Annotated in this window: 52 protein-coding genes and 1 pseudogene (1 of these 53 running past the window's edge); 25 read left to right on the top strand and 28 right to left on the bottom strand. The window is 67.2% G+C overall.

The window, feature by feature from the left end:
- Window positions 1-3536 carry the 3' portion of a DNA-directed RNA polymerase subunit beta' gene (locus ACIA5H_RS34565; protein ID WP_379253972.1) on the top strand. The gene continues 418 nt to the left of window position 1, outside the view, so only the last 3536 of its 3954 coding nucleotides appear in the window; the start codon falls outside the window, past its left edge; the stop codon is at window positions 3534-3536.
- A 78-nt stretch (window positions 3537-3614) separates the two neighbouring features.
- Window positions 3615-4139 carry a PaaI family thioesterase gene (locus ACIA5H_RS34560; protein ID WP_397080158.1) on the top strand — a complete coding sequence of 175 codons (525 nt, stop codon included), beginning with the start codon at window positions 3615-3617 and terminating at the stop codon, window positions 4137-4139.
- Window positions 4140-4380: 241 nt separating this feature from the next.
- On the opposite strand, the gene ACIA5H_RS34555 is transcribed toward ACIA5H_RS34560, so the two are convergent.
- Window positions 4381-5391, bottom strand: a complete 1011-nt coding sequence (locus ACIA5H_RS34555; protein ID WP_397080156.1) for an aldo/keto reductase — start codon at window positions 5389-5391, stop codon at window positions 4381-4383.
- Window positions 5392-5491: 100 nt separating this feature from the next.
- On the opposite strand from ACIA5H_RS34555, the gene ACIA5H_RS34550 reads away from it, so the two are divergent.
- Window positions 5492-6346, top strand: a complete 855-nt coding sequence (locus tag ACIA5H_RS34550) for a helix-turn-helix transcriptional regulator (protein WP_379253970.1) — start codon at window positions 5492-5494, stop codon at window positions 6344-6346.
- Here the strand turns inward: ACIA5H_RS34550 and ACIA5H_RS34545 are convergent.
- Window positions 6343-6966 (bottom strand): hypothetical protein, encoded by a 624-nt coding sequence (locus tag ACIA5H_RS34545; protein ID WP_397080154.1) that lies wholly within the window; start codon window positions 6964-6966, stop codon window positions 6343-6345. The two genes, ACIA5H_RS34550 and ACIA5H_RS34545, sit on opposite strands and share 4 nt — an antisense overlap.
- A gap of 299 nt (window positions 6967-7265) precedes the next feature.
- Between ACIA5H_RS34545 and ACIA5H_RS34540 the strand changes: the two genes are divergently transcribed.
- On the top strand, window positions 7266-7598 hold the full coding sequence (locus ACIA5H_RS34540; RefSeq protein WP_355080061.1) for a metalloregulator ArsR/SmtB family transcription factor: 333 nt from the start codon (window positions 7266-7268) through the stop codon (window positions 7596-7598).
- Window positions 7595-8071 carry an SRPBCC family protein gene (locus ACIA5H_RS34535; protein WP_356968757.1) on the top strand — a complete coding sequence of 159 codons (477 nt, stop codon included), beginning with the start codon at window positions 7595-7597 and terminating at the stop codon, window positions 8069-8071. The genes ACIA5H_RS34540 and ACIA5H_RS34535 overlap by 4 nt, the downstream gene beginning before the upstream one ends.
- Window positions 8072-8278: 207 nt before the next feature.
- Here the strand turns inward: ACIA5H_RS34535 and ACIA5H_RS34530 are convergent, their stop codons facing one another.
- The 6 genes from ACIA5H_RS34530 to ACIA5H_RS34505 form a co-directional block, all read right to left on the bottom strand.
- Window positions 8279-9268, bottom strand: coding sequence for a pirin family protein (locus tag ACIA5H_RS34530; RefSeq protein ID WP_397080151.1), 990 nt, complete (start codon window positions 9266-9268; stop codon window positions 8279-8281).
- Window positions 9265-10059: a GNAT family N-acetyltransferase gene (locus ACIA5H_RS34525; RefSeq protein WP_397080149.1), complete on the bottom strand. Its 795-nt coding sequence runs from the start codon at window positions 10057-10059 to the stop codon at window positions 9265-9267. Before ACIA5H_RS34525 ends, ACIA5H_RS34530 begins: the two co-directional genes overlap by 4 nt.
- A gap of 140 nt (window positions 10060-10199) precedes the next feature.
- Entirely contained in the window at window positions 10200-10493 is a 294-nt protein-coding gene (locus ACIA5H_RS34520; RefSeq protein ID WP_355080053.1) for a putative quinol monooxygenase, read from the bottom strand.
- 25 nt (window positions 10494-10518) lie between these two features.
- Window positions 10519-11529, bottom strand: a complete 1011-nt coding sequence (locus tag ACIA5H_RS34515) for an aldo/keto reductase (RefSeq protein ID WP_397080146.1) — start codon at window positions 11527-11529, stop codon at window positions 10519-10521.
- Entirely contained in the window at window positions 11526-11984 is a 459-nt protein-coding gene (locus tag ACIA5H_RS34510) for a MerR family transcriptional regulator (RefSeq protein WP_397080144.1), read from the bottom strand. The genes ACIA5H_RS34515 and ACIA5H_RS34510 overlap by 4 nt, the downstream gene beginning before the upstream one ends.
- A gap of 123 nt (window positions 11985-12107) precedes the next feature.
- The gene (locus ACIA5H_RS34505; RefSeq protein WP_397080142.1) at window positions 12108-12992 is read right to left on the bottom strand and encodes an alpha/beta fold hydrolase; all 885 of its coding nucleotides are present in this window, start codon (window positions 12990-12992) and stop codon (window positions 12108-12110) included.
- 77 nt (window positions 12993-13069) lie between these two features.
- Here ACIA5H_RS34505 and ACIA5H_RS34500 point away from each other — a divergent pair, with 77 nt between their 5' ends.
- Entirely contained in the window at window positions 13070-13678 is a 609-nt protein-coding gene (locus tag ACIA5H_RS34500; protein ID WP_355080045.1) for a TetR/AcrR family transcriptional regulator, read from the top strand.
- A gap of 10 nt (window positions 13679-13688) precedes the next feature.
- Here ACIA5H_RS34500 and ACIA5H_RS34495 read toward each other — a convergent pair whose 3' ends face one another.
- On the bottom strand, window positions 13689-14060 hold the full coding sequence (locus ACIA5H_RS34495) for a glyoxalase superfamily protein (protein WP_355080043.1): 372 nt from the start codon (window positions 14058-14060) through the stop codon (window positions 13689-13691).
- Between the two features lie 58 nt (window positions 14061-14118).
- Between ACIA5H_RS34495 and ACIA5H_RS34490 the strand changes: the two genes are divergently transcribed.
- Complete coding sequence (locus tag ACIA5H_RS34490; RefSeq protein ID WP_355080041.1) at window positions 14119-14322, top strand: hypothetical protein; 204 nt, start codon at window positions 14119-14121, stop codon at window positions 14320-14322.
- Window positions 14323-14345: 23 nt separating this feature from the next.
- Here ACIA5H_RS34490 and ACIA5H_RS34485 read toward each other — a convergent pair whose 3' ends face one another.
- Entirely contained in the window at window positions 14346-14837 is a 492-nt protein-coding gene (locus ACIA5H_RS34485; RefSeq protein ID WP_379253963.1) for a SixA phosphatase family protein, read from the bottom strand.
- 181 nt (window positions 14838-15018) lie between these two features.
- On the opposite strand from ACIA5H_RS34485, the gene ACIA5H_RS34480 reads away from it, so the two are divergent.
- Entirely contained in the window at window positions 15019-16689 is a 1671-nt protein-coding gene (locus tag ACIA5H_RS34480) for an FAD-dependent oxidoreductase (protein ID WP_397080138.1), read from the top strand.
- Between the two features lie 378 nt (window positions 16690-17067).
- Here ACIA5H_RS34480 and ACIA5H_RS34475 read toward each other — a convergent pair whose 3' ends face one another.
- The 3 genes from ACIA5H_RS34475 to ACIA5H_RS34465 form a co-directional block, all read right to left on the bottom strand.
- On the bottom strand, window positions 17068-17841 hold the full coding sequence (locus ACIA5H_RS34475; protein WP_379253961.1) for an acyl-[acyl-carrier-protein] thioesterase: 774 nt from the start codon (window positions 17839-17841) through the stop codon (window positions 17068-17070).
- A 222-nt stretch (window positions 17842-18063) separates the two neighbouring features.
- Complete coding sequence (locus ACIA5H_RS34470) at window positions 18064-19197, bottom strand: transglycosylase SLT domain-containing protein (RefSeq protein ID WP_397080136.1); 1134 nt, start codon at window positions 19195-19197, stop codon at window positions 18064-18066.
- Entirely contained in the window at window positions 19194-19526 is a 333-nt protein-coding gene (locus tag ACIA5H_RS34465) for a type VII secretion target (RefSeq protein ID WP_355080031.1), read from the bottom strand. The genes ACIA5H_RS34470 and ACIA5H_RS34465 overlap by 4 nt, the downstream gene beginning before the upstream one ends.
- Window positions 19527-19672: 146 nt before the next feature.
- Here ACIA5H_RS34465 and ACIA5H_RS34460 point away from each other — a divergent pair, with 146 nt between their 5' ends.
- Together ACIA5H_RS34460 and ACIA5H_RS34455 are read left to right on the top strand one after the other, a co-directional pair.
- Complete coding sequence (locus ACIA5H_RS34460; protein ID WP_355080029.1) at window positions 19673-20647, top strand: NADPH:quinone oxidoreductase family protein; 975 nt, start codon at window positions 19673-19675, stop codon at window positions 20645-20647.
- Between the two features lie 17 nt (window positions 20648-20664).
- A pseudogene (locus tag ACIA5H_RS34455) lies at window positions 20665-21609 on the top strand (winged helix DNA-binding domain-containing protein); the annotation flags it as partial.
- Here the strand turns inward: ACIA5H_RS34455 and ACIA5H_RS34450 are convergent.
- Window positions 21558-21758, bottom strand: coding sequence for a hypothetical protein (locus ACIA5H_RS34450; RefSeq protein WP_397080133.1), 201 nt, complete (start codon window positions 21756-21758; stop codon window positions 21558-21560). The pseudogene ACIA5H_RS34455 and the gene ACIA5H_RS34450 sit on opposite strands and share 52 nt — an antisense overlap.
- A gap of 28 nt (window positions 21759-21786) precedes the next feature.
- Entirely contained in the window at window positions 21787-22311 is a 525-nt protein-coding gene (locus tag ACIA5H_RS34445; protein ID WP_397080131.1) for an Lrp/AsnC family transcriptional regulator, read from the bottom strand.
- A gap of 157 nt (window positions 22312-22468) precedes the next feature.
- Between ACIA5H_RS34445 and hppD the strand changes: the two genes are divergently transcribed.
- From hppD to ACIA5H_RS34405, 8 genes are all read left to right on the top strand, one after another.
- Window positions 22469-23671, top strand: coding sequence for a 4-hydroxyphenylpyruvate dioxygenase (hppD, locus tag ACIA5H_RS34440; RefSeq protein ID WP_355080023.1), 1203 nt, complete (start codon window positions 22469-22471; stop codon window positions 23669-23671).
- A gap of 103 nt (window positions 23672-23774) precedes the next feature.
- Window positions 23775-24302 (top strand): DUF3558 domain-containing protein, encoded by a 528-nt coding sequence (locus ACIA5H_RS34435; protein WP_397080129.1) that lies wholly within the window; start codon window positions 23775-23777, stop codon window positions 24300-24302.
- A gap of 10 nt (window positions 24303-24312) precedes the next feature.
- Complete coding sequence (locus tag ACIA5H_RS34430; RefSeq protein ID WP_355080019.1) at window positions 24313-24870, top strand: DUF3558 domain-containing protein; 558 nt, start codon at window positions 24313-24315, stop codon at window positions 24868-24870.
- Window positions 24871-25212: 342 nt separating this feature from the next.
- A complete protein-coding gene (gene rpsL / locus ACIA5H_RS34425; protein WP_039801925.1) occupies window positions 25213-25587 on the top strand; it encodes a 30S ribosomal protein S12 in 375 nt (124 codons plus the stop codon).
- A gap of 1 nt (window position 25588) precedes the next feature.
- On the top strand, window positions 25589-26059 hold the full coding sequence (gene rpsG / locus ACIA5H_RS34420; protein WP_014353063.1) for a 30S ribosomal protein S7: 471 nt from the start codon (window positions 25589-25591) through the stop codon (window positions 26057-26059).
- Between the two features lie 136 nt (window positions 26060-26195).
- A complete protein-coding gene (gene fusA / locus ACIA5H_RS34415; RefSeq protein WP_379253957.1) occupies window positions 26196-28298 on the top strand; it encodes an elongation factor G in 2103 nt (700 codons plus the stop codon).
- Window positions 28299-28397: 99 nt separating this feature from the next.
- On the top strand, window positions 28398-29588 hold the full coding sequence (gene tuf / locus ACIA5H_RS34410) for an elongation factor Tu (RefSeq protein WP_067809956.1): 1191 nt from the start codon (window positions 28398-28400) through the stop codon (window positions 29586-29588).
- A gap of 105 nt (window positions 29589-29693) precedes the next feature.
- The gene (locus ACIA5H_RS34405; protein ID WP_397080126.1) at window positions 29694-30176 is read left to right on the top strand and encodes a hypothetical protein; all 483 of its coding nucleotides are present in this window, start codon (window positions 29694-29696) and stop codon (window positions 30174-30176) included.
- A gap of 375 nt (window positions 30177-30551) precedes the next feature.
- Here ACIA5H_RS34405 and ACIA5H_RS34400 read toward each other — a convergent pair whose 3' ends face one another.
- A complete protein-coding gene (locus tag ACIA5H_RS34400; RefSeq protein ID WP_397080124.1) occupies window positions 30552-31190 on the bottom strand; it encodes a hypothetical protein in 639 nt (212 codons plus the stop codon).
- Between the two features lie 115 nt (window positions 31191-31305).
- Window positions 31306-32058, bottom strand: a complete 753-nt coding sequence (locus tag ACIA5H_RS34395; protein WP_397080122.1) for a hypothetical protein — start codon at window positions 32056-32058, stop codon at window positions 31306-31308.
- 1263 nt (window positions 32059-33321) lie between these two features.
- Between ACIA5H_RS34395 and ACIA5H_RS34390 the strand changes: the two genes are divergently transcribed.
- Both ACIA5H_RS34390 and ACIA5H_RS34385 read left to right on the top strand, forming a co-directional pair.
- Entirely contained in the window at window positions 33322-38115 is a 4794-nt protein-coding gene (locus ACIA5H_RS34390; RefSeq protein ID WP_397080120.1) for an FHA domain-containing protein, read from the top strand.
- Between the two features lie 13 nt (window positions 38116-38128).
- A complete protein-coding gene (locus ACIA5H_RS34385) occupies window positions 38129-38371 on the top strand; it encodes a hypothetical protein (protein WP_355080008.1) in 243 nt (80 codons plus the stop codon).
- 50 nt (window positions 38372-38421) lie between these two features.
- On the opposite strand, the gene ACIA5H_RS34380 is transcribed toward ACIA5H_RS34385, so the two are convergent.
- Window positions 38422-39354 (bottom strand): alpha/beta fold hydrolase, encoded by a 933-nt coding sequence (locus ACIA5H_RS34380; RefSeq protein ID WP_397080118.1) that lies wholly within the window; start codon window positions 39352-39354, stop codon window positions 38422-38424.
- A 102-nt stretch (window positions 39355-39456) separates the two neighbouring features.
- Between ACIA5H_RS34380 and ACIA5H_RS34375 the strand changes: the two genes are divergently transcribed.
- The gene (locus ACIA5H_RS34375; protein WP_397080116.1) at window positions 39457-40269 is read left to right on the top strand and encodes a helix-turn-helix domain-containing protein; all 813 of its coding nucleotides are present in this window, start codon (window positions 39457-39459) and stop codon (window positions 40267-40269) included.
- A gap of 185 nt (window positions 40270-40454) precedes the next feature.
- Here ACIA5H_RS34375 and ACIA5H_RS34370 read toward each other — a convergent pair whose 3' ends face one another.
- The 5 genes from ACIA5H_RS34370 to ACIA5H_RS34350 form a co-directional block, all read right to left on the bottom strand.
- Window positions 40455-41762, bottom strand: coding sequence for an FAD-binding oxidoreductase (locus ACIA5H_RS34370; RefSeq protein WP_397080114.1), 1308 nt, complete (start codon window positions 41760-41762; stop codon window positions 40455-40457).
- Window positions 41763-41788: 26 nt separating this feature from the next.
- On the bottom strand, window positions 41789-43240 hold the full coding sequence (locus ACIA5H_RS34365) for an amidase family protein (protein ID WP_397080112.1): 1452 nt from the start codon (window positions 43238-43240) through the stop codon (window positions 41789-41791).
- Window positions 43237-43689: a DUF2871 domain-containing protein gene (locus ACIA5H_RS34360; RefSeq protein WP_397080110.1), complete on the bottom strand. Its 453-nt coding sequence runs from the start codon at window positions 43687-43689 to the stop codon at window positions 43237-43239. Before ACIA5H_RS34360 ends, ACIA5H_RS34365 begins: the two co-directional genes overlap by 4 nt.
- 7 nt (window positions 43690-43696) lie before the next feature.
- Entirely contained in the window at window positions 43697-44134 is a 438-nt protein-coding gene (locus tag ACIA5H_RS34355; RefSeq protein WP_355080001.1) for a DUF4267 domain-containing protein, read from the bottom strand.
- Between the two features lie 73 nt (window positions 44135-44207).
- Window positions 44208-47462, bottom strand: coding sequence for an ATP-binding protein (locus tag ACIA5H_RS34350; RefSeq protein WP_397080108.1), 3255 nt, complete (start codon window positions 47460-47462; stop codon window positions 44208-44210).
- Between the two features lie 560 nt (window positions 47463-48022).
- On the opposite strand from ACIA5H_RS34350, the gene ACIA5H_RS34345 reads away from it, so the two are divergent.
- Both ACIA5H_RS34345 and ACIA5H_RS34340 read left to right on the top strand, forming a co-directional pair.
- The gene (locus ACIA5H_RS34345) at window positions 48023-49642 is read left to right on the top strand and encodes an LCP family protein (protein ID WP_379253923.1); all 1620 of its coding nucleotides are present in this window, start codon (window positions 48023-48025) and stop codon (window positions 49640-49642) included.
- A gap of 205 nt (window positions 49643-49847) precedes the next feature.
- Window positions 49848-51068, top strand: a complete 1221-nt coding sequence (locus ACIA5H_RS34340; protein ID WP_397080105.1) for an FAD-dependent monooxygenase — start codon at window positions 49848-49850, stop codon at window positions 51066-51068.
- 193 nt (window positions 51069-51261) lie between these two features.
- On the opposite strand, the gene ACIA5H_RS34335 is transcribed toward ACIA5H_RS34340, so the two are convergent.
- Window positions 51262-52347 (bottom strand): fatty acid desaturase family protein, encoded by a 1086-nt coding sequence (locus tag ACIA5H_RS34335; protein WP_397080103.1) that lies wholly within the window; start codon window positions 52345-52347, stop codon window positions 51262-51264.
- 882 nt (window positions 52348-53229) lie between these two features.
- Here ACIA5H_RS34335 and ACIA5H_RS34330 point away from each other — a divergent pair.
- Window positions 53230-54141 carry a hypothetical protein gene (locus tag ACIA5H_RS34330; RefSeq protein ID WP_397080101.1) on the top strand — a complete coding sequence of 304 codons (912 nt, stop codon included), beginning with the start codon at window positions 53230-53232 and terminating at the stop codon, window positions 54139-54141.
- A 114-nt stretch (window positions 54142-54255) separates the two neighbouring features.
- Here ACIA5H_RS34330 and ACIA5H_RS34325 read toward each other — a convergent pair whose 3' ends face one another.
- From ACIA5H_RS34325 to ACIA5H_RS34315, 3 genes are all read right to left on the bottom strand, one after another.
- The gene (locus ACIA5H_RS34325) at window positions 54256-54552 is read right to left on the bottom strand and encodes a hypothetical protein (protein WP_397080099.1); all 297 of its coding nucleotides are present in this window, start codon (window positions 54550-54552) and stop codon (window positions 54256-54258) included.
- Between the two features lie 535 nt (window positions 54553-55087).
- Window positions 55088-55402 carry a hypothetical protein gene (locus tag ACIA5H_RS34320; protein WP_397080097.1) on the bottom strand — a complete coding sequence of 105 codons (315 nt, stop codon included), beginning with the start codon at window positions 55400-55402 and terminating at the stop codon, window positions 55088-55090.
- Between the two features lie 9 nt (window positions 55403-55411).
- Entirely contained in the window at window positions 55412-56491 is a 1080-nt protein-coding gene (locus tag ACIA5H_RS34315; protein ID WP_397080095.1) for a zinc metalloprotease, read from the bottom strand.
- A gap of 501 nt (window positions 56492-56992) precedes the next feature.
- Here ACIA5H_RS34315 and ACIA5H_RS34310 point away from each other — a divergent pair.
- A complete protein-coding gene (locus tag ACIA5H_RS34310) occupies window positions 56993-57211 on the top strand; it encodes a hypothetical protein (protein ID WP_355079985.1) in 219 nt (72 codons plus the stop codon).
- Window positions 57212-57447: 236 nt separating this feature from the next.
- Here the strand turns inward: ACIA5H_RS34310 and ACIA5H_RS34305 are convergent.
- Window positions 57448-57671: hypothetical protein (locus ACIA5H_RS34305; RefSeq protein ID WP_397080092.1), on the bottom strand; the 224-nt coding region annotated here is incomplete at its 5' end.

Raw genomic sequence — 57671 nt, 5'->3', positions numbered from 1 at the left:
ACGAGGAGCTGCGGCACAACGAGCTGTCCACGCTCGAGGCCGAGATGGAGGTCGAGAAGAAGGCGGTCGCCGACCAGCGCGACGCCGACCTCGAGGCCCGCGCTCAGAAGCTCGAGGCCGACCTGGCCGAGCTGGAGGCCGAAGGCGCCAAGTCCGACGTCCGCCGCAAGGTCAAGGACGGCGGCGAGCGGGAGATGCGCCAGCTCCGCGACCGTGCCCAGCGTGAGCTGGACCGGCTGGAGGAGATCTGGAACACCTTCACCAAGCTGGCGCCCAAGCAGCTCATCGTCGACGAGGTGCTCTACCGCGAGCTGGTCGACCGCTACGGCGAGTACTTCACCGGCGCGATGGGCGCGGAGTCCATCCAGAAGCTGATGGAGAGCTTCGACATCGAGGCCGAGGCCGAGTCGCTGCGCGAGACCATCCGCACCGGCAAGGGCCAGAAGAAGCTGCGCGCGCTCAAGCGGCTCAAGGTCGTCGCGGCGTTCCAGGCCAACGGCAACTCGCCGATGGGCATGGTGCTCGACGCCGTTCCGGTGATCCCGCCGGAGCTGCGCCCGATGGTCCAGCTCGACGGTGGCCGCTTCGCCACCTCCGACCTGAACGACCTGTACCGTCGCGTGATCAACCGCAACAACCGCCTCAAGCGACTGATCGACCTCGGCGCGCCCGAGATCATCGTCAACAACGAGAAGCGGATGCTGCAGGAGTCGGTCGACGCCCTGTTCGACAACGGCCGCCGCGGCCGTCCGGTCACCGGACCGGGCAACCGTCCGCTCAAGTCGCTGTCCGATCTGCTCAAGGGCAAGCAGGGCCGCTTCCGTCAGAACTTGCTCGGTAAGCGCGTCGACTACTCGGGCCGTTCGGTCATCGTCGTCGGTCCGCAGCTGAAGCTGCACCAGTGCGGTCTGCCCAAGCTGATGGCGCTGGAGCTGTTCAAGCCGTTCGTGATGAAGCGCCTGGTCGACCTGAACCACGCGCAGAACATCAAGTCGGCCAAGCGGATGGTGGAGCGGCAGCGGCCGCAGGTGTGGGACGTCCTCGAAGAGGTCATCGCCGAACACCCCGTGCTGCTCAACCGCGCGCCCACCCTGCACCGTCTCGGTATCCAGGCCTTCGAGCCGCAGCTGGTGGAAGGCAAGGCCATCCAGCTGCACCCGCTGGTCTGTGAAGCGTTCAACGCCGACTTCGACGGTGACCAGATGGCCGTGCACCTGCCGCTGTCGGCGGAGGCGCAGGCCGAGGCTCGCGTGCTGATGCTGTCGTCGAACAACATCCTGTCGCCCGCCTCGGGCCGCCCGCTGGCCATGCCGCGTCTGGACATGGTGACCGGCCTGTACTACCTGACCCGTCTGGAAGAGGGCGCGAAGGGTTCCTACCAGCCGGCCACTCAGGACGGTCCGGAGCAGGGCGTGTACTCCTCGCCCGCCGAGGCGCAGATGGCGGTGGACCGCGGTGAGCTCACCGTGCGTTCGCTGATCAAGGTCCGGTTGACCGACCAGCGTCCGCCGAAGGAGATCGAGGCTCAGCTGTTCCCGGAGGGCTGGCGCCGCGGCGACGCGTGGACCATCGAGTCCACGCTGGGCCGGGTGCTGTTCAACGAGCTGCTGCCGGTGGACTACGCGTTCATCAACGAGCAGATGCCCAAGAAGCGCCAGGCGACGATCATCAACGATCTCGCCGAGCGTTACCCGATGATCGTGGTCGCGCAGACCGTCGACAAGCTCAAGGACGCGGGCTTCTACTGGGCCACGCGTTCCGGCGTGACGGTCTCCATGTCCGACGTGCTCGTGCCGCCGGAGAAGGCCGAGATCATGGAGCGCTACGAGGCGCAGTCGGATCAGATCGAGAAGAAGTACCAGCGCGGTGCGCTCGATCACCAGGAGCGCAACAACGCCCTGGTGAAGATCTGGCAGGAGGCGACCGAGGAGGTCGGTAAGGCGCTGCGCGCGCACTACCCGGCCGACAACCCGATCATCACGATCGTCGACTCGGGCGCCACGGGTAACTTCACCCAGACCCGTACCCTCGCCGGTATGAAGGGCCTGGTGACGAACCCGAAGGGTGAGTTCATCCCGCGGCCGATCAAGTCCTCCTTCCGTGAGGGCCTGACGGTTCTGGAGTACTTCATCAACACCCACGGCGCTCGTAAGGGTCTGGCCGACACCGCGCTGCGCACCGCCGACTCGGGTTACCTGACCCGTCGTCTGGTGGACGTCTCGCAGGACGTCATCGTGCGCGAGCACGACTGTGGCACCGAGCGCGGCATCGTGGTGCCGATCGCGGAGAAGCAGCTCGACGGCTCGATCATCCGCGACGCGCACGTGGAGACCTCCACCTATGCGCGCACGCTCGCGTCCGACGCGCTCGACGCGCAGGGCAACGTCATCGTGGGCAAGGGCGCCGACCTCGGCGACCCGGCGCTGGAGGCGCTGCTCGAGGCGGGTATCACCGAGGTGAAGGTCCGCTCCGTGCTGACCTGCACCACCGGCACCGGCGTGTGCGCGACCTGCTACGGCCGCTCGATGGCGACCGGCAAGCTGGTCGACATCGGTGAGGCCGTCGGTATCGTCGCCGCGCAGTCCATCGGTGAGCCCGGTACCCAGCTGACCATGCGTACCTTCCACCAGGGTGGTGTCGCGGGTGACGACATCACCGGCGGTCTGCCCCGTGTGCAGGAGCTGTTCGAGGCGCGCGTGCCGAAGGGCAAGGCGCCCATCGCCGAGGTCTCCGGTCGCGTGCGGCTGGAGGACGACGATCGCTTCTACAAGATCACCATCATCCCGGATGACGGTGGCGAAGAGGTTGTCTACGACAAGCTCTCGAAGCGGCAGCGTCTGCGTGTGTTCAAGCACGACGACGGCACCGAGCGTCTGCTCTCCGACGGTGACCACGTCGAGGTCGGCCAGCAGCTGCTGGAAGGCGCGGCGGATCCGCACGAGGTGCTGCGCATCATGGGCCCCCGGCAGGTTCAGGTCCATCTGGTCCACGAGGTCCAGGAGGTCTACCGCTCGCAGGGTGTGTCGATCCACGACAAGCACATCGAGGTCATCGTGCGCCAGATGCTGCGTCGCGTGACGATCATCGACTCGGGCGCAACGGAGTTCCTGCCCGGCTCGCTCACCGAGCGCGCCGAGTTCGAGGCCGCGAACCGTCGCGTCGTCGCCGAGGGCGCCGAGCCCGCGGCGGGTCGCCCGGTGCTGATGGGTATCACCAAGGCGTCGCTGGCCACCGACTCGTGGCTGTCGGCGGCGTCCTTCCAGGAGACCACCCGAGTCCTGACGGACGCGGCGATCAACTGCCGCTCCGACAAGCTCATCGGCCTCAAGGAGAACGTGATCATCGGCAAGCTGATCCCGGCCGGTACCGGTATCAACCGCTACCGCAACATCCAGGTGCAGCCGACCGAGGAAGCTCGTGCCGCCGCGTACGCGGTGCCGTCCTACGACGACACCTACTACAGCCCGGACAGCTTCGGTCAGACCACCGGCGCCGCGGTTCCGCTCGACGACTACGGCTTCAGCGACTACCGCTGATCCGTCAGCCGTAAGCATCCGGCCCCCGCTCCGTTCTGGAGCGGGGGCCGGATTCGTTTCGCGCGCGGTGGACAACCGGTGGGGAAGCCAGTAAAAGTAGAACAGGTTTCAGTTCTGCTCCTGGAGGTGGCGGTGGACGGCGTGGCGTTGGCGGATCTGGTGGTGGCCGGGTTCCGGAAGCTGGGGTTCATCCAGTACGCGGGGGTGGAATGGGAGGAGTTCGCGGCGGGGCGCAATGTGGTGTCGGTCGTGCCGCGGGCGGAACACCTGAACCACAACGGGGATCTGCACGCCGCCGTGTTGTTCGGGATGGCGGAGACCGCCGCGATGGGCGCGTCGGTGTCGGGACTCGTCGACCTGATGGGGGATACGTTCATCGTCGCCAAGGACGGGCGCATCGAGTACAAAGCCCGGGCGAAAGGGGAAGCGGGGCCGTTCCGAGCTACTTCCGCGTTCTCGGGCGAGACGCTGGCGAAGATGCGTGCGGACATCGAGGCGAAAGTGCCGCTCGAACTCGAAGTTCCGGTGGATATCGCCGACGCCACCGGAAAGACCGTGGCCGCAGCGGTGTTCACGGCCGTGCTGCGTCCGCGCCGGACGTGATCGCGCCCGGAGGCGCTCGGAGCTACCGTGCTCCACGGTGCGTGACCGGCGCCGCGGGCCGGGCGCGCGGACGCACGCACGCCGGGTTTTATGGAGAACAGCGGAATAGTGGGGTCGCCCGGACCGCTGTCGTGGCGAGGCCGTCGGGACTCGCGTCCCTCGCCGTGCCGCTGCCGTCGATTTCGGCATCGGGGGTCAGGGCACGGGTGGTCCGGGGCGCGGCCGCGCTCCGGACGTGACCTCACCGCTCGCTGTCGAGCATCGCCATCTGTGCCGTGGCGTAGCGTTCCCCCGCGACTCGGTCTGCGGGCACGGCCGACTCGATGGTGGACAGCTCCTCGTCGGTTAGCGAAAGATCAAGGGCGCGAACAGCTTCCGCCCAGCGCTCGCGTCGGCGGGTGCCGATGAGCGGCACGATGTCCGCGCCGCGGGTCAGTGCCCAGGCGATGGCCAGTTGCGCCACCGAGGCGTCCTTGCGCGCCGCGATCTCGTTCAGCGCGCGGACCAGCTCCAGATTCCGGTCCAGGTTCTCGCCCTGGAAGCGCGGGCTGTGTGCGCGGAAATCGGTCGGGTCGAAGGTGGCGCCGGGCTGGATCGCATCGCTGAGCAGACCGCGTGAGAGCACGCCGTAGGCCGTGACGCCGATGCCGAGCTCGCGGCAGACGGGCAGGATGCGCTCCTCGATGCCCCGCGAGATCAGCGAATACTCGATCTGCAAGTCCACGATGGGATGCACGGCCGCCGCGCGCCGGATGGTTTCCGGGCCGACCTCGGACAGGCCGACATGGCGGACGTATCCGGCTTCGATCAGCTCGCCGATGGCGCCGACGGTGTCCTCGATCGGCACGTCCGGATCCAGCCGGGCGGGTCGGTAGATGTCGATGTGGTCGACGCCGAGCCGCCGGAGGCTGTAGGCCAGGAAATTGCGCAGCGCGGCGGGACGGTTGTCCATGCCGACGAAACCGCCGTCGGGGCCGCGCAGCGCGCCGAACTTCACGCTCAGCACCACGTCCTCGCGGGGACGTTCGGCGATGGCCTTGCCGATCAGCATCTCGTTGTGGCCCGCGCCGTAGAAATCGCCGGTGTCGATGAGGTTGACGCCGGAGTCCAGCGCCGCATGGATGGTCGCGGTCGATTCGGCGTCGTCGGTCGTACCGTACGCGCCGGACATGCTCATAGCGCCGAGGCCGATCCGGCTGACGGTCGGACCGGTGGCTCCCAGCCGCACTTCGTCGATCTTCGTTGTCGTCATGGGACCAGCCTGAACCGTGCGGGACCGCCGCGGGAGAGATCGTTTATCGGGGGAGCGGCGATCCCTGGCTGAGCACGCCGTTTCGGGGGACAGTGAAGACATGGACCGCCCCGAACTCGCCGACTTCCTGCGCCGTCGCCGGGAGCAGCTCACGCCCGCCGACGTGGGATTGCCGCCCGGCATCCGGCGGCGCACGCCGGGGCTGCGCCGCGACGAGGTCGCCCTGCTCGCGGGCATCTCGACCGACTACTACACCCGGCTCGAGCAGTCACGCGGTCCGCGTCCGTCCACCCAGGTGCTCGCGTCGCTCGCGCGCGCCCTGCGTTTCGACAACGACGAACGCGACCACCTCTACCATCTGTGCGACCACGCCCCGCCGGGCCGCGAGACGACCGACAAGCACGTGGGCCCCGGCCTGATGCACTTGCTCGCCAAGCTCGACGACACCGCGGCCACGGTCGTCACCGATCTCGGCGAGGTGCTCGTGCAGAACCGGATGCACACCTTGCTGGTCGGCGATCACGGCGAACGGCGCGGCTGGGACCGGTACTACGCCTACCGCTGGTTCACCGACCCGTCCGCGCGCGCGACCTTCCCGGAGGAGGATTGGGACCGGCTCAGCCGCCATCACGTCGCGGATCTGCGTGCCACGGCCGCGCGCCGGGCAGCCGATTCGGACGTGATCGAGTTCGTCGCGCGGCTACGCTCCGTGAGCGTCGAGTTCGACCGGCTCTGGAACGAACACGAAGTAGCCGTGCGGCTTTCGGATATCAAGCGCATCTTGCATCCGCAGGTCGGGCTGATCGACATGGTCTGCGAAACGTTGCTCACACCCAACTCCGCCCAGCGCCTGCTGGTCTACCTCCCGCGCCCCGGCACGGACGCGGCCGAGAAGCTGGACTTGCTGCGGGTGATCGGCACGCAGCAGTTGACGCCCGTCGACCGGCTCGACTAGGGCACGGTGACGTACTCGAGCGCCGCGTCGACGGCGGGCTGTCCACCGCCGATGACGTACCCGGCCATCGCGCCGATCGCGGCGCCCGCGACCGCGGCGACGGGCACCGTGATGAAGTCGATCACGAACAGGCCGAGCGGGAATCCGACGATGAAGCCGATGGCGGCGCCGATTCCCGCGCCCGCCAGGATGGTCGGCATGACCTTCTCGGCCTCGGCGTAGAACCGCTCCTGGGCGCTGACGTCGCGCAGCGGCGCGTCGGCCATGGCGATCGGCGCGACGGTGAGCCGATGTCCCGCGTCCTCGAGTACGGGCCGCAGGGACACGCGCTGGTCCCCGATGCGCAGCGTCATCGGTAGCGCGGCGACGATCTGGCCGTCGCGATCGGCGACCGTCACCACCCGGTCGTCGTGGGTCAGCTTGAACGTTCCGTCCTGGAGGGTCGCCACCGCAGCACGGCGATCCTCGCTGGCGGCGACCTCGTAGGCGACCTGATGGAACGTGCCGTGCAGGTCGAGCGGCGCGTCGGCGGGCGCGGGCTGCGCGTGCGCGGCGCTCGTGGTGAGTGCGGTGGCCGCCAGCGCAACCAGAGTGGTCGCGGTGAATTGGGAGATCCTCATCGTGCTCTTTCCGTGTCCCGCCCCGTGTCCGGTTCGTCCGGACAAGATACCGCTCGACGGGCTCGATCAGAAGGGTTGAGCGACAGTTCATCACCGATTGCGGCGGCGAAAGTATCTGTCGCACTTCGCCGGCGGGTGCCTGTAAAGCGGGAATCGGACGCGGGGGGCGGGCTTCGGCCCCGGCGTCATCCGGTCGGCCGCCGTCTCGTGGTTTGTCGGCCGACCATCGGTCGAGTGCCGGATCCGGGCGATGCGATTCCCTCTTGACGTCCGCGCCGCCCTGCGCAACACTGAACTAGATGGTTCAGTATGACTTCTTGGACGCCTCCTTCGGAGCGCTCGCGGATCCCACTCGGCGTGGCATCCTCGAACGCCTCGGCAGTGGGCCCGCGACCGTCAGCGAACTGGCGGAGCGCTTCGAGATGACGCTCACCGGCATCAAGAAGCACATCCAGTTGCTGGAGGCGGCGGGCATGGTGGTGACGGAGAAGCGCGGCCGGGTGCGGTACTGCCGCCTCGGCGAGAACGTCTTCGACCGCGAAGTGGCCTGGATGCAGGGCTACCGGCGGATGGTGGAAGCGCGGCTGGACCGTCTCGGCGAATTCCTCGGACGAACGGAGCAGGAGCGATGAGCACAACCACGAACGACGCTGTCATCACGGCCGACACCGACCGCGCGATCCACATCGAGCGGGTCTTCGACGCCCCGCGCGAGCGGGTGTGGGCCGCCTACAGCAGGATCGAACAGCTCGCCCAGTGGTGGGGTCGCGGCAACCGGCTCGACATCGAGCGCTGGGAGTTTCGTGCCGGCGGGCACTGGCGTTTCATCGAGCACGCCGAGGGGGAGACGCACGGCTTCGAGGGCCGCTTCCGCGAGATCACCCCGCGGGAGCGCATCGTGTACTCGTTCGAGTGGGATGGGATGCCCGCCCACGTGGCCATCGACAGCGTCAGCTTCGTCGATCTCGGCGACGGCCGCACCAAGGTGGTCACCGACAGCCAGTTCCACACGCCGCAGGAACGGGACGGGATGCTCCAGTCGGGTATGGAGTCCGGGCTCAACGAGAGCTACCGCGCACTGGACGCACTGCTCGCCCGAGGCTGAGACCGTACGCTTCGGCTCCGGTCGCGTGAGCGGAGCCGAAGCGTGGGGTGCGCCATCTCGTGTCAGGGAATCGGCGGCCGATCCAGGCGCGTCTACCGACGCGAACGGCCGTCCGGCTCGGGACGGTGGCGGCGGCAATCCTCAACAGGTGGCGGTGCTGACAACAGCGGGGCCGCCGGGCGGAGCCGGATGAGATCGCGGCGCGGTTCAGTCCCTGGCCGGGCCGATCCGGCGCTTGCGCGGCTTCAGATGCAGTCCGGGCAGGGGCGGCGCGGGAATGCGCTGCCCCGGGGTGTGGCCCGCGATGTCGGCGAACCGGCTGACGTCGTGATTCTCCCAATCGGCGCGGGCGGCGACGATGTCCTCGTGGCTGCGGCCGACGAAGTTCCACCACATCACCAGTTCCTCGCCGAACGGCTCCCCGCCGATCAGCGCGACGTGCGCGCCGCCGGAACTGGTGAGCTGGAGTTCGTCACGGCCGGTGCCCAGGTACAGCAGCGGTCCGGCCACGAGTTCGTCGCCCGCGACGGTCACCTCGCCCTCGATCACCAGCACAGCGTGCTCGAAACGAGGGTCGAGCGGGAGAGCGACATCGGCTCCCGGCTCGAGCCGCACATCGGCGCCGACGATGGGTGTGTAGGCGATGGCGGGCGAGGTCTTCCCGGCCAGCGACCCGATCAGCACGATCGCTCGCAGGCCGGGCGCTTCGACGACCGGCAGTTCGCGATGCTGCTCGAAATGCGGCGCGATGCCGGTGCGGTGGCCCGGCAGGGCGATCCACAGCTGCAAGCCGTGTCCGGCGGGCGCGCCGGGCACGGCGTACTCGGAATGGGCGATGCCGCGCCCGGACGTCATCAGGTTCAGCTGACCGGGTTCGATCTCCACGTCCGACCCGACCGAGTCGCGGTGCCGGATACGGCCTTCGAACGGCCAGGTCACAGTTTGCAGGCCGATGTGCGGATGCGGATCGATGTCCGGCGGCGCGCCGGTCTTGGTGACCGTCGGCGAGCCGAAGTGGTCGAGAAAACACCACGCGCCGACGGTGGGCAGATCGCGCTGGGGCAGCACCCGTTCGACGTACACACCGCGCACGCCGCCGAGTGGCACCTCGCGGGCCGGATAACGCTCCGCGACCGGGCCGGGGCCGGGCGCGGGTTCACACAGCGTCTCAGCCGGGCGCGGATCCAGGTCACTCACCGATCGACGCCCTTGCCGATCACGTGCTTGTCGTAGTCGGGGTGCTTGTCCAGGTACGCCTTGATGAACGGGCACACCGGCCGGATCACCCGCCCCCGCTCGACGACGTCCTCGATCGCGCTCTTGGCCAGGACCGAGCCGAGGCCCTTCCCGGAGAACGCGCCGTCGACCTCGGTGTGCGTGAACACCGTCTCGTCGTCGCGTTCCTCGTAGTCGGCGAAGCCGGCGAGCTCCCCACCGTAGAACACCTCGTAGCGATGCCGCTCGTCGTTGCGGACGACCTTGGACTCCGAAGCCGATTCGGTCATGGTTCCCTTCTCCTTCCGTGCGCGAACCGGATGCCTGCTGAGAATCGAGACCCGGTTGAACGCGCCGATCGTGGTGGCCACCCAGATGACGACGGACAGCTGGTCATCCGTCAGATACCGGCGAGCAAAAGCGTACTCACGCTCGATGACGTGCTCGTCCGGGAGCGTCGCATTCACTTCCGCGATCGCGAGCACGGCCTGCTCGAAGGGCGGGTACGTGCCGCCGCGCCGCCAGCCGGGCAGCACCGCGATCTCCTGCTCGGTGGCCCCGGCCGCCAGGGCCGCCCGGTAGTGCACGTCGAGGCAGTACGCACAACCGTTGATCTGGGAGACGCGCAGATTGATCAGTTCGATGATCCGGCGATCCAGCCCCACGGCCGCGGCGGCGGCCCTGACCTCGCTCGCGACGCCGTTCAGTGCGCGGAACGCGGTGGGCGTCCGTTTGTCGATCCAGACGCGATCTCGCGGGGCTTCGGGGCTCATATTCATGGGATGTTAGCGGCCGCCGGTGAACGGCGCAGACCGCGCCGCCGGAGAAACGGACTTCGGTCCGGGGAAGCGCGTGGTAGGGAAGGAGTCCGTGGTGGGCCGGGCCCGCACGCGACCCCGGACCACCGCCGCGCTCATCCGATCTCGGTGAACCGTCGCAGCTGGAACGGTTCGACCAGGACGTCCTGCAACGCCGTCGCCAGGGCCTTCAGGTGTGGCGTCTGGAAGTGCGCGGCCAAGGCGTCCTCGTCGGCCCACTCCTCGAGCAGCACCATCCGGCTCTGGTCGGTGGGATGCAGGTAGAGCTCGTATCGGACGCAACCGTCCTCGGCGAGCGTCGGTTGGATCATGCCTTGCAACAGGTCCTTCAACTCCGCCTCGCGACCCGGCTTGGCGGTGAAGCGGACGTTGAGCGTCAACGTCGACATGAGCGTCTCCTGATCTCGTGGTGGGTTATTCGCGGCCCGCCGACGTGAACGACATGTCCGCGTACCGGGTGCCGGTCACCCGGCTCGCGATCGGCTCCAGTGTCGCCAGTTCGTCGGCGGTGAGCGAAATGGTCGCGGCGGCCACGTTGTCGGCGAGCCGGGTGCGGCTGCGGGTGCCGGGGATCGGGACCACTGCGAGGCCGTGCACAGCGGCCTGTGCGTGCACCCAGGCCAGGGCCACCTGCGCCAGGGTGATGCCGCGTGCCTCGGCGATGGCCCGCAGCGGGTCGAGCAGTTCGGCATTGCGCGCCGCGTTCTCGCCGGTGAAGCGCGGCATCGTGGAACGGAAATCGCTCCTGTCGGCGGTGCCGGTGAACGATCCGGTCAGGAAGCCGCGACCCAGCGGCGAGTACGGCACGAAGGTCACACCCAGCTCCGCCGCGGCGGGCACCACGGTGCGTTCGACGTCCCGGGAGAACAGCGACCATTCCGACTGCACGGCCGCGATCGGGTGCACCGCGTGCGCCGCCCGCAGTTCAGCGCCCGTCACCTCGGACAATCCGAGCGCGCGCACCTTGCCCTCTCGTACCAATTCCGCCATCGTGCCGACCGTGTCCTCGATCGGCACGGCAGGGTCCTTGCGGTGCATGTAGTACAGATCGATGGTGTCGACCCGCAGCCTGCGCAGGCTGCCCTCCACCGCGGCGCGGATGTAGGCGGGGGAGTTGTCGAACCCTCGGAAGGCTGGGTCGTCGGCCTTGCGGACGATGCCGAACTTGGTGGCGATCACCAGCCGGTCGCGCTCGGCGCCGAAGAAATCGCTGAGGAATTCCTCGTTGTGCCCGGAGCCGTAGACATCGGCGGTGTCGAACAGAGTGACACCCAGTTCCAGCGCCCGATCCAGGGTCGCCCTTGATTCGGTGAGATCGCTGGGCCCGTAGAACTCGCTCATGCCCATGCAGCCCAGACCCTGCGTCCCCACCTCGATGCCGCTGGTTCCCAGGGTGGTGGTGGGCAGGCTGTCCGTGCTCGTCATAGCTTGATTCCTTCGCTCTCGTGCGCGGTGACCATGGCCGGGGAAGCTGTCTCGACTTTGCCCTCGTACAGGGCGATCTTGTGGTCCAGCACGGCCAGGGTCTGACGGAGTTCATCGATCTTGGCGAGCACCTCGGCGCGGGTGTCCCGGAACATCTCCAGCCGCTGCGGGAGCGTGGCGTCTCCCGCCCGCACCAGCTCGGCGTAGCGGACCATGTCCGCCACCGACATGCCGGTCGTGCGCAGCCGCCCGATCAGCGCCAGCCATTCGAGATCCCGGTCGCTGAACCGGCGCTTGCCGGAGTGGTCCCGGCCGATGTAGTCCATCAGCCCGATCCGTTCGTACCAGCGCAACGTATCCCGGCTCAGCCCCGATCGCTCGGACACCTCGCCGATCGAATACCGCGGCAGCTCCCGGTCGTCACTCGCGGTCACCGGAAACGCGGTTTCACTCATGACTTCACTCGCTGACGCTCGTTCACTGCACTCGCCCTTCTCGTTGAACACTGACGACGCTAATCACCTGGAGTGCACTCCAAGCAAGACCCATTCTCCGGTTGTTTCTCCCGGCTGTCGCCGTCACCGCGAGACCGGCTTCGCGTCCTGTCGCGCGACGGTGTCGACGAAGTCGGCGACCAGCGGGGCGATCTCCGGGAGGAACTCCTCGAGCGCGAAATGGCCGGTATCGAAAACGTGCAGATCGGCGTCCGGTAGGTCGCGGAGGTAGGCGTGCGCGCCCGGCTCGGGAAAGAAGGCGTCGTTTCTTCCCCAGACGATCAATGTGGGTGGGCGGTGTGTCCGCAGCCAGCGCTGCCAAATGGGGTAGAGCTCGACATTGGAGTGGTAGTCCAAGCCGAGCGCGATCTGTGCCCGCTGCCGCTCGGGGCGGTCCAGGAAGTACTGGTCGAGCACCCATCCGTCGGGTGCGACGAGTTCGGAATCGGTGGTGCCGCCCAGGTATTGGCTCTGGGTCACCGGCAGGGTGAGGATCTGCCGGATGTTGTCCTCGGCGCCGGGCACGCCCGGCCGGTTGGCGACGGTCTGGCGCGCCAGTTCGGACAACCCTTCGGCGTAGGCGTTGGCGTTCTGGATCACCAAGCCCGCGATGCGGTCCGGTTGCCTGGTGGCCAGCCGGAACCCGACCGGGCCGCCGAAGTCGAAGACATACATGACGAACCGGCTCAGGCCGAGCGCCTCGACGAAACCCTCCAGGACGTCGGCGAGCGAGTCGAACGAATAGGGGAAGTCGGCGGGCGCCTCGGTGTGTCCGAAGCCCGGGTAGTCCGGCGCGACCACGTGGTAGCGGTCGCCGAGCGCATCGATGAGCCTGCGGAACTGGTGGGAAGCGGATGGGAATCCGTGCAGCAGGAGAAGCGTGGGCGCGTCGGCCGGTCCGGCCGTGCGATAGAAGACGCGCACGCCGTCGACCTCGACGAACCGGTGCGAGATCCGGGCGATGTTCACAGGACCACCTAAACAAGAAGAAGTTTGCATTAAGATCGTGGCAGGCCTGACGGATCGACGCAAGGGAAGGCTGCTCGATGGCAGAGGAGATCAGGCCCGGTGCGGTCCGCCCGGGCGGAAGGACGGCGCGCACGAAGCGGGCCGTGCTCGCGGCGACGCTGACGGAACTGGTCGAGAACGGCTACGCGGGAACAAGTCTGGAGAAGATCGCGGCGCGAGCCGGCGTCGCGGTGTCCACCCTGTACCGGCGCTGGGGCGGCCTGGATCGCGTGATCCTCGAGGCCGGGATGGATGTCGGCACGGGCATCGTCACGCCGGACACCGGGGACTTCGAACGCGATCTCATCGACTTCGCCCGCGCCGTGGTCGAGGTGTATCGGAATCCGGTGGCGGAGCACTGGCTGTACGCGATGGTGGTGGCCGCGACCAGGGATCCGTCCGCTCGCGCCACGTTCTCCCTGCTGTTCGAGAACCGCTTCGCGGAGGTGGTCGTCATCGTGCGGCGCGCGCTCGAACGCGGTGAGGTGCACCCCGACACCGATCCGGCGGAGGTGATCCGGTTGGCAGCCGCTCCGATCTACTACCGCATGCTCGTCACCGGCGAGCCGGTCGACGACGCGGTGGCCGAGCGCGCGGCGCGTACGGCGGCGCTGGCCGCCCGGGCGGGGGTGCTCCGGGCGGACTGACGCGCGTCGGTCAGCTGCTGTAATCGGGCAGCTGCTGGACGGCCCATTTGTTGCCGTCCGGATCGGCGAAGTAGGTGAACCGCCCCCAGGCGAGGTCCTCGACCGGGGCGGCGTCCACACCGGCGGCGATCAACTGCTGGTAGGCGTCGTCGGCGCTGGCGACCACGATCTGCATGCCTCGGACGCTGCCGGGTTCCGCGTCGGTGATGCCCTCACCGAGACAGATCGAGCATCCGGAACCGGGCGGGGTCAGTTGAACGAAGCGCAGGTTCTCGTTCACCCGGTGATCGTGGTCGGCGTTGAAGCCGATCTTGGTGTAGAAGTCCTTGGCGCGGTCGACATCGGTCACCGGAATGGCGACGAGTTCGATTTTCCAATCCATCCGGCGAGCATTCCATCGTGCACCGACAAAGTCCCGGATTCCGGCCTACCCTGGGCACATGCCTGGAAAGGACATCGACCGGATCAGGGCTCGTTCGGCCTGGGCGACGGTCAAGGAAAGCCCGGTGATCACCGCGATAGCGGTCGCGCCGTTCGCGCTCGCGCTCGGCGTGGTGTGGTGGTTGTTCGGGGGACTCGCCGCGTTCGCGCTGCTGCTCGTGCTCGGCGCGGTCGTCGTGGTCGGCGGCAGATTACTGCGCTGACCGCGCGTTTGGATCGCGTGCGGTCAGCGCGGGACGTGGAATTGCACCAGCTCTCCGGTACCCGGATCGACGTCCGCCCAGTCGCGGTCGAAGCGCAGTACCGCGAGCGCCGAAGTCGGAAACTTCCGGCTGAGTTCGACCGCGGGGACGCTGTCGCGATTGCTCGCCAGCTCCCAAGCCGTCCACGGCATGCCCGGCGCGTGGCCGACCACCAGCAGTGTCGCCACGTCATCGGCGCTGAGGCGGACCAGCTCGATCAGCGTTTCCGGCGTGGCCTCGTAGATCCCCGGTTCGAAGACCACCGGCGCGGTGATGCCGGTCGCGGACAGCGTCTGCCTGGTGCGGGTGGCCGTGGAGCAGTGCACGGCATCGATCGGCGGCTGGGTCGCGCGCAGCCACTCACCCGCGAGTCCGGCCTCGCGCCTGCCTCGCGGCGCCAGCGGTCGCTCGTGGTCGTCGACGCCGTCCGGATAGGCCGATTTGCCGTGCCGCATGAGGATCAGAGTCCGCGCCATGGAGATACGGTAAGCCCTCCGGGCGAGAGGTCCCGACCACACTCGAGGCAAACTGAAAGCGGCATCACATCACGTGCTCCCGCGGGCGACCCTCGCGGCGGACGTGACGGACGCCGCTCATCTGTCCACCACAACCCCTGGGTGGCCACAGCCCACGTACTTCTTCGAGGATCAGCACAATATGGCCTACGTAATCACGCAGCGTTGTTGCAACGACGCCAGCTGCGTCTCCGAGTGCCCGGTCGACTGCATCCGTCCCACTCCGGACCAGCCGGAGTTCGCGACGACCGAGATGCTCTACATCGATCCCGACACCTGTATCGACTGCGGCGCCTGTGTCGACGCGTGCCCGGTGGAGGCCATCTTCTCCGAGGACGACCTGACCGCTTCGCTCGCGCGATTCCGCGACATCAATGCCGCCTATTTCCAACGGCATCCGCTGGAATCCAACTTCGATCCGATCGTCACGCCCTCGCGTCCGCCGAAGGAGCTGGGCACCCTGCGCGTCGCGATCGTCGGCGCCGGGCCCGCGGCGTGCTACGCGGCGGACGAACTGTTGCGCAGGGCCGACGTGGAAGTCGAGATGTTCGACCGGCTGCCCACCCCGTGGGGTCTGGTGCGTGCGGGCGTCGCGCCCGACCATCCGGGCACCAAGACGGTCTCGGGCATGTTCGAGTCCGCGTTCCGCCGCGAGACCCTGCAGTATTACCTGAATGTCGAAGTGGGCACGCACATCTCGCACGAGGAACTGCTGCGCCACCACCACGCCGTGATCTACGCGGTCGGCGCCTCGAGCGATCGCAAGATGGGCGTCCCGGGCGAGGACCTGCCGGGCAGCCACTCCGCCACCGAGTTCGTCGCCTGGTACAACGGCCATCCCGACTACGCCGACCGGACCTTCGATCTGTCCGGTGAGCGCGCGGTGATCGTCGGCAACGGCAATGTCGCCTTGGACGTGGCGCGCGTGCTGACCGTCGATCCGGACGAACTCGCCAAGACCGACATCGCCGATCACGCGCTGGATGCCCTGCGGCAGAGCAATATCCGTGAGGTCGTCGTGCTCGGCAGGCGCGGCCCGCTCCAGGCGGCCTACACCTCGCCGGAGTTCCTCGCGCTCGCGCACCTGAAGGGCGTCGACGTCGTCGTGGAGGAGGCCGACCTGGAACTCGACCACGCCAGCCAGGCGCTCGTGGACGACCCGCAGGTGGAGCCGTCGCTGGCCTTGAAGTACACCCTGGCCAAGGAGTACGCGGGCGGTCGCAGGGCCGAGGGCAACAAGCGGATCGTCTTCCGCTATCTGACCTCGCCCACCGCGCTGACCGGCACCGATCGGGTGGAGTCCATCGAGGTCGTGCACAACGAGTTGTTCGACGACGACGGTCAGCTCGTGGCGCGCCCGACCGACCGCACCGAGAGCATCGAGACTTCGTTGGTGCTGCGCTCGATCGGCTACCGCGGCGAGCGGATCGGCGAGCTGCCGTTCGACGAGCGGCGCGGCGTCGTGCCGAACGAGCACGGCCGGGTCGTCGGCGACGACGGGACGCTGCTGAGCGGCGTGTACGTCAGCGGGTGGATCAAGCGGGGACCACGCGGCGTCATCGGTTCCAACCGCACCGACTCCGAGGAGACGGTGGAGCTGCTGCTCGCCGACTTCACCGCGGGCAAACTCGCAGCGCCGCAGGCCGACCGCGCCGCGCTGAAGGCGCTGCTCGCCGAGCGCCAGGCCGACTTGGTGGACCGGGCGGGCTGGCGAGCGATCGACCAGGCGGAAAAGTCCGCGGGCAAGTCCGCCGGCCGCCCGCGGGTCAAGTTCACCACCCGCGAAGACCTGCTCAAAGCCGCCCGCGGCTGACGACCCAGGACGCCGGTCGGCTCAACCCGCGACCCGACCGGCTCCGATCCCTAGGTCCCCGACGTGGCCCAAGCATCGGCTGGAATAAACGAGGACGCCGACCAGGTGGATCTTCTGCGAGAACCGGCCTACTGATTTCGCAGGTGCATGGGTAACTCGTCGGGTACGCCCAAAACCCGAGCGGCACCCCCGCAAGACCTGAACGCAACTGCCGAGCCCCTGACCAGTACGGCCTGAAGACGCGGAGAGGCGGAGCAGCCTACTGATTTCGTAAGTACACGGGTAACTCACCGGGTACGCCCAAAACCCGAGCGGCACTCGACGCAGGACCTGAACGCAAATTCCGCGCCACCCGACTGGTACGGCCTAAATGCCCGGTTAGGCGGGAATGGGCATGATGCGGACCACCGTCGTGGTGGTCCCGCCGACCACGAACCACAGCCGCAACACCGGCTGGCCGGTCCGATCCCCGGGTTCGTACCGGCTGCGCACGCTCACGTGCTGGCGTGCCAGCACCGGCGCCACGTATTCGATCACCGCGCGGTGTGGACCCGCGAGCAGTTTGGGATATTCGACCAGGAACTGTTCCACCGCTTGCCAGTAACAGGCATTGTTGACGTGGTTGTACTGGTCGATATCGGTGGCCCGCACCGGGAACGGTAAGTCGGTGTCCGACTCCGGCGGTGTGGCGTCGGTCAGGTAGGGCCGCCACCGCAGGCGGTGTTCGGTGGACGTGCGGGCGAGGTAGGCGAGGCCCTCGTCGCTGATCCGCGCGGGCATGCCGGTGGACTCGCTGATATTGATCCAGAAGCCCTCGGTCTCGATCAATCCGCCGTTGCCGCTGGTGATCCGCACACGCATATTGGTCCACCGGGTGGACATCGCCGAGCACCACCGCAGCAGCTGCACGTCGTCCGGCCACAGGATCGGCCGGATGACGTCGATGACGGTGCGCCGGACGATCCAGTTCGGGTCCGACCGGTGGAAGAACGTGCTGTGCAGGTTTTCCCAGGCGATATCTTGCAGGTAGCGGGCGACGGCGTCGAACCGCAACCGGTCGTAGGGATCCACATCGCCAGCCCGGATGGGCCACGCCGAAGCAAAGCCCATGCCCTCCTCGGGAAGCGGGGCGAGTGGCTGATCGAGTGACACTTGTGCTCCTCGCGCTGCACGGTGTGCCGCGTTTTCTTCGTGCGGTGCTGTTGTGACGACTTTACGGGGCGTACGTCACACCCTCGCGTCGAGCCGTCCGTACCTCCTTAATAGTCCGTCTGCGGGGATCTGGGCCAGCAAAAACGGGGTCTTGCGCGCGCGAGAGACTCCGACGCACGGTCGCGGCGGCTCGGCGGGCGTGGAGCATGGCCGTGCGCGGGGTCAGTACCCCTGGTACGCGCCGCCCGAGTTCACGGCGGCGACACCCGGGACGTTGCCGAGCGAACCATAGCGGTCGATCGAGTACCGCACGCCGGCGATGATGTTGTCGACCGGGTTCCAGACGTCGTCGTGGCCCGGCGCCTTGTACGCTTTGAACGTGCTGTCGATGGTCTGCATCAGACCCTTCGACGGATGCCCGGCCACCCAGTTGCTGTCCCAGCGGTTCTCCGCGTATGGATTGCCCGCGGATTCGTGCTCGATGATCAGCGCGATGGCCCGCTCATCGATCTGCGCTGGGTCGTACCCCATCGCGATGAGCTTCTGCTTCGCCTCGGCGATCCACTGCGCGACGTCACCGGTCGGCATGGGCCCCGACGGCGCGGACGAACTCGTACCACCGTGATACGGCGTGCTCGACGAGGTGCCGTGCGGCGACCCGGAGTTGTGGTGCCCCGACGTCAGCTGGCTCGATTGGTGCGACGACGGTGCGGCGACGGGGGTCCCCGATGCGGCGGCCGGTGCGGTGGCGGCGGGCGTGGTGGGGGCCGCAGGCACGTTCGCGTTGGGCTCGCCGAGCCCGGCGAACGCCGCCTCCAGTTTCCCGGCCGCGCTCTCGACCTGCGTCTTCGCTTGGTTCGCGACGTCATCGGCGGTCTTCAGGGCGTTGGTCAGCTCCCACGTCCGCGAGGCCGCCTGTAGTGCTTCCTGGAAGACGAGCCCTTCGACGTCGGCTTTGTCCGCGTGCGAGCGCAGATAGTCGATGCGCGTCTTGGCGTCCACGGTGCCGTTGGGCGCGACGTCGAACGGCGGCGTCTGGTTCAGCGCGTCGTCGCGCAGGCTCAATACCTTGGCTTTCGCTTCGGCGAGGTTCTGCACCTGGGTGGTGAGCGCCGTCTTCAGCTCGAGCAGGGCGGCGCTCACCGCGGAAGCGCGGGTCTTCTCGGTCTGCATCCTGGCGTTCGCGGCGTCGCCGGCGGAACCGGACCACTGCTCGGCGTCGGCGAGTGCTTTCGTGTCGTCCGCGCCCTTGCCGACCGCGGTGTCCAGGCCCTGCGACATCCGTTCGGCGAGCGCGCCCGCCGCCGTGAGCTGCTCCGGCCGCCAGTTCTCGACGTCTGGGATGCTGAGCGTCATGGCACCTGGAGTCCTATGGTGCGAAGTTTCGCCGCGAAGTCGTCCTCGACCAGCTCGTACTTTCCCGCCGCGTTGTGCAGGTTGTCGGCGATCGTGCTGAGCCGCGAGCCGATCCGCTCCAGGCAGCGGTGCGCGGCGTCGTTCGCGCGCTGGGCCGCAGGGCCGAACTCGGTGCCTGGCAGCGCCCCGACGACGGCGCCGAGACTCTCGCCGCCGCCGAGGTCGGCGACCGAGGTGGCCTCCGTACGAAGAGTCTGCGCGAACGAGCGCAGCGCCGCCGGATCGACTTGCATCGTCGTCGCAGGTTGCGATTGGTTTTGCTCGACCATGAATCCCCCTTCCCTCCCGACCGCGAGGTCGCGGCCAGCATAGCAAAATCGGGCGTCCGGACGGGCGTCGTCGGACCGCGCCGGTTATGTTGTCGGTGTGGCGCCGGCCGCGGATCAGGCCGGTGCGAGGACAGAGAGGTCGGCACATGCGCGCAGCCCAGGTCAGCAAGCTGGAAGGCCCGGAAGCGATCCGGATCGTGGATATTCCGGAGCCCGCGGCTTTCCCGGGCGGGGTCGTGATCGACGTGCACGCGGCCGGTGTGGCCTTCCCGGACGTGCTGATGACGCGCGGCCTCTACCAGATGAAACCCGAACTGCCGTTCGTCGTGGGCGGCGAGGTCGCGGGCATCGTCCGGGAAGCGCCCGAGGACGCGCACGTGCGACCGGGTGACCGGGTGATCGCGCTGACCATGCTGGGCAACGCGCTGGCCGAGACGGCCGTCGCGCCCGCGCAGATGGTGTTCCGGCTCCCCGACAACGTCTCGCTGGAGGCGGGCGCGGGCATTCTGTTCAACGACCTCACCGTGCACTTCTGCCTGCGTACCCGGGGCAGGCTGGCGGAAGGTGAGACGGTGCTCGTGCACGGCGCCGCGGGCGGCATCGGCACCTCGACGCTGCGCATGGCGGCGGCGCTCGGGGCAGGCCGGGTGATCGCCGTGGTGAGCACCGAGGCGAAGGCCGAGGTCGCGCGCGCCAACGGGGCCACCGACGTGGTGCTGACCGACGGCTGGCTGGCGGCGGTGAAGGAGCTGACCGGCGGCCGCGGCGTCGACATCGTGCTCGACCCGGTCGGCGGCGACCGCTTCACCGACAGCGTTCGGTCGCTCGGCTCGGCGGGCCGGTTGCTGGTAGTCGGCTTCACCGCAGGGGAGATCCCGACCGTCAAGGTCAACCGGCTGCTGCTGAAGAACGTGGAGGTGACCGGCGCGGCGTGGGGCGAGTGGGTGATGTCGCATCCGGGCTATCTGCAGGAGCAGTGGGCCGAGGTGGAACCGCTGCTGGCCTCCGGCAAGATCGCCCCGCCGGAGCCGGTGCTGTACCCGCTGGACAAGGCCGCGGAGGCGGTCGCCTCGCTGGACAACCGGACGGCCACCGGCAAGGTCGTGGTCACCCTGCGCTGAGGCATTCCGGCCGCGTCATGAAGCTGTCCAACCGGGTACTGAACCGGACCCTGCTGGCTCGCCAGCATCTACTCGAGCGCTCGCGTTTGACGGTGCACGAGATGTGCGACCATCTCGTCGGGTTGCAGGCGCAGGATTCGCTGCCGCCGTTCGTCGCATTGTGGAGCCGCGTAGCGGATTTCGATCCGGCGACGGTCTCGGACGCGCTGGAGGACCGGTCGTTGGTCCGGATCACCCTGATGCGCGGCACCATTCACCTGGTCACGCCGCCCGACGCGGTGCGGATCGCGCCGCACATACAGCCGGAACTGGAGAAGGTGCCGTTCCGGAATGGTTTCAACTACGGCGCCATGGTCGGACTGGATCCGGAGGAGGTGCGCGGGCACGGCGAAGCCGCGCTCGCCGACGAGCCGATGTCCGCGGCGGACCTGCGCGCCCGCGCCGCCGAGTTGTACCCCGACCGCGACCCGGGCGCGGTGCTGCAGACCTGGCTGTACCAGCTCCCGGTGTTGCAGACCCCGCCGCGCGGCAAGTGGAAGGACAACAGCAGGCCGATCTGGTCGCGGGTCGAGCCTTGGTTGGGTGCGCCGCTGGACCCCTCGTATCCCTTGGCGGAGTTGATCTTCCGCTATCTGCGTGCTTTCGGGCCTGCGAGCACCATGGACATGCAGACCTGGTCGAAGTTGCTCGGGATGAAGCAGGCCGTCGCGGAACTGGGCGACCGGGTGCGCACCTACACCGACGAGCGCGGTCGGACGCTCTACGACATCGCCGACGGTGAACTCGCCGATCCGGACGTTCCCGCCCCGGTGCGGCTGCTCGGCTGGTACGACAACGCCTTGCTGTCGCACCAGGATCGGACCCGCATCGTGCCCGACGGCGCGGCCCCTCCGCTGCGCGCCTTCGCGGCTCAGGTCTCGCCGGTGCTGGTCGACGGCTTTCTCGCGGGCATGTACAAGATCTTCACGAACGCGGGAACCGCCCGGCTCCGCATCAGTCCGACCCGGAACTGGACCGGGCGGAGCGCGCGGATGTCGAGGCGGAGGCGCATGCTCTGCTCGCCTTCTTGGAGGCGGACAAGCAGGGCAGCGTGGAAATCCTCGACGTGCACGCCGGCCTGCGCCCCTGACCGGGGTCGCTCACTGGTCGCGGGCTGGTCGGTAGGCGGGCGCTTTGGTCGTCCCGGTCGGGCTCAACGTGCGCAACAGGGGCAGCGCCCGGCGGGACACCACGGTGGAAAGAACGATGACGCTGTGCGAGCGCACCACCGAGGAGGTCCGGTCGATGCTCAGCAGCACGGCCTGCAACCCCGCGTGCGAGTCGGCCCCGATCCGGCACAGCACGTCGCCGGTGCCGGTCGTGGCGTAGGCCTCCAGCACGCCGGGGATGGCGTCGAGCTCGGAGGCCACCGCGTCCAGCGCACCCTGGGCTATCTCCAGCGTGACGAAGGCCTGCACGTCGAACCCCGCGGCGGTGACATCGATCTGCGGGTCGTAGGAGGCGATCACGCCGGACTCCTCCATGCGCGCGATCCGGGACTGCACGGTGGCCCTTGCCACTCTGGTCCGCCGGGACAGTTCGAGAATGCCCGCCTTCTGGTACTCGTGCATCGCGGACAGGATGGCGAGATCGAGTTCGTCGAGCTTCGCCGATGTGCGCGCCATGCCGGCCTCCGTTCGCCGCACCGGGCTCGCTGCCCGGCCCGCTCATGCTATTCAAATTGTCCAGCATGGCCCGCCACTTCCTAGCCGAATTCGCCACACTGACTACCGGGAATCGGCGCTGTTGCCTAGCCGACGGAACCGGCGATTTCCTTGGAACATGACCATCGAGCACCTGCCGGACACCCGGTCCGGCGCCGTTCCCAGCGACGGCGAGCTGCGCACGCTGGTGGGGCTGGTGGACCACGACAACAGCGGTGACCCGTTCCCGGTCATCGGGTGGGACGCTCTGGTCTGGGCGGTGGGCAACGCCACCCAGACCGCGCACTTCCTGGAATCCGCCTTCGGCATGCGGTTGGAGGCGTACTCCGGTCCGGAGACCGGCAATCGCGACCACAAGGCATTCGTGCTGCGTAGCGGTGCGGCGCGTTTCGTGATCACCGGAGCGGTGCACCCGGACAGTCCGCTGGCCGCCCATCACAATCGACACGGCGACGGCGTGGTGGACATCGCGCTCGAAGTGCCCGACGTCGACCGCTGTGTGGCGTGGGCGCGCACCCACGGCGCCACCGTCCTGGTCGAACCGCACGACGAGACCGACGACTTCGGCACGGTCCGCTCGGCCGCGCTGGCTACCTACGGCGACACCAGGCACACCCTGGTCGACCGTTCCGGCTATTTCGGGCCCTACCTGCCCGGCTATGTCGCCCGCCGCTCCAACTACCAGCGGCGCGACGGAGCGCCCAACCGGTTGTTCCAGGCGATCGATCACGTCGTGGGCAACGTGGAACTCGGGCGGATGGACGAGTGGGTCGAGTTCTATCGGCGCGTCATGGGTTTCACCAACATGGCCGAGTTCGTCGGCGACGACATCGCCACCGAGTACTCGGCGCTGATGAGCAAGGTCGTCGCCAACGGCAACCATCGGGTGAAGTTCCCGCTCAACGAGCCCGCCGTCGGCAAGAAACGCTCCCAGATCGATGAGTACCTGGAGTTCTACCGCGGCCCCGGTGTCCAGCACATCGCGCTCGCCACCGGCGACATCCTCGGTTGCGTGGACGTTTTGCGCCGGGAGGGTGTCGAGTTCCTGGAGACGCCGACGGCCTACTACGAGGATCCCGAATTGCGCGCCCGCATCGGCCGGGTCCGCGTCCCGGTCGAAGAACTCCAGCGGCGCGGCATCCTCGTCGACCGTGACGAGGACGGCTACTTGCTGCAGATCTTCACCAGACCGCTCACCGACCGCCCCACGGTCTTCTTCGAACTCATCGAACGCCACGGCTCCCTCGGTTTCGGCAAGGGGAACTTCAAAGCTCTGTTCGAGGCGATCGAACGCGAACAGCAAGCCCGGGGCAATCTGTAATCGGAGCCCGCGCCGCGACGGCTCGCCCGGCTGTCGCGGGCAGCGCTGCCCGGCCGTGTTCGCCGGACGGTCCGCCCGGAGCGCAATCGGTAGAGTTCTTGCCATGCGGATCAAGTCGGCGGTCGTGACCGCGGCAGCCTTGGTGCTCGCACTGGCGGGTTGCGGTTCGAGCAGAGACTCCGAGGACCCCGGTCCGTCGCGGCCTGCGCCCAAAGTGGTGGCCATGGGTCCGTTCGTCGGGGAGTGTGGGCACGTGACCGACGACGAGGTGCGCGCTCTTGGCGGGCTCGGCCGGATCTCCGGCGTCTTCCGCAATGCCGTCGGCTGCAATTGGCAGTCGGCCGGCATCGGTTCTGCCAGTATCACTTTCGCTTCCTATCGAGGGAGTCCGATCGAGCGTGAGCGGGCGTGGGTGACCGTGAACGGCCGAGCCCCCGATCCGATAAAGGTCGGTGGGCGCGAGGGTTTCGCCGCCTTGGATCCGAGTGGACAGATCTGCGACCTCGCCGTGCAACTCGGTGACGACTTCTTCGAATGGTCGACGAACATCGGGAATTTCAGCACGGGCTCCGGCAACCCGTGCGACCGCAGCCGTGCTCTCGCCGAGCTGACTCTGCAGCGGATGCAGTGAGGGGGAGGGCATGAACGTGCGACGAGTCCTGCGCGGGCGAGGCGCGGTGGCCGCCGCGGCGGTAGCGGTGGCGCTGTCCGTGGGCGGCTGTAGTCAGGTGGTGCCCGGTTCGCCGCAGCCGGTGGGCGGAAGCCAGCCGGTCAACACCAGGCTGGACAAGTTGCTGCGCGAATGCATGATCCTGTCCGAGGAGCAGATCGGCAAGGCCGTCGGCGAGGGCGTCACGGTCAGCGAGTCGTTCTTCGGCGCGGTGTGCATGTGGGATCTGATCGGCGCGCCCGGCGGCAACGGGATGGCCACGCTCAACTGGTACGAGAACGGGACGCTGAGCAACGAGAAGCAGACGAACAACAAGCTCGGCTACGAGACCACCAACATCACCATCCAGAGTTCGCTGGCATTGCAGATACGCAGGCCGAAGGACCCTGATTCCTGCGGCGTGACGGCGAGTGCGCCGGACAACGGCGTGATCGGCTGGTGGATCAACTACCGCCCCGGCTCGGCGCATCCCGACCCGTGCGACGCGGCCAAGAAGCTGATGGAAATGACCTTGAACCTGGCCAGGTAGACGATCTTCGAACCGACCCACTTTGACCCTGTGTCCCGGCCACGGGTATCGTGGACCGCTGTGCCCGGAAGCATGCGGGCAAGTTCGTGCGTGACCGTAGGCCAGCGAGAGCGGCCGACGAATCCAGCGTGCCCGGAATAAGGGCTCCGCGCCGCGCGCGACACGCCCGACCTCGGGACGCGAGAAACGTGGCCGGACGTGCGAGTGAAAGCTCGATGACAGCGGCGTGAACGACGGGCCTCGAAGTGGAAGCTTGTCTCCACGAAGGGCCCCGGGAACGCCGCGAACTTAAAACAGACACCAAGTCCACACACCGCGTTAACTAATAAGGAAAGCCGGTCTATGCCAACCATCAACCAGCTGGTCCGCAAGGGTCGCCGCGACAAGGTCGCCAAGACGAAGACCGCGGCCCTGAAGGGGAGCCCGCAGCGTCGTGGCGTGTGCACCCGCGTGTACACCACGACCCCGAAGAAGCCGAACTCCGCGCTGCGCAAGGTCGCGCGTGTTCGCCTGACCAGCTCGGTCGAGGTCACGGCCTACATCCCGGGCGAGGGACACAACCTGCAGGAGCACTCGATGGTGCTCGTGCGCGGCGGTCGTGTGAAGGACCTCCCCGGTGTTCGTTACAAGATCATTCGCGGCTCGCTCGACACCCAGGGTGTGAAGAACCGCAAGCAGGCCCGCAGCCGCTACGGCGCCAAGAAGGAGAAGAGCTGATATGCCACGCAAGGGCCCCGCACCCAAGCGTCCGCTGATCAACGACCCGGTCTACGGTTCGCCGCTGGTCACTCAGCTGGTCAACAAGATCCTGCTGGACGGCAAGAAGTCCACCGCCGAGCGCATCGTCTACGGTGCGCTGGAGCAGGCGCGCGAGAAGACCGGCACCGATCCGGTCGTCACCCTCAAGCGCGCGCTGGACAACGTGAAGCCGTCGCTGGAGGTGAAGCCCCGCCGCGTCGGTGGCGCCACCTACCAGGTGCCGGTCGAGGTCCGTCCGGGCCGCGCCAACACTCTGGCCCTGCGCTGGCTGGTCAACTTCTCGCGTGCGCGCCGGGAGAAGACCATGGTCGAGCGTCTGGCCAACGAACTGCTCGACGCCAGCAACGGCCTCGGCGCCTCGGTCAAGCGCCGTGAGGACACCCACAAGATGGCCGAGTCCAACCGGGCCTTCGCGCACTACCGCTGGTGACGTCTGCCCGGCCCGTCGTCTGGGTCGGGAGGCACAGCCGGAGGCGGCACTCACCGGCCGCTTCCGGCGTTGACATAGAGGCGACCACAGGGTCGTCCCCGATAATCCCAACTAGCTACGAGCGGGGAAGATTTCCGTGGCACAGGACGTGCTCACCGACCTGAACAAGGTCCGCAACATCGGCATCATGGCCCACATCGATGCGGGCAAGACGACCACAACTGAACGCATCCTCTTCTACACCGGCATCACCTACAAGATCGGTGAGGTCCACGACGGCGCTGCCACGATGGACTGGATGGAGCAGGAGCAGGAGCGTGGTATCACCATCACCTCCGCGGCTACCACGTGCTTCTGGAACGACAACCAGATCAACATCATCGACACCCCCGGGCACGTCGACTTCACCGTGGAGGTGGAGCGGTCGCTGCGCGTGCTCGACGGCGCCGTCGCGGTGTTCGACGGCAAGGAAGGCGTCGAGCCGCAGTCCGAGCAGGTGTGGCGTCAGGCGGACAAGTACGACGTGCCGCGGATCTGCTTCGTCAACAAGATGGACAAGCTCGGTGCGGACTTCTACTTCACCGTGCAGACCATCAAGGACCGCCTCGGCGCGAAGCCGCTGGTCATCCAGCTGCCGATCGGCGCGGAGGACACCTTCGAGGGCATCATCGACCTGGTCGAGAACAACGCCAAGGTCTGGCGCGGCGAGACCAAGCTCGGTGAGCAGTACGAGGTCGTCGAGATCCCGGACGAGCTGAAGGAGAAGGCCGAGCAGTACCGCCAGGAACTGCTGGAGACCGTCGCCGAGTCGGACGAGGCGCTGCTGGAGAAGTTCTTCGGCGGCGAAGAGCTGACCATCGAGGAGATCAAGGGCGCCATCCGCAAGCTGACGGTGACCTCCGAGCTCTACCCGGTGCTGTGTGGCTCGGCGTTCAAGAACAAGGGCGTGCAGCCCATGCTCGACGCGGTCATCGACTACCTGCCCTCGCCGCTGGACGTGGAGGCCACCACCGGCCACGTGCCCGGCAAGGAAGAGGAACTGCTCACCCGCAAGCCGAGCGCCGACGAGCCGTTCGCGGCGCTGGCGTTCAAGATCGCGGTGCACCCGTTCTTCGGCAAGCTGACCTACGTCCGCGTGTACTCCGGCAAGGTCGACTCCGGCGCCCAGGTCATCAACTCGACCAAGGGCAAGAAGGAGCGTCTGGGCAAGCTGTTCCAGATGCACTCCAACAAGGAGAACCCGGTCGGCGCGGCCTCGGCCGGTCACATCTACGCGGTCATCGGCCTCAAGGACACCACCACCGGTGACACCCTGTGCGATCCGCAGAACCAGATCGTGCTCGAGTCCATGACCTTCCCGGACCCGGTCATCGAGGTCTCCATCGAGCCGAAGACCAAGTCCGACCAGGAGAAGCTGGGCACCGCGATCCAGCGTCTCTCCGAAGAGGACCCGACCTTCTCGGTCAAGCTCGACCAGGAGACCGGCCAGACCGTCATCGGCGGTATGGGCGAACTGCACCTCGACATCCTGGTCGACCGCATGAAGCGCGAGTTCAAGGTCGAGGCGAACGTCGGTAAGCCGCAGGTGGCCTACCGCGAGACGATCACCAAGCCGGTCGAGAAGCTCGAGTTCACGCACAAGAAGCAGACCGGTGGTTCCGGCCAGTTCGCGAAGGTGATCATCGCGCTGGCGCCGTTTGTCGGCGAGGACGGCGCGCACTACGAGTTCGAGAACAAGGTCACCGGTGGCCGCGTGCCGAAGGAGTACATCCCTTCGGTGGATGCCGGTGCCCAGGACGCCATGCAGTACGGTGTGCTCGCCGGCTACCCGCTGGTGAACCTGAAGGTCACGCTGCTCGACGGCGCCTACCACGACGTCGACTCGTCGGAAATGGCGTTCAAGATCGCGGGCGCGCAAGCGCTCAAGGAAGCGGCTCGCAAGGCCGGTCCGGTGATCCTCGAGCCGATGATGGCGGTCGAGGTCACGACGCCCGAGGACTACATGGGCGACGTGATCGGCGACCTGAACTCCCGCCGTGGTCAGATCCAGGCCATGGAGGAACGCAGTGGTGCCCGTGTCGTCAAGGCGCTGGTTCCGCTCTCGGAGATGTTCGGTTACATCGGTGACCTGCGGTCGAAGACCCAGGGCCGGGCGAACTACTCCATGGTGTTCGACTCGTACGCGGAGGTTCCGGCCAACGTGTCGAAGGAGATCATCGCCAAGGCGACCGGCGAGTAATGGCTCCCGGGCGTTTGTAAACCCTTTCCCCGTTGTCCGCGGGGATGACCCCCGCACTGCTGCAATTGCACGCACCAACAAGTCCAGGAGGACAAAGAAGTGGCGAAGGCGAAGTTCGAGCGGACGAAGCCGCACGTCAACATCGGCACCATCGGTCACGTCGACCACGGCAAGACCACGCTGACTGCAGCGATCACGAAGGTGCTGGCTGACAAGTACCCGGATCTGAACGAGAGCTTCGCGTTCGATCAGATCGACAAGGCGCCCGAGGAGAAGGCTCGTGGTATCACGATCAACATCTCCCACGTCGAGTACCAGACCGAGAAGCGCCACTACGCGCACGTCGACGCGCCGGGTCACGCCGACTACATCAAGAACATGATCACCGGTGCGGCGCAGATGGACGGTGCCATCCTCGTGGTCGCCGCCACCGACGGCCCGATGCCGCAGACCCGTGAGCACGTGCTGCTCGCCCGTCAGGTCGGCGTGCCCTACATCCTGGTCGCGCTGAACAAGGCCGACATGGTCGACGACGAGGAGATCCTCGAGCTCGTCGAGATGGAGGTCCGCGAGCTGCTGGCTTCGCAGGAGTTCGACGAGGACGCGCCGGTCGTGCGGGTCTCCGGTCTGAAGGCGCTCGAGGGCGACCCGAAGTGGGCGGAGTCGGTGCTGGAGCTGATGGCCGCGGTCGACGAGTCGATCCCGGACCCGGTTCGTGAGACCGACAAGCCGTTCCTGATGCCGATCGAGGACGTCTTCACCATCACCGGTCGTGGCACCGTGGTCACCGGTCGTGTCGAGCGTGGCGTGATCAACGTGAACGAGGAAGTCGAGATCGTCGGCATCCGCGAGAAGACCACCAAGACCACCGTCACCGGTGTCGAGATGTTCCGCAAGCTGCTGGACCAGGGCCAGGCGGGCGACAACGTCGGTCTGCTGGTTCGTGGTCTGAAGCGTGAGGACGTGGAGCGCGGCCAGGTCGTCGTGAAGCCGGGCACCACCACCCCGCACACCGAGTTCGAGGGCCAGGCGTACATCCTGTCGAAGGACGAGGGCGGCCGCCACACCCCGTTCTTCAACAACTACCGTCCGCAGTTCTACTTCCGTACGACTGACGTGACGGGCGTTGTGACCCTGCCCGAGGGCACCGAGATGGTCATGCCCGGTGACAACACCGAGATGTCCGTCAAGCTGATCCAGCCGGTCGCCATGGACGAGGGTCTGCGCTTCGCGATCCGCGAGGGTGGCCGCACCGTCGGCGCCGGTCGCGTCACGAAGATCATCAAGTGATTCGCTGAATCGCTGAGAACGGCGCCGCTCCGAAAGGGGCGGCGCCGTTCGCGTTTTCGGGGCTCCTATTCCAGCGGATCGAACATCCGAGGTAGTGTGGATGTCATGAGCGCTGCCTACGACGTCGTCCCTTTCAGCGACTTACTGCACAAGCCTGCGGTGACCGCGAAGCTCTTGGACGACGTGCGCGCATTGCGGCTGCGTCGGCGCGATGCCGACGATTTGGCACTCATGCGGGTATCGCAGCTGGATGCCGAGGGCATAGTTGTCGATTTCACGGCGCGACTGCTCGCGGGTCTGGTGCGTCGGCTGGGCGCGGAGACCGTGCGGGATGTCCTGCCGGACGCTGTTCCTTGGGTGACCTTCCTTCCGGCAGGGGATCTCGATCAGTTTCTCGATGAATTGGTCGCGGTAGCGCGGGGCGCGGCGGCCTTGGAAAACCTCGCTCCACTGGCCACGCTGCTGGCACAGTGGCGGCACACAGCTGAGATCTATGCCGACCCGGCGCTCTTGGCAATTCTGACTCGTGAGCCGGAAGGCGATCTCGGGCCGGTCCCGGTGCCGGAGTCGGAAGAGTCGGCCGGATGAGTCCGAAGCGGGGCGATCGCGTCGCGCCTCCTGCGGTCGGCGAAGAATTCGAAGTCCGTTTCGCGACTACCGAAGCCTGTACCGGTTGGGAGCATTTGGCGCAGCACGCGGCTGCCAACCTTCGTCGGGCGTTCGACGCGATCCGAGCGAATCCGAGGGCATCGGCGAACCCGGAGCGGCAGCATCGTCTCAAGGGTTCGATGGGATCGGCGGTGTGGAAGGGCGCCACTCTCGAGCGCTGGCAGTACGAAGTCACCAGTGGGGGCAGAGTCTGGTACTTGATCGATGACGATCATCGGACCATCTGGATAACGTACGCCGGAACCGGCCATCCGAAGGCCACGGAATAGCGTTGGATGTCGCAGCGACGGGTGCTCAGCAGGCATAAGCACGGCCGACGGCCGGTTCGCGCTCCGTCTGCGGGAGTTCGCGCAGGCAGCCGAGCGGGACGACGCCCTCGCTGCTCAGTTGCACGCCCGTGCCCTGGGCGGGGTGCACGCAGGTGAGGCCGGTCGTCGCGATGCGGCAGGCGTAGTCGCCGAAGGTGATGGTGCTGTCGTACGGCAAGGTCCGGCCATGACCGTTGATGAAAAGCCCTGGATCGCCGCGAAATTGGCCCACCGTCAACCGGCGCCCCGCGTAGGTCACGTATCCGCCGAACCATTGGCCGTAGCCCTCGCCCGGCGCGGGCACCGGGTCCTTCAGTTCGACCGTGCAGTCGAACCCGTCCATCCCCAACGCTTTCCCCGTGATGCAACTGATCTTGCTGGTAGGGCTGACGAACGCGATATCGTCCCGCAGGTCGGTCACCGGACCGCCCTCGATCCGGGCCGAATGGAAGCCGGCGAGATCAACCGGCGTACCTTGCCGAACCCAAGCGATCCGATCTCGGAGTTCCCCGTCCTTCTCCGGTGCCGCCGCCGCCCGCGACGACGACGCCGTCTGCGACGCCCCTGCTACCGGCTGCGGCCTTCCCGCCGTGGTCTGCGCGCAGCCGCCCAGCAGCAGCACCAAGCTCATCGCAACCATCCACCGCATGCTGCTCACAATATCGCTGCCTCTCAACGAAATTCACCTTCGCAAGCCAGACGCTCAACACTGGCTGCTCCCTACAACTGTGCGGTGGTGATTACGGGGGTGCGGGGGAGTCCGCGGTGGTGACGAGCAGGCGGTGCAGTACCTGCGCGGGCGGTGCGGCCTCTGCGGCGTTGAGGACTACGTCGGTGAATGCCTCGGCCAGAGCAGCGGCGGGGTGGAATCGCCCGCGATCGAAGCTGCGGCCGCTCAACTGCGACCGCCATTCCTGGAAGCCGGACACCGTGCGATTCAACGAGCCCTTGTCCTCCGGGTTCAGCTGCGGCATATACGCCCTGACCAGCACGCGCTGTGCGGCGGCGCGAGCGCGAAAGCCGCCTGCTCCGTCGAGCGCTCTGCCGAGCTCGCGCACGATCGACGAATACACGGGCCGTCTAGCGCATCCGGGGGCGAGCATGCCCGCGTTGTCGGCTGTGGTGACGGTCTGCTGTAACCGCTCCGGGTCGGTGGCAGCGCCCACCGCCAGCACGATGCGTGCGGTGAGCATCTCCTCGGACTCGACCGAGGAGCGCTTCTCCAGTGAATCGAAAGCGTTTTCGGAGTCGCCAGGTGTCGCGCCCGAATCCCATTCCAGCTGCGTCGTTTCGCCGCTCGCCAGTTCTTCGATCCCAATGGCGCGCAGGACGATTTGCGGGTATCGCGGCAGCACGTCGTCCACTGCGGCGACGATCTCGGTCAGTACCTGGACCGCGACGCCCGGGGTCTCGAAACCGAAGGCGCGCACGCCGTGGCGGTCGGCGAGTTCCCGGGCGAGGCGGGCTGCGACCGACTCGGCGGAGGCGTCCACTTTCCGGTTTGCTTTCTCGTCCTTCCGATCCGGTCGTGCGGGAGAGCGGCCCGGCGCGCGCGGCGGCGAACCGGGTGTCCCCGCGTCCGGGGCGGAAATCCTCGGCGGACGCGCTGTGATGGGCCTGGACCATGGCGTACTCGGAGCCGTGGCGCCGGTCTGCTTCGCCATGCCGGCCCGGGGCGTCACGGCGGTCCGATTCGTGGCGGCAGGCTTCGTCCACGGGGAAGACGGCCGATTGCCCTGCGTGGGACGCGTGGATGCGGTTTCTGCCCGATGAGCGGGTTGCGCGCTGGAACCGGGTGTATTTGGCTGTTCGGTGCCGCGGTGGTCACGGCCGGGCGGATTCCCCTCGGTCCCGCCCGGCTGCTGCCTCGGGCTCGAACCGTCCTCAGGCGTGCCGGGAGTACCGGCAGGGGCGCTCGACAAGTCAGGTGACCGAGCGGTCGCAGGCGTGGTGACGGGAGTTCGGTGGGCCGGCGGGGCCGCCGTCGAGGCCGCGGTGGGCAGAGGAGATCCTGCGTATGGCTGCGCGGCAGTAGGTACGTCCGTAGGGTTCGGGCTGAGCCGGTGGGTGGGGGTGGCCTGCTCTCCCAGCGGGATCGATACCGGATCTTTCTGGAACGCGTCGGCAGTGTCACGGATACGCTGCCCGACGGCCCGATCGTGATTCTCAAAGTTTTCGGCGAGGTTGCGCAGATCGGTGCCTGCCTGCTGGAGCACTTCGACGAGGCTGTTCAAGTCGGCCATCGTTCGTTTGTGCTCCGGAACGTAGGATTCGGCGAACGCGCGGCCGGCGTCGTCCTTGCCCCAAGGCTCGCCTTCCTCGGCCAAGGCCGCGCGCAGTTTTCGCACGGTGGCCGCCACGTCCGCCCCGATCAGGTCGAACTGCGGCGCGTGCTCCCGCAGCCGATCCGGATCGACCGAAAATGTTTCGCCCACACCGTCTCCCTATGTACTTGCAGACATTGTCCCGGAACCGCTGGTCGCATACCCGCCTGTGGTGAGACTCCCGCCGCCGGGCCGGGACTCCATGACGGTTGCCCCAGAAACCACCGTCTGGTCTATCGGCTCGGTATGGGATAAAGAGGCTACTTTTGGCGCAGTACTTTTCGAATTGGTTGCACTCCCGACTGTCCGTCGCGCTGGGTATGGTCAGCATTCCCTTACCGGCCGAATTCCCACTGCCGGGAATGGTGGGTGCGGTCCGATATGTCTGAATGATCTCGCAGCGAATATGAGGGTGCCGGGAGGCAGGCTGCGATGGATGCTAGCGGTTTGCTGGCCGAGGTGCCTTCGGCTGTGCGCGAATTGGTCCTCGGCCACTGGCCGGAGACCGACATCGATGGAATGCGTCGTAACGGGGACGCGTACCTGGTGGCTGCCGGTGAGTTGAACGACTCCGCCGACCGATACGAGGGCGAGGCCGGGCGTACCGAGCAAGCCGTGCAAGGCGCCACGTCGACGGCACTGGCCGACCGCCACCGTGTCGTCGTTAAATCCATGCGCGATCAGGCAGCGGTGTGCCAGAGCTTGGGAAAGCAGTGCCACGACGTCGCTGATTCGAGTGTGCAAACACAGCATCTGCTGCTCGCGATGGGGATCGCCCTCGCTGCCCAATTGGCCTACGATGCCCTGCTGTTCTTCCAGGGCGGGGGCGCGAAGGCGCTGATCGACCGGATCGAGGCCGAGCAGGCGATGGCCGCCGCGGCCGCGAGACTCACCGCGGAGGTAGGCGAACGAGCGGTAGCGGGCGCTGCGCAGCGGGCTGCGCTGCACGGTGCGGTGCACGCGGCGAAAGTCGGTCTCCTGACCAGTGCCGCGATCAGCGGCGGCGCACAGCTGTGGGACCTGAAAGACGGCGTGCGCGACAAGTTCGACGTGGGCGCCTTCCTGGAAATGCTCCTCGGCGGTGTGGTCGGTGGTGTGGCGGGTGCGGAGGTCGGCCGCAGACTCGCGCCACGCGTGCTGGGCTGGGCGCGCGGCCGAGCGGTCAGTCAGCGCGGTCGGCTCGCTGCCCATATGGGCGGCACGATGTTGCTCGGCGGCGCGGGCGGTGTGACCGGCGGTCTGGCAGGCGCGGTGCCGTCGGTGTTGATCCACATGGACGAGATCCACAGCCTCGGTGACCTGTTCAAGATGGTTCGCGAAGCCGCGATCACCGGCTTCGGCAGCGGGTTCGTCGGCGCGGCGGGTAGTGCGATCCGAGTCCACACCGCAGGCCGTACCGCGATGCGTTCGGAAGGTGACACCCCTCGACTCGGTCTGCGCCACTGGGAATTCGCCTCACGCATCAATGAGCTGTTGAGTTCCGGTGAACCACCGCGAGTGGAGACCATCGAACGATTCAGCACCGAGGGCAAGTCGGCGAGAGTGGTAGAGCGGCTCGTCTTCCACGACGGCACCGAAGTGATCCACAAGGTGGTTTCCGATCCGCTGCACGCACACGCGGAATTCCTGAGCTCGCTGGTCGGCGACGCGGTGGGCGCACGGGTGCCCGCGGTGCACGTGATCGGCGACCACGTCTACATGGAAGTGGTGCCCGGCACGGTGGCGGCGGACACGTATCCGCGAAGCGCGTTCCCGCAGGACGTCGTCAGCGGTCCTGCCGGAATGCGCCAAGGTGTCATGGACGTGCTGATACGCATACCCGACCGCAATGGCGACAACTGGATGGTGGATCCGGACGGCAACGTATGGGGGATCGACCACAGTCGCGCGTTCGAGAATTTCACCGACGCGCAGTATTCCGTCGGCCCCTTCGCGGAGAACTTCCTGCGTTACGGGGACACCAACGAGATCTTGTGGAACGACCACGCTCTCACCCGCCCGGAGTTGCTGGAGATCCGGCAGCGTGTCGAAGAGTTGAGTCCGGTGTTCTACGCCGCGGGTCATCGGGACTGGTACGACGGCATGCTCCAGCGGATGACCGCGTTGGAGGAACATGCCGCGGGTGGTGGTGACGCCGGGCGTGGGGTTCTGCCGCCCGTGTCACCGCAGTCTCCCGGCTCGGCGCCGGGAATCACCCCTGGTGACGGCCGGGCGGTGTCGGTCACGCCGCGACAAGACCGGCCGCCCGGCGCTGACGCATTTGCGGGCAACGGGAGGCCACCCACACCGCGCGGCCAGGTCGACGGCTCGACTGTCACGCCACGAGGCCGCCGGGACCAGCCGCCGGCGCTACCACGGAATGCGGATGGTCCGCTCGTCCGGCAGGAGGAACTGACGCCGCGGGTCCCGGTCGACGAGACGTCGGACGGACGGCCGGTCGGGGACGATTCGCGTGTTCCGGACGAGTCGAGGCCGCGTCCTCCAGTCGATGAGACAGATCCGGCCGGGCGGCAGTCGGCAGCGGATGAGGCTCCGGCGACACACGAAGAGCCGACGCCCCACACGCGGACCGACGAACCGACGTATGACGGCCCGCCGACACGACCGCAGCCGCGCGTCCAGCTGCACGAGCAATCGGTGAGCCAGGACCGGTACACGCTCGCGGGTGCGCCCCCGCCGGCCGGGCTCACCGGGCACTACCGTCATCCCGATGGTGGCTACGTCGACGTGGTGCTGACCGGCCCTGAGGGCGCGCGGATTCCGCTGCGACTGATTCCCGGCCAGGAATACGTTTTCGGACGCGGCCAAGGCGCGCTGCTGGAGCAGGTCGCGAACGATCGGGTGTCACGCCGTCACGCGACGCTCAAGGTGGACGATCAAGGCCACGTCATGCTCCGCGACGAGAATTCGATGAACGGCACTTTCGTCGACGGCAAGCAATTGGCGGGCGGGCAATGGGTGCGCATCTACGACGGGCAAGAGGTGCTGCTGAGCCGGGACCTCGAACTGGGGGTGACATTCGAGCGGCAGACAGCCGAAGTCCGGTTGTTCGGGGACGACGGGCCCACGTTCACGCTGCATCGTGGCCGAGAGGTGGATCTCGGTCGCGGCCTCATACACCCTGAGGCGACCGGCCGAATCACTGTGTCGAGCCGCCACGCGACCATTGGCATGGACGAGGATGGCCGCGTGTGGATCCGGGATGCGGGCTCCACCAACGGCACCCGGGTGAACGGCGACCTGCTCGCCGAAGGCGAGAAGCGCACTTTGGCACCGGGCGATGCCGTGCGATTCGGCGGCTACCGCGGGGAGGCGCAGTTCATTCCGCTGGACGCCGCGCTGGACGCCAGCCCGGTGCACGTGCGGTTCGGCGTCGGGACGGACGCGACATCCGTGCGGCTGGAACCCGGTAGGCCGGTCATCATCGGCACCGGCGAGAGTTCGCCCTTCGCATCCCAGTTGCGTGGCATCCGCGGCATCGGGGAGCAGCACGCGACGCTCGGGCTGGACCACGACGGTCGTCTGTGGATCAGAGACCACCGGGGGTCGGAAGGGGTATGGATCAACGGGGACAGGATCGCTCCGAACCAGAGGGTGACACTGTCCGAAGGCGACAACGTGGGACTCGGCCCGGACTATGTCGGGACCGCTCGTATCGGCAGCGAGGAACCCCCGCAACTTCCGCCGGCCGAGCTGCGCTTCGAGCAGCGCAGACAGAAGCTCCCCATCCGCCTCGAACCCGGCCAGGAGGTTTCCGTCGACGTCAGTGCGCTGAACGGCCACGCGATGGTGATCGGCAGGCCGGGGCGGCAGGTGATCGTCGGACGTGACCTGGATGGCGGCATCTGGGTGCTCGATCGGGTTCACGACGGCTGGAACCCGCTGCGGGTCAACGACGAGATCGTGCCGGACGGCCAGAAACGCTACCTGAACGCCGAGGACGAGGTGAAGTTCGGGGACGTGTCGACACGGCTGCGATTCGGCGAGGAACCGCCGCTGGAGCTGCGGTTGTCCGACGACGAAAACGTGCCTCCGCTGACATTGCGGCGTGGTGAACAGGTTGTGCTCGGGCGCGGGACCGACTCCCCGCTGTCGGACCAGTTGACCGACACATCGGTATCCCGCCGCCATGCCGTCATCTACCGCGACGAGTTCGGAACTCTGTGGTTGCGCGACGAACACTCCACGCGGGGGACGTGGGTCGACAACATCAAGGTCGATCCCGATCAAGGGCCGGTTCGGCTTCGTCCCGGCGATCAGGTCCGGCTCGGTGACTGGATCGGCGCCGCACGTTTCGAGGACGGTTATGGTCAGGCCCCTCCGCGCCCGTTGGCGGTGAAGCTCAACAACTCACTCGGCGACGTGTCGCTGGATCTGGTGCGCGGTGGCGAACCGGTCCTGCTCGGGCGGGACGGGACGGGGATACCCAGCGGGCTTTCGCGCGCCGACCGGATCTCGCGCAGGCACGCCAGTATCGGCACCTACCCCTCCGGCCGCGTTTGGATCCGCGATGAAGGATCTACCCACCACACCTACGTCAACGGCGAAGAGATCGCACCCGGCACGAAGGTCATGCTGCATCCGGGGGATCAGGTGCGCCTGGCCGATGTGTACGAATTCACTGTCGCTTATCCTCCCGCCGACGGTGGCGCATTCGTCAACATCATCGACCAGACACCTGAGACCGGGCAGATGGTGACAGATCTCGCCCGAGTGCCCAGCCATATCTACGCGAGGGTCAGCGAGCATATGAACGCCGTGGCCGGTGGCGGAATCGTCATAGGTAATCGCCCCCTACTCCAGTTGCCCGGTACCGAGAGCCTTGCAGGCAGTACCCCATACGGACGCAAGGCCGGAACGAGCTGGAACACCGTCCAGGGCGTGTACATGGGTGGACCGCGCCGGCTGGTGATCAACTCCGGCGGGCGCAGCGGCAGCGAGAACGTGGTCTTCCACGAGTTCGGGCATGCGGCCGACGCGGCGTACGGTACCGGTGGAAGATGGCTCAGCGACACCCAGGAGTGGCGCGACCTGCACGCGTCGATGCTTCAATCCATCGGGAAAAAACATAAGTGGAACGATTACTACAACCGTCGCTGCGAGGCTTTCGCCGAAGCGTTCACGGCGTGGATGCACGGCGACATCAAGCAGCTTCGCAAGTTCGCCCTCGGCAACGACCAGATTGCCCGTCAGTTGAAGGATTATTTTGACCGCGTATTCGGATGATACGAGCCCACCCATGCTGGCAGAAGACGGCGTGACCATCCTGCTGCCGCTGCGTGGCCAGACCGAGGACGGCGTCTTCTACAGCGGCTTCGAGGAGTTCCACCCCGGCGACCCGGGCTACGAAGAAATGCTGCCTGTCGCTCGGGAGAACCCGGTTGCGGAGAAGGAAGAGCCGCAGCGGCCGGTCGATACCGATACCTTGACCCGCATCCTCCGTGAGGCGGGTTTGGACGGACCGACCGGCGAAGACGACTAGCGGGAGCTGCGGCCCCGCAGGAACCACCCAGAGGTGGCCGACAACTACGATCAGTGCCGGCCGACGAAGTCACGGATGAGGGCGCCGGTGCCGTCGGGCTCTTCCACCATGGGTGTGTGGCCACAGTCGAGGCTCTCGATCCGGATGCCCGGGACGCGGCGGTAGTCCTCGTAAGAGTCCGGCTGCCATCGCTTGTCCTGAGAGCCGTAGAGCACCATGGCCGGAACGCCGAGGTCGGTGAGCCGGTCCGGTTCGGACCGTTCCCGCAGGTAGTCGTCCGACGCGGTGGAGGTCGCGGTGAGACTGCGGTAGGTCATGCCGCGCAGGTCGGCGACGAACTGGTCGGGGATCCGCACGTCCCGGGTGAACGCGGAACTCATGGCTTGCCGGAGAACGGCATCCGGGAGCAGCGGCCACACCGGCTGTCCGATCGCAGGAACGAACAGCAGGTTGCCGACCGGACCGCTGCCGGTGACGGCGTCCAGGCGGGGACCGGAGTCGATCAGCATGATCGCCGACACCAGGTCGTGGCGCTGTTCGGCCAACGAGGTGGCCACGTAGCCGCCGGAAGAATGCCCGACGACGATCGCCTGCCGTACGCCCAGCTGGTCGAGCACGGCCCCCACTCGGCTCGCCTGTTCGGACGTGCTGTAGCCGCTGTCGGGCTTATCGGACTTGCCGTGGCCGAGCAGGTCGATGCGCACGACGTACTGGTCCCGCAAGGCGGGCAGCACCGGATCCCAATAGGCGGTCGAGGCGCCCAGTCCGTGCAGCAGCACCACCGCGCGAGCGCCTGGCGTTCCGTCGGCGACGACATGGATGTCTCCGCCCGGCAGATGAACCATGTGCTCGTGCGAATCGTCGGTCTCGGCGTTCGCCGCGCCGGTCGTATAGCCGGTGGCCACGGCGACCAGGGCGGTGGCGATCAGCAGCCCGATATGCCGCCACCGATTCGGTCTCGCGGCGGCTATGGTTTCGTCCACGGTTGCTCCTTCGATTGGTTGGGACACCACCACGTTCTGGCACGACTGCGGGCCGCGTATTGAAGAAATGTCAGCGTGCGCGGCTGCTCATACAATCGACGTGTGCCTTGGGACATCGCGCGACCGGCGCGGCCACCCGCCCTGCGCGGCGTCGACATGGCCGGATTCCATGTGCACGGGGACGGCCCGGAGCAGGTGCGTGTCATTCCACATCCGGCGGTCACGGTGATCGTCGAGTTCGGCGAGTGCGGCTTCGAGGTCCGCGACTCGACGGGCCGTAGCCATTCGGGCAGTCTGACACTCGGCCTCGCCGGCACCGCGCTTCCGGTCCGCGTCGACGCCGTCGAATGCGTCCAAATTCGCCTGGAACCGGTTGTCGCCCAAGCGATTCTCGGCCTTCCTCCCACCGAGCTGGGCGGAAGCATCATCGGCCTGGACGACCTCTGGGGTCGTGAGGCGGGGTGGCTGCGCGAGCGCCTGCACGAGACGCCGAGCTGGCCCGACCGGTTCGCCCTGGTCGACACCGCGCTGTCCGCGCGGTCCCGGCACGACCAGCGCGTCGACCCTGAGGTCGCCTGGGCATGGCGGCAGATCAAACTCAGCCGCGGCCGTTTCCGCGTCGAGCACCTCGCCGCCGAGCTGGGCTGGAGCCGTCAACGACTGTGGTCACGCTTCGGCACGCAAATCGGCCTGACCCCCAAACGCGCCGCCAAACTTGTCCGCTTCGACCACGCCGTCCACCGCCTCGTTCAAGGACATTCCCCCTCCCGAGTAGCAGCCGACACCGGCTACGCCGACCAATCCCACCTCCACCGCGACATCCGCGAATTCACCGGCATATCCCCCACCGCCGCAGCCACCGAACCCTGGCTCACAATCGACGACCGAGCCTGGCCGTCGACGGTCGCGACGTAATCCGGCACGACGTTCGAGCACTACCGCCCGGATACCTGGCCCCGCGAAAACGGGTGGGCGGCGGAGGGAATCGCCCTCGCGGCCGATACCGACATAGCTGGTCGCGGGCACAGCGCTGCCGCGCCGATGACGTTGGCGGGGCAGCGCTGTGTGGAGGTGCTGACCTCGGTCTCGAAACCGGAGGTTCAGTGGAGAATCGGGAAGTTGGCGCGGAATACGCCGTGTGGGTCGCGGGCCTGCTTGAGCTTTCGCAATCGGTCCAAGGTGCCGGTGTCGAAAACCTCCGCGACGCTGTCGCCGGCGGACAGGACGGTGTACGGTTTGCGGCCGCTGACTCGCGCGCCCAGATCGGCGATGATGCGCTTCTGAGTGGCGAGTACCGCGGCAACGGTGTCGGGATCCGAGCCGGTGGCCTGCAGAGACAGCGCGTAGGGCTCCGCGAACGGCGGAGCCGCGCCTCGGGTGGGTTCGGCGAGCGCACCGCCCAACTGCCGGAGCTGGATGCCCATCAGCGGATCGATCGGTGCGTGCAGCAGGATTTCGGCGGCGGTCTCGTCCAGTGCGGTCAGCAGTTCGGTTCGCAGCAGTCCGGGGCTTGGGGCGGTGGGCTCGTTGACGATGGCGCCCAACTCGGCCGGGGACAATTCCCGGCGCGTGTCCGCGAGGATGCCGTCGATCGTGTCCAGCCGTCGCAGCAGGTCCCGTCCGCGCGCCGGTTCGCCCAGGTAGGCGGCGGCGATCGCGATCACCGGCGGAGCCTGCGGCAGTTCCAGCCGATTGAGCCAGACCGTGAGTTCGGCCGGTGCGTGATCGGTGATGTCCTGGAAGGCCGCACGGACCGCCTCGGTCTGCGCGGCCGGCCAGGCGATCAGGCCACCGAACAAGGCCGGAGCCGCGAACAGATCGAACTCCACCGCCGTCACCAGTGCGAAATCCCCGCCGCCGCCGCACAGTGCCCAGAACAGCTCCGGGTCGGATTCCGCCGTGACCCTGGCCTGACGACCGTCGGCATCGACGATGTCGAAGACCCGGACGCTGTCGGCCGCCCAACCGTATTTACGGCCGAACCAAGACAATCCGCCACCGAGGGTATAGCCGACAACGCTGACCACCGGGGAGCTTCCGGCCAGCCCGGTCAAGCCGTGCCGGGCGGCCGCCGCCTGCACTTGCCCCCAGTTGGTCCCCGCGCCGACGCGGGCACGTCGCCGGGCCGGATCCACTTCGATCCGATCGAGTCGGCGCGTGCGCACCAGGATGGCGCCGGCGGTATCACCGGAAGCGCCGTGGCCGTTGGGCTGAGCGGTCACCGACAGGCCCGCGTCGCGCGCGTAGCCGACCACGGCGGCCATATCCTCCGCGTCTTCGACGTGCACGACGGCCGCTACCGGCTGGTCGATATTGAGGTTCCACGGGGTCCGTGCCGTATCGAACGCTTCGTCACCCGGCAGCAGTACCCGTCCGCGCACGGCGGATCGCAATGTGTTGTGTGACATGTAGATTCCCTTCGCTACAGAAATGTTCACCGCGTCATGCCCGAGCCGATGGACCGAGCCTGGTTCCGGGTGGCCGGGTCGGTTGCGGGGGAGATGGGTGTGGGCATCGGAAAGGCCGCTTCGATATGGGCGGCGGCCGTCAGCGCGCGGCGCTCGGCGAATGGGGCGGTGATCAACTGGACACCGATGGGAAGACCCTCGGCCGATACGCCCGCTGGGACCGTGACCGCGGGCAGGGCCAGGTAGTTGGCGGCGATGGTGAGGCGATGCGCCGCATACATGGTCGCGACTTGTGCGGTGCCGCCGAGGTCGTAGCCGACCGGCCAGGGCAGTTCGTCCGAGACCGGACCGAGCACGATCGGGTGCTCCGCGAGGAAGCGGGACCAGGCCGCGCGGCGGGTGAGGCGCTCACCCAGCGCGGTCATGTAGCCCGCCAGATCCAGCGGCGGGAACAGGTCGATCGCCGCGTCCACGAAGGTGTTCAGTCCGGCGCTGCCGACTCGCCGCATGGCTTCGCGGCGCTGGACCACCACCTCGGTGGAAACCAATCGGCCGTAGTCCGCCGCCACTTCGCCCAATTGCGGCGGATCCAGTTCGGCTACCGGATACCCCGCGCGTTCGAGGGCGTCGGCGCAGCCGAGCAGCGCTGCCCGCACCTGCGGATCGATATCGTCACCGAGCGCGACGGCGACCGCGGGCAGGGCGGTATCGGTCGCGTCACGCACTGGAATCCATCCGGGATCGCGCAGGTCAACGCTGTCGCTGAGTACCTCGAAGGCAGTCGTCAGATCGCGCACGGTGCGCGCCAACGGCCCCGGCGCCGCGAACAATTGATTCGTCGGCGCGGGTGCGGCCCCGGACAGGCTCGAGGCCACCGCCACCCGGCCGGGTGTGGTGCGCAGGGAGGCGACTCCGCAGAACGCGGCGGGTACGCGCAGTGAACCGCCGAAGTCGGTGCCCAGGCCTAGAGGGGTCATGCCCGTGGCTACCGCTGCGGCGTCACCGCCGCTGGAACCGCCCGGGCTGCGAGTCGGGTTCCACGGATTCACCGTCGGGCCCGCCGCGTCGTTGTCGGTGTGCCAGCGAGTGGCGAAGTCCGGCATGTTCGTTCGCCCGATGACGATCGCCCCGGCTCGCCGCAGTGCGGACACCGCGGGTGCGTCCGCTGCCGCGACGGCCTGCCCGAAGGCCGACACGCCCCAGGTGGTCGGGCTGCCCGCGACATCGAGGTTGTTCTTGACGGTGACCGGGACCCCGTGCAGCGGCCCCGTCGGCGCCCTGCGGTCGGCCGCGGCCGCCTCGGCGCGCGCGGATTCGCTGAATACCGTGGTGAGCGCGCCGATCTCGGAGTCGGCCTGCTCGATGCGCTCGAGATGCGACTCGACGACCTGGGCCGCGGTGACCGCACCCTCGGCGATCAGCGTCGCGAGCGAGACCGCGTCCCGCGTCCACAGTGCGCCGTCCTGGCCGGTGTTCACAATGCCTCCTGTTCGGCGAATACCGCTGCGCTGTGCGGTGTTCGACTGTCGTCGATGGATTTGCCGACGGTGATGAAGAAGAGGATCAGCCCGACGGCCAGCAGGATGTGGCCCACGCCCGCGCCGAGCGCGATCGCCTCACCACTGCTCTTGCCCAGCACGGTGAGGGTGCCGTGCAGCGTCATGGCCGCGACGGTGATGGCCAGGCCGATGTTGTACAGCCAGAAGAACCAGCCGTACAGGCTTCCCCGGGCGCTGAGCGTGAACTGTTTCTCCAAGGCCAGCACGATGAGGAAGAACAGCATGCCCAGCGCCAGCACGTGGGTGTGCACGACACCGAGCTGCGACTGCCCGGTGAAATGTTCGACCTTGGTGATCTCGCGGTAGTAGAACCCGGAGATCAGGCCGATGATCATGTAGATGTGCGCGGTATTGAGCAGTGTCTTCATCGGGCGCTCAGCGATTTTCCCGGCGCAGCAGCAGCGCGCCGGCGGCGGCCACCAGGCCCGCGGTGAGACCGTGCACGCTCAGGGCGGTCGCGGTGGAGCCGCGGCGCACCAGGATGGTGAGCATGTCGCCGGTCGGGATGAGGGCGATGGTGAGCAGGGTCGCGCCGAGGGTGCGGCGCTGCCCGGCCGCGAGCAGGACCAGCATGATCAGACCGATGACCACATCGCGGACGCCTTTGACGTTCAGAAAGCCGTTGGCCTCGCCGCGCGGCCAGTCGGTGAAGCCGAACCCCGGGGCCATTCGCTGCGGGGCGAGCAGATAACCGCCGCCGACGGAGATGATGAAGCCGGCTCCCAGTACGGCGCCGGCCCTACCGAGACGTTCGCCGAGTCGGCGGGAACCACGCACGGAAACAACTGTTTCCGTATTCGAAGGAACAGACATGAGCACTCCTGGATCGGTGGGATACGTGCCCCGAGCATCCAGTGCCGCCCGTACCGTTCGCTGACAGCCGTTGTCAGCGAACGGTACGCAGCAGTTCGAGCACCGCCTCGTCCGGAAGCCGGGCGCCCGCGAGGAACTCCGCGCCCAGGCGCACGGGCCCGAGCGCCGCTTCCGCTTGGTCGAGCGCCCGCCGCCGGAACGGGCCGATGCGGATCACCCCGGCCCTCCGGTTGATCCGGTCGGTGGCGCCGAGAATGCGGGCCGCCTGCTCCGGGGCGTCCTTCGCCAGAGCAACCAGGGCGTAACCGATACCGACCTCGGCCAGCAGCGCCGCCGAGGTCTGGGCAGCCAGATCGCGGGGCATCGCCAGCTCTCGCAGCGCGTCGTCCGGCCGGCCCGCCGCGACCAGGGCCGCCGCGTGCGCGGTGCTCACGAAGGCCAGGTTCACGAAGCGGACGGTATCGTGGCGTCCTGCTGGTGGCGGGCCGTCGGGGAGCGGATGCTCGGACATCCGCCGGTACAGTTCCATCGCGCGGTCGTTGTCGCCGCGCAGGTGGGCCAGGTGCGCCTGCGTCGCCGCCAAGAAGCGCCCAGGCGCGGGGATGATGTGCGGGGTGATCACGGCCTCGGCCTGGTCGATATAGGTTGCCGCGACCTCGGTATCGCCGCCGACCAGGTGCATCTCCGCCGCGAAGAGCAGCACGCCCATGCGCTCACCGGCGCCCAGGTCGGCGCTGAGCAGTTCCAGCGCGCTCGCGATCAGCGGGCGGGCGCTGTCCAGGCCGAGCATCCGGGTCCGGTAGCTGGCCAGGGAGATCAGGGCGCGGCTGTGTGACCGGGCGTCGCCGTGCGCGCTCAGGCAGGTCAGCGCCGCCTCCAAAGTGGGCAGGGCGCGGGCCGGGTGGTCGCCGCCCAGTTCATCGAAACCTTTTGCTATCAGCGCATTACCGCGTAGCCATGGATCATCGGAGGTGGTGCACGCGGTCAACAGGCTGTCGTCGTCGCCGAGTAGGTCACGCAGCGCCAGTATGAGCACGAACATCGGGTGCGGAGGTCGATCCTCGGTGAGGGCCGCGCGGGTCAGCCGCTCGAATTGTCCCGTGTCATCTCGGATCTGGCCCCACCAGATGTTGGTGAAGTACGCCGGCAGCTCCTCGGCGTACCGGCAGGCCAGATAGGCCCCGGTGCACCCCGGCGGCGGTGTGTCGTCGATCAGGGCGAGGACCTCGCGGCGGCGTTCGGAGATGTCGCCGTGCAACCCGCGCAGCAGCCAATACCAGACGAGGTTCGAGTACAGGCGAACCGCGCGCTCGCCGTCGCCGACGTCCAGCGCCCACCGTAGTGCGGTCTCGCAATTGCCGTGTTCGGCGATCAGCCGCGCGAGCCAATCGGGTTGTGCGGTAGTGCGTAATCCGTGGGCGGCGGCGTCAGCGAATTCCGAGAAACAGTCGGCATGGATGCGGGCGACTTCGTCCGCATCGCCTGCGGCGGTCAATTCCGCTGTCGCATAGGCTCGGATGGTCTCTGCCATTCGATAACGCTGTCCATCGAAGTCGACCAACGACTTCGTCACCAGTGAGGTGACCGTGTCGATGGCGTCCGGACCACACACCGAAGTAACGGCGTCCAAGGTCGCGCCGCCGGCGAAGATCGAAAAACGCCGGGCTGCAGTGGCTTCCGCATCGGTGAGCAGTCCCCAGCTCCAGGCGACGGCCGCGTGCAAGGTTCGATGGCGCGGGACCGCGTGGCGAGTGCTGTTGGTGAGCAGCCGGAAGCGATCGGTGAGCCGGGCGCTGAGGTCCGGTAGCGGCAGGCTCCGCAGGCGAGCGGCGGCGAGTTCGATAGCCAGCGGCATGCCGTCCAGGCTGCGTACGATGGCGCGGATATCCGCGGAATTGAGCTCGGACAGTGCGAAATCCGGGAGTGCCGCGGTGGCGCGGTCGATGAACAGCCGGACCGCGGGCGATGCGGTGACCGCCGCGATATCCGAGTCGGCTTCGGGCAGGTCCAAGGTCCGGACCGGATACAGTCGCTCGCCGTCCACGCCGATCGGCTCCCGGCTCGTGGTGAGCACCCGCAGCAGCGGCAGCCGCTGCAGCAGATCGTGAATCAGGCGCGCGGTCGCCTCCACGACATGCTCGCAGTTGTCCAGTACCAACAGCATTCGGCGGCCGGACAGCGTCCGCTCCAGTACATCGGCCCATTCCGTGGACAGTTCATCGGGTCGCTCGAACTGAGCGAGCGCGTTCGCTATCGCCACTCCGACCGCGTTCATGGCCGGCCGGTCGGGCCGCTCCCGCTCGAGTGCGGCGAGTTCGACGAAAGCGAAACCGTCCGCCCAGTCCTCGGCGTGCGCCCCGACCGTCTCGGCGGCCAGCCGAGTCTTCCCCACGCCTCCGGTACCCGACAGTGTCACCAGTCGGGCCTCGCGCAGCGCCCGTCGCACTCCTTCCACGTCGCGTCCGCGTCCGACGAAGCTGGTGAACCGCCTGGGCAGCAGCGGTGCGGATGCGCCGCTGGTTCGCGATGCTTCCGTAACTCCCGTCGGACCCGATCCGTGCGCCGTCTCGATCGCAGGTTTGTCGACTGCGGAATTACGGGGTGCGTTCGTGTGAATTTCGGCCAGGGCCGAGCGCAGGACCTCGGCGGGTGTCGTGCCGAGTTCGTCCAGTAACAGGGTCTCGGTTCGCTGAAACTGTTGTATCGCCTCCGAGGTTCGTCCCGCTGCCGCGAGCGCCCGCACCAGTCGTGCGGCCAGCGTCTCCCGGAACGGATGTGCGGCTACCTCCGTGCGGAGCTCACCCAATACCTCGCCGCCTCGGCCCAAGGCTCGAAAGGCGTCCGCTCGCAGTTCGACCGCCTCGAGCCGCTGTTCGGTCAAATGCAGTGCAGCGACCCGCAATGCCTCCGATTCTCCCGCATCGATCAGCGGCTCCCCGCGCCACAAGGCGAGCGCGGCATCGAAGCACGCGATGGCTCGTTCGGGCTCACCGGCCGCCAGCAACGCTCGCCCTGCCTCGACCTCACGCCCGAACCGATGCACATCGACGTCCTCGGGCGTGAGCTCGAGCACATACCCGCCCCCGTCATTCCGCACCGTGCCTGGTGCCGCCGCCCGCAACCGACTCGCCAGAGTCTGCAACGCATTCCCCGCCCCCGCCGGCGGGTTCTCCCCCCACACCCCGTCCACCAGTCGCGTCGCCGGCACCACTCGCCCGGCTTCGAGCGCCAGCAACCCCAGCAATGCCCGCACCCGCGGCCCCCCGACCGACGCCTTCCTCCCGTCCGCGGCCACCACCCGCACCGGACCCAATAGCTCTACCAGCATGAATCGTCCATCTCGCGATAGATCCTGCGTGGCGCCCCGACCTCTCGTCAACCCGAGCGAACCTGGGGTCTCGCCGCATTGCGGCTATCGAACCGCCTCGAACTGTCGGCGCATGCCGACCGGCGCGGCCTGTCGTCGATCATCACCGAGATCGGCGCGCGTGACGTGATGCCGCGCCCACGGATTTCGCTACCGCGTACCCGATCGGGTGCTTGCGCGGTGTGTATTCGTCACAGAGATCGGGCAGGATATTTCTAACCTGGTGAAGTGCTATCGGTGGTTTCCGCGCGGCACTGTGACGTGAGGCTTGACGGCGAATGAGTGACGAAACGGAACCGATTCCGGTCGTGGTTCCCCGGTCCGGTGGTCGTCATGCTCGGCCGGAAACGCCTGTCGAAGGGGTTCGCGAGGTGTCCGCCCGCGCCGCGAGCGCCCGGCGTTCGCACCGGGCGGGAGACCGAGGTGAGTCTCGTGCCGAGCTAGGCGGATCGGCCGCGGACGGTTCGCACGCGGGGCGGGAGAACTCGGCAACCGCGACTCGCGGTGCAGGCACGCGACCGATGGGCTCTGGTGGTAATCGGCGCACGGAGGCGACCGACCCTGCCGAGGGCCCCACCGACCGGTATGTGCCGGTGCGGCCCACCCGCCGCGACCGGACCGCGCAGTCGTCGTGGCAGGCCAGGGTCGCACGGACCGCCCTTCGCCTGGTCGTTGCCGCTACCTCGGTGGTCGTCGTATCGGGCACCGGATTCGCCTACTACACCGAGCGCGCCGTCGATGACGGGTTCGCCCGGTCCGGGGCGATCAGTTCCGAAGACGCCGCCGCACTCGACGGCGACATGAACATCCTGCTCATCGGACTGGACACCCGCAAAGACCGCAACGGCAACGACCTACCCAAAGAAATCTTGGACCGGTTGCACGCCGGCGACGGCAGCGAGGGCGGCTACAACGCCAATTCCCTCATCCTGGTACACATTCCGAAGGATCTGAAGAAGATCACCGCCTTCTCCATCCCGCGCGACGACTACGTCGCGGTCACCGGGATCCCCGGCTACGACCACGCCAAGATCAAGGAAGCCTACGGACTGAAGAAGGTGGCGGTCGAGCAGAAGCTCGCCAACCAGGGCGTCAAAGACAAGGTCGAACTGGAACGCCAGGGCCGCGAGGCCGGCCGCGAATCCATCGTGCAGACCGTGAAGGCACTGACGGGAGTACCGATCAACCGGTTCGCCGAGGTCTCCCTCGTCGGCTTCTACGACCTGGCCGCCATTCTCGGCGGCGTCGATGTCTGTCTCAATCACGCCGTCGACGACGAGTACTACTCCGGCGCGGTGTTCCCGGCCGGACCTCAGCACCTCGATGCCGCCAACGCGCTGTCGTTCGTCCGGCAACGTCACGAACTCGACAACGGCGATCTCGACAGGACCCACCGCCAGCAGGCGTTCCTCACCTCGGTCGCCAAACAACTCGCGGAGTCCGGCACACTCACCAACATCGGCAAACTGCAGCAATTGATCAACGCCGCACAGAACGATGTGGTGCTCTCCCAAGGCTGGAACGTGCTCGACTTCGCGCAGACCATGGGAAAGGCGGGTTCGATTCCGATCGAATTCCAGACCTTGCCGGTGCAGGGCTACCAGACCATCGACGGCCAAGACGTCAACGTCATCGATCCGGCCGCCATCAAAAAGACGGTGCGCACGGCGTTCGGCGTGCAGGCAGCCACGCCCACCGCACTCACGACCACACCCACCAGTACCGTCGACGTCGTCAACGCGGGCGGACCTGCAGGTATGGCCGCCAAAGTGTCGACAGTCTTGGCCGACAAGGGATTCGGCAAAGGAAACATCGGCAACGCCGCCTCCACCGATGGTTCCGGCTCGGTCGTCTATTACGGCACAGGCGCCGACACCGACGCCACCCAGGCCGCGAACTTGCTCGGCGGGCTACCGACAGCCGTGTCCAAGAATATCGACCCCGGCCACATCAAGATCGTGATCGGCAGCGACTTCACCATGCCCGACGAATTGAGTGCGGGCACATCGACGAACTCCACCACACCGACCGGCGCAGCCTCGCCCACCGGTGCCCCCACCTCCAAACCCGCCGACGCGGCGCCCGACTCCGGTAAACCCGTTACCACCAGCATCGGATCCAACATCCCCTGCGTCGACTGAGGTTGCCGCCGTGGACGCCTCCGGCCCGGCCTGGTCGGTGCGGCATCGGGCAGACGAGTGTGGTGTTCGCAGGAGCGTGGACACGGTCTCGGCTGCACCGATGAATTTCTTGTGGATCCGTCGTCGATACCTGTGGATACACCGACAGCGGTGGGTCAGAGCAATCGATCCGGACAGTGATCCGGCCGGGTGAGCGGGAGGCGCAGTGAGCGGTACCAGGGTATTGGTGGCGGGGGCGAGTATCGCGGGGCCGGCGCTGGCCCACTGGCTGCGCCGGCGAGGGGCCGAGGTGACCGTGGTGGAGCGGGCCCCCGAACTGCGTCCCGGTGGGCAGGCGGTGGACGCGCGTGGGGTGACCAAGGAGGTCATCCGGCGGATGGGGCTGGACGCGGCGGTGCGCGCGGCCCGCACTGAGACGGCCGGCGCGTACACCGTGGACGGGAACGGGAACGTGCTGGAGACCTATCGCGCGGACGACGATGGCGGCGACGGGTACATCTCGGAGATCGAGATCCTGCGCGGGGACCTGTCCCAGGTGCTCTACGACGACACCCGTGACGGTGTCGAGTACGTCTTCGGTGATCGGATCGCCGAGCTCACCCAGGACGCGGACGGGGTCGACGTGGCCTTCGCGGGCGGCGACCGGCGGCGCTTCGAGCTGGTGGTCGGCGCGGACGGGCTGCACTCGGCGCTGCGAGCGATGGTCTTCGGGCCGCGCGAGCGGTTCGTCCGCCACCTCGGGCACGTGCTGGCTTTCTACAGCGTTCCCAACGAGTTCGGGCTGGACCGCTGGCTGATCGACTACCAAGAGTCCGGGCGCTCCGCCGGGCTGCGGCCCATCCAAGACGCCACCCGGGCGATGGCCATGTTTTCCTTCCCCTCGGGGGACTTCGATGTCGACTATCGCGACGTCGCGGCCCAGAAGCGCCTGCTGCGCGAGCGGATGGCCGGCATGGGCTGGTTGACCCCGCGCATCCTCGCGCACCTGGACGACACCCCGGACTTCTACCTCGACCAGGTCGCCCAGGTGGTGATGGACCGCTGGTCGAGCGGACGGGTGGGGCTGCTCGGGGACGCGGCGTTCAGCTCGTCGCCGATGTCCGGGCAGGGCACCGGGCTGGCCTTGGTCGGCGCCTACCTGCTGGCCGGAGAGCTGGCCGCCGCCGGGTGGGACCCGGAGGCCGGGTTCGCCGGCTACGAGGCGCGGATGCGCTCGTTCGTCGAGGCCAACCAGGAGATCGCCCAGTTGAACGCCCGCAGCCGCGACGTCCCCGGGCCGGACGCCGAGCCGAGCCCCGATTTCACCGGGGAGTGGTTCGCCGAGTTGGTCGAGCGCGCGATCAACGGCGTCGAGCTGCCCGACTACACCGGGGTGCCGGACTCCGGGGCCACAGCCGGACCCATCACTTTGTCGGCAAAGCCGTAGGTGTCACATAACGTGTCGAGAGGGACGACGCTTCGGTAGGCCACCCGACTACGTCCGCTCATGCCGCATACCGCGCGGATCTGCATTGGTCAGCGTAGCCATCGGAAGACCAACGGGCTTTGGGACTTTCGTCGGATGGCGGTGTGAAGCATCTACCGGGTGCTTCCGGGCCGGCGTGACGCCCAGTCGGTGTTCAACGATTCCGTTGTGACACTTCGGTACCCGGGTGTCGATCGGGGGTGCGCAGAGGAGCGCCGACATGGTGCAAGTGTCTCAGCGCCTCGCGGTAAGAGGAGATCAGCCCGGTTTCGTGGTAGGGCACGCCGATCTCGGTGCAGTAGTCGCGGACGATCACCTGGGCATGACGCAGGTTCGGCGTCGGCATGCTCGGGAACAAATGATGCTCGATCTGATAGTTGAGCCCGCCGAGGGCGAGGTCGGTCAACGCGCCACCTCGTACGTTGCGGGAGGTCAGCACCTGTCGACGGAGGTAGTCGAGGCGGTCGTCGCCGGTCAAGGTCGGCATGCCCTTGTGGTTCGGGGCGAAGATGCAGCCCATGTACAGGCCGAAGAGGCCTTGGTGGACCGCGAGGAACGCGAAGGCTTTGTCGGCGGGCAGAACCGCGAACAGTGCGGTCAGGTAGGTGGCGAAGTGGACGAACAGGAGTGCGGCCTCCAATCCGCGGTGCTTCATCGATCGATTTCTGAGCGCACGTACGCCGGCCACATGGAGGTTCAGGCCCTCCAGCATCAGGAAGGGGAAGAACAGGAACGCCTGCGCCCTCCCGATGAGACGAGGCAGACCGCGACTGGACCGTGCTTGCTGCTGTGACCAGACCAGAATGTCGGGCGCGACATCGGGGTCGAGTTCCTCATGGTTCGGATTGGCGTGATGCCGAGTGTGCTTGTCCTGCCACCAGCCGTAGCCCAGACCGATGCCGGCGTTGCCGACAACTCTTCCCACGAGCTCCGTCGGCTGCCGGAGCCGGAAAACCTGGCGATGCGCGACATCGTGCATGACCAGAGCGATCTGAGCGAACGTCACGGCCATGAACCCCGCGACCAGCAGCGTCCACCACGAATCGCCGATGAGGACGAACGCTGCCCAGCAGGCTGCGAACGCGACCCCGACGAAACCGAGCCGGATGGCGTAGTAGACGGGACGCCGGTTCATCAGCCCCGCGTCGGAGATCCGGCGCAACAGACGAGCGTAGTCACCGTCGGCGCCGCGCCGCGGTGACCGTGGAGATGACTCGGGGACCAAGGCAGGTGTCGTCATAGATCTTCCTGAGAGCTGAGCCGGAGACGCCACCCCATCCGTCGACGATGTCGGCCGGTCGATGTCGGAGCGGGGCGCGGATTTCGATACCCCGAAGCTATCGGTCGGATTCTCGTTACTTGTAACCCTCTGGTATGAGACGGAATCGGACTGCGGTGTGATATTCGATGTCCACAGCTGGCAGCGGCGGGCTGGCCGGTTGTCGGCCGACACATCCGGGTCGCCGGACCGGACGTCCGCTCATGCCGCTGATCGAGCGATGTGGACAGAACCGTTTCGTCGGATCTGTGGCGCTTGCACCGGGCAAAGCGACCGCCGCCCTCCATCGCCGGCACATATGTTGCAGTAGGGTTCCTGGGAGGTGCCGTCACTCGCTGTGATGCGGCCGGAGGCGCTTCTTTGCCGAGGATCCGATTCGAATTCAAACCTGCACTGACGCAATGGTTCTGTGAAATACTCGTGCTGTTCTCCACTGTCCGAGGAGGGCTTGATGCGATCGGTATCGCAGCTTTTTGCGGTCTGTTCCTGCTTGTTGATCGGTGGGCTGGCCGCGTGCGGGTCGCCCGATGCACCGACCACGGTTTCTCCGACCACAACCGCCCCGAAAGCTGATACGTCCAGCGCAGTGACCACCTCTCCCGACTCGGCGACTGCCAGCTCGGTCCTTTCAGCTACTCCGTCCGTATCCTCCGAGACCGGGCGGGTTATCCCCTCAACCGCGTCAGTCTCCGTGGCGAGTAGCACGACCGGAGTCATCATCCCGACAACCCCGCCCACAAACGTGCCACCGACGGTTCCGATTCTCCCGGGCAGGCCGGGCACTGGAGTCGATATCAGGACGACTGTCGCGCCTCACCCAGCGACGACCAGTGAGCCCCCTCGATGAGTGGGGACGACGCCGATTCGATTGGCCGGCACAGTCTTCGTCGAGCTCTGACCGCTGCGGGAGCCATCGCCTCGCAGGGCGCGGTTATCGCCGCAGTGCTCTACTACTTCGGCTTGGTGTACACCCGCGCCTGGTACGGCTATTTCGGCGTGGATGTCGGGATGCTCGGTTTGTCCACCCCCGACTACGTCATCGGCAGCCTCACCAGTAGCTACTGGCCCGTGACCATCGTCTTGCTGGTCGTGCTCGCCTGCTACGCACTTCGGTCGGTTCCGCTTGCCGTTGCCGTACGCAGCCGACGACCCGTCGCCACGCTCCGGCGCTGGACGATGGCCATCTGGATCAGCGGCGTCATCCTGGCTACAGTCTTCGCGCTTCTGGTCATCGTCCGCGACCGGCTACCGCCGTGGCTCGGTTCATACATGCCGATCATGCTCATCGCGGCGGTCTCACTCCTCGGGTACGCCATCGCGCTGCGGGAAACCTATCCCCGCATTTTCAGCCGCCCCGGCGCCGGTCGCAGACGCACACAATCCACCCCATGGCTACCGATCCTGGCCTTGCTGGGGTTAGGTTTCCTCGGCTTCTCGTGGGCGGTGGGCTCCTACGCCCATCAGCGCGCCATTCGCGACGCCCGCCTCACCGTCGAGACCGGCTTCGGCGCACGTCCGGTCGTCCTGCTGCTCAGCGTCGATCGGCTCGCGATCGAAGGCGGCGGCTCCCAAGTTCTCCCGATCACCACACCCGGGGAGAAATACCGCTACGCCTACAGCGGGCTCCTACTACTGGCGCGCACTCCTGACCGCTTCTTCCTGATCCCGCACCAGTGGACGAAGGCAAACCACGACCGAGTATTCGTCATCAGCAACAACGACGACGTCCGCATCGACCTCGCGCCCCACCCATAACAAAAGCCCTCCACGATTCGGGCACAGCACGCCGGTTCCCTGATGCAGGCACACTCTCGATCCGTCGCCCACGCTGCATGCTCGCCCCGATGTCTGACCGGTCCTACCTACCCGTCAGTCGCCGACGAACAGGAGATATCCGTTGGCGCGAAGCGCGATCGACGATGCCCGCCTCAGCAGGTCGACAGCCTGCCGCTCGGTATCGGTCCGTACCTCGATCCGCTCGATCTGATCGAGGATCAATCCGAGTTGGTACCGGTTGAACATGGTGTCGCCGTACCGGTAGATGCCCCGCACCAAACTGGTGTCGGGCTGCGCGGCGCACAGCCTGAACAGCGTTTCGTCCGCATCGTCACCGAAGCGGTGTATCTCGGCATGGTTGATGTCCTGTACAACGATGTCTAAAGCCACCTGATCCCTACTCGTCTCCTGCGGGGTACATCGTAATTACCGCACCGAACCTGTCCTGAACGACGATATGCCGTTGCGCCGCTGCGCCACCCGCAACTTCGACTCGTTTCCGATGTATCGTCGGGCACCGTAACTTTGCGCCGATAGGTGCCGTCGCCTTGATCGACCGGCGGGCTGTTTTGAGGCGGGCTGGCTGCGCCTGCCCCTTATCGGCCTGCCTTCGCGCGTAGAGGCTCCGAACCGCCGGACAAGGCCTCGAATGCGTCAATTCCAAAGTCGGAAGGTCAACGCGACGCCTGGTATCTCTTCGGCGGCCTCGAAGAATTCAGCACTGAGCTGATTGGTGATTCCGGTGCTTTTCCTGTGCTGGCCGCCCGGTTGGGGTAACCCGATGGCGTCGGAAGCGTTGGAAGTCTTCTTGGCACGTGGAGGTCGCCGTCGCTGGCACGGTGCTCATCCCGATCCAGACGCCGCCACATCGAAGGTCAGCGAGACCCACAAGGGTTTCAGGTGGGCGATGGGTGATCGAAGCTGATTACCCGGTGTCCACCAGAAGGGCGTCCCCGACGCATTGCAGCGTACGTGTAGTGGGCTCGGCTGCGCCTTTGGCGGGAAAAGACATCGAGTAACGGCCGTCCCCGAGGTCACGCCAGGAGCCGGTCATCGCCCGGGCCCGGTCATCGGCGCCGGGACGGTATTCGACGACGGTGCCGTCTTCTCCGAACTCGAGGCCGCACCGGCCACGTGACCGGGGAAACGGGAAGTCACGTGGCCGATAAATCGACACCGTGTCGGTGTCCTCCTCGTGGGAGTGCACCCATATTCCGAGGATGGGGATCGGTCCGGTCACCGGCAATCCTCACCGGGTCCCCGGCGCCGACCAGTGTGGCGCTCGGGCGAGGACGCCGTTGATCTCGTCGAGTAATGAACGCAACAACGCTACCTCGCCCTCGAGGTCGGCGACCGCACCCGCGCCGCCGGAGGAACTCGAATTCGTCGATGGCACGGAACGGGGTGCGGCCGCCTCGCCGCGTCCGGGCGTCGCCTCCGCGGCAATGGAGGACACCGCCGGTCGCAGATCCCCGGCCGGAGCGCGAGCGGCGACCAGGAACGAGGCCCTCGGCCCATCCAGGCACGCGTTCATCCGCAAGGATTGGCCGGTGGTGAACATGAACATCGCCGCGTCGTCGGTGTAGTCCATGTAGTTCATGAACATGTCGCCATCGGGGCCGTTGTTGCAGGAAATGTGCGGGAACTGGGGTTTGCCGAAGTTCTGGGTGGCCTGGTTGGGCGTGTCGTCGACCAGATCGCCACCGGAGCAGCCGCTTCCGTCATCGCCCCAGATATGGCGCAGACTCAGCCAGTGCCCGACTTCGTGCGTCGTGGTGCGCCCCAGGTGGAACGGCGCGGTGGCGGTTCCGATTGTGCCGAAGCAGTTCGTCGCGATGACGACGCCATCGGTGTCGACGGGACCGCCAGGGAATTGCGCGTAACCGAGAATCGAGTTTCCGGGCGCGGTCTGCGGATCGGCGCATACCCAGAGGTTGAGGTATTCGTCGCTCGGCCAGGGATCGGCGCCGCCGGTCGCGGTGGCTTTCACATCGTCGGCTTCGGCGCTGAAGAATGTCTTCGTGGTGGCGGTCCGGGTGATGCCGTCGGTCGCATTGCCATCAGGATCGGTTGTCGCCAAGGCGAATTGAATTCGACAGTCGGCGATACGATCGGTCCAGACGGTCGGCACGCCGACGCGGTCGAGATTGGTCGCCCGGAAGTCCTGGTTGAGCACCGCGATCTGGCTCTCGACCTGGGCCGCGCTGATGTTCTCGGCCGGGAACGCGGGATTGTGGACGACGTGGACGACCACGGGGATCGTGATCGGACCGGTGCGCATCGGTGCGCGCATACGGCCTTCGTAGGCGAGCGCGCGGTTCTCGAACATCGCCGAACGCTGTCGGTAGCTTTCGCTTTGTTGGAGCAGTTTGTGGTGAACTGCCATGGTGCCGCACAATTCGCGGCCTCGTCCTCCAGGTGTAGGAAGATCGGCCATCACATATCCTTTCGCGAATCAGTCGGGATGAAAATCGCTCGGTATGGATGCTTCGCCGATTCTGCGGCCGTGACACGAGTAGCGACTACCTGCATCCGACCTCGCGCGGCAAAAATCCGTACAACTTTGAAATATGTGGAAGGCCGGTGACGACCCCGCCGTACAGCGGTGGAGTAACAGCTCACGCCGGCCGGCAGCGGACCGCACATGGCGAGGCCCGCGCACGGATCCAGCGATAACCCCGCCCCGCGTCCCGATGAGTATCGCCGGGTAGGAACCCGTAGTCGACTACTCGTGAGATGACGACATCCGAGGCGAAGACTCGGGGAATCGGATCGTCCGTTGCGGGGCGGTTTCGCAGGCAAAGAACGTTTACGCGAAATGGAGGACATCATGACCGCAGGCATGGATTCGGCAGTTGTTCACACGGCGAACGAGGCAGCCGATATCAAGAAACAGGATCTGCTCGACCAGACTTCGTGGGTAGCGCATTTGTGGGCCGACGTCCCCGCGGCCATCAGCTACGCGAACTCGCCGCCGCTCTCGCAGGCGGGCACCATCGTCTTCAATATCCGGGACAACGGCCAGGTGTGGACGTACGACCTGCACTGACTCGCGTCACCGGTGAATCGTGGATCCGGTTCCAAATTGCGGGCTATCGCGCGATATCGTGGAAGATGTTGGCCAGTGGCCGGGCGAGTGTCTCCTCCTCGGCGCCGTCCGGCGCAATCGGTTACACCTCAACCACATCACCGCCAACTGGAACGTACGCTCCTGCTGATGCGCGTTCGGGTGGCGAATCGCTACCACACGAAGTTCTCCGAGCGGGATTGAGCAGGTCGTGCGGATCAGTACTCCCAGGGGTCGAGCCCCGCCTCGTATGCGGCTGCCTCGTCCTTGTCGTGCAGGAAACGCGCGTCCACCACGCCCTCGAGCGAGGTGTCGCTGATCGGCCCTGGATGCCACTCATTGCGCAGGAGTTTCAGCAGGAACTCGGCCATTCCGCACGGATACACCGACCACTCGTGGTTCATGCGGGAGTACACCGCGACCGGCCATCGATCCGGGTCCT

Origin of the sequence: Nocardia sp. NPDC051900, assembly GCF_044452545.1 — a bacterium.
Taxonomy (GTDB): domain Bacteria; phylum Actinomycetota; class Actinomycetes; order Mycobacteriales; family Mycobacteriaceae; genus Nocardia; species Nocardia sichangensis.
The sequence above is the reverse complement of the archived record's forward strand: the minus strand, read 5'-3'. Positions and strand labels throughout refer to the sequence as shown.

Coding starts and splice junctions, on each gene's coding strand:
- ACIA5H_RS34435 (WP_397080129.1), top strand. CDS start 23,775: ATGCGGATCAAGTCGGCGGTCGTGACCGCGGCAGCCTTGGTGCTCGCA.
- ACIA5H_RS34465 (WP_355080031.1), bottom strand. CDS start 19,526: ATGGTCGAGCAAAACCAATCGCAACCTGCGACGACGATGCAAGTCGAT.
- rpsL (WP_039801925.1), top strand. CDS start 25,213: ATGCCAACCATCAACCAGCTGGTCCGCAAGGGTCGCCGCGACAAGGTC.
- ACIA5H_RS34470 (WP_397080136.1), bottom strand. CDS start 19,197: ATGACGCTCAGCATCCCAGACGTCGAGAACTGGCGGCCGGAGCAGCTC.
- ACIA5H_RS34315 (WP_397080095.1), bottom strand. CDS start 56,491: ATGTTCGAGAACCGCGCGCTCGCCTACGAAGGCCGTATGCGCGCACCG.
- ACIA5H_RS34370 (WP_397080114.1), bottom strand. CDS start 41,762: ATGTCACACAACACATTGCGATCCGCCGTGCGCGGACGGGTACTGCTG.
- ACIA5H_RS34535 (WP_356968757.1), top strand. CDS start 7,595: ATGAGCACAACCACGAACGACGCTGTCATCACGGCCGACACCGACCGC.
- ACIA5H_RS34545 (WP_397080154.1), bottom strand. CDS start 6,966: ATGAGGATCTCCCAATTCACCGCGACCACTCTGGTTGCGCTGGCGGCC.
- ACIA5H_RS34555 (WP_397080156.1), bottom strand. CDS start 5,391: ATGACGACAACGAAGATCGACGAAGTGCGGCTGGGAGCCACCGGTCCG.
- ACIA5H_RS34540 (WP_355080061.1), top strand. CDS start 7,266: ATGGTTCAGTATGACTTCTTGGACGCCTCCTTCGGAGCGCTCGCGGAT.
- ACIA5H_RS34480 (WP_397080138.1), top strand. CDS start 15,019: ATGGCCTACGTAATCACGCAGCGTTGTTGCAACGACGCCAGCTGCGTC.
- ACIA5H_RS34500 (WP_355080045.1), top strand. CDS start 13,070: ATGGCAGAGGAGATCAGGCCCGGTGCGGTCCGCCCGGGCGGAAGGACG.
- ACIA5H_RS34495 (WP_355080043.1), bottom strand. CDS start 14,060: ATGGATTGGAAAATCGAACTCGTCGCCATTCCGGTGACCGATGTCGAC.
- ACIA5H_RS34515 (WP_397080146.1), bottom strand. CDS start 11,529: ATGACGAGCACGGACAGCCTGCCCACCACCACCCTGGGAACCAGCGGC.
- ACIA5H_RS34460 (WP_355080029.1), top strand. CDS start 19,673: ATGCGCGCAGCCCAGGTCAGCAAGCTGGAAGGCCCGGAAGCGATCCGG.
- ACIA5H_RS34345 (WP_379253923.1), top strand. CDS start 48,023: ATGGGCTCTGGTGGTAATCGGCGCACGGAGGCGACCGACCCTGCCGAG.
- ACIA5H_RS34405 (WP_397080126.1), top strand. CDS start 29,694: ATGAGCGCTGCCTACGACGTCGTCCCTTTCAGCGACTTACTGCACAAG.
- rpsG (WP_014353063.1), top strand. CDS start 25,589: ATGCCACGCAAGGGCCCCGCACCCAAGCGTCCGCTGATCAACGACCCG.
- ACIA5H_RS34390 (WP_397080120.1), top strand. CDS start 33,322: ATGGATGCTAGCGGTTTGCTGGCCGAGGTGCCTTCGGCTGTGCGCGAA.
- ACIA5H_RS34525 (WP_397080149.1), bottom strand. CDS start 10,059: ATGAGCCCCGAAGCCCCGCGAGATCGCGTCTGGATCGACAAACGGACG.
- ACIA5H_RS34385 (WP_355080008.1), top strand. CDS start 38,129: ATGCTGGCAGAAGACGGCGTGACCATCCTGCTGCCGCTGCGTGGCCAG.
- ACIA5H_RS34330 (WP_397080101.1), top strand. CDS start 53,230: ATGAGTGGGGACGACGCCGATTCGATTGGCCGGCACAGTCTTCGTCGA.
- ACIA5H_RS34490 (WP_355080041.1), top strand. CDS start 14,119: ATGCCTGGAAAGGACATCGACCGGATCAGGGCTCGTTCGGCCTGGGCG.
- ACIA5H_RS34355 (WP_355080001.1), bottom strand. CDS start 44,134: ATGTCTGTTCCTTCGAATACGGAAACAGTTGTTTCCGTGCGTGGTTCC.
- ACIA5H_RS34510 (WP_397080144.1), bottom strand. CDS start 11,984: ATGAGTGAAACCGCGTTTCCGGTGACCGCGAGTGACGACCGGGAGCTG.
- ACIA5H_RS34485 (WP_379253963.1), bottom strand. CDS start 14,837: ATGGCGCGGACTCTGATCCTCATGCGGCACGGCAAATCGGCCTATCCG.
- ACIA5H_RS34430 (WP_355080019.1), top strand. CDS start 24,313: ATGAACGTGCGACGAGTCCTGCGCGGGCGAGGCGCGGTGGCCGCCGCG.
- ACIA5H_RS34520 (WP_355080053.1), bottom strand. CDS start 10,493: ATGTCGACGTTGACGCTCAACGTCCGCTTCACCGCCAAGCCGGGTCGC.
- ACIA5H_RS34350 (WP_397080108.1), bottom strand. CDS start 47,462: ATGCTGGTAGAGCTATTGGGTCCGGTGCGGGTGGTGGCCGCGGACGGG.
- ACIA5H_RS34335 (WP_397080103.1), bottom strand. CDS start 52,347: ATGACGACACCTGCCTTGGTCCCCGAGTCATCTCCACGGTCACCGCGG.
- ACIA5H_RS34310 (WP_355079985.1), top strand. CDS start 56,993: ATGACCGCAGGCATGGATTCGGCAGTTGTTCACACGGCGAACGAGGCA.
- ACIA5H_RS34360 (WP_397080110.1), bottom strand. CDS start 43,689: ATGAAGACACTGCTCAATACCGCGCACATCTACATGATCATCGGCCTG.
- ACIA5H_RS34445 (WP_397080131.1), bottom strand. CDS start 22,311: ATGGCGCGCACATCGGCGAAGCTCGACGAACTCGATCTCGCCATCCTG.
- hppD (WP_355080023.1), top strand. CDS start 22,469: ATGACCATCGAGCACCTGCCGGACACCCGGTCCGGCGCCGTTCCCAGC.
- ACIA5H_RS34550 (WP_379253970.1), top strand. CDS start 5,492: ATGGACCGCCCCGAACTCGCCGACTTCCTGCGCCGTCGCCGGGAGCAG.